The following is a 53,643-nucleotide window of genomic DNA, read 5'->3' on the forward strand; positions in this document are numbered from 1 at the left end:
CCACGTCGGCCCGGCTGGCCGCAGCGCGCGCGATGGCCGCCAGGCGGGTCGCATCGTCGCCCGCAAAGCGTTGATGGGTGTCCAGTGCGGTCTCGTCGACCTCGACGTCGTGGCCCAGCGCCTGCAGGCGCTTGATGCCGCGCCGGAATGCGGCCTTGTCGCGCACGGCGCTGGAGGGGGAGTAGATATAGATGTGCTTCTTCTTCACGGGCCGAAGTATCCCATTGCCTCTCGAGCGATCAGCGAAGCCTGCTCCGGGGTGGGGCCGGAGACCTCCTGGGGAATGGGGCCGAGCGCGCGCAACGCGGCCTCGTAGCCCCGGTCGGGAAAGGGCGCATGCCAGGCGGCCGCCGCATCTCCGTGCCCATCGGGCGCAGCCAGCGCCAGGCCGAAGCGCTCCGGCGCGGCCTGCGTGAGCAGCGTCGCGAGTTCGGCGGCGCCGGCGCTGTACACCAGCGCGAGCGGGCCCGGCTCGAGCCGCTCCAGCCATTCGAGCAGCAAGGCGCAGTGCCAATCCCAGCGATGGATTGCATCGCGCTTGGGCTTGTCGCTTCGGCCGAAGCCGATCAGGTCGGGCACCAGGACGCGCAGCCCGGGCACGCGCGCGAGGTGCCGGAAGAAGTAGCTCCACTCGCCCGGCCCGTGCAGGCACAGGCAGGCCCAGGCAGCGTCGGCGGGGCCTTCGTCGAGGTAGTGCATGCGCCAGCCCTGCTGGCCGGGCAGGTCGCTGACGTAGCGCGGCGCGAAGCCGTAGTCCGGCAGTGCATCGAAGCGCTCGGCAGGCGTGCGCAGCGCATCGTCGCGCAAGGGCTCGGCAGCCTCGCGCGCGGCGCTGCGGCGTCCCTTGAAGAAATCCTGCAGCAGCGCCTGGCACTCGGGCGCGAGCACGCCGCCCTGCACCTGGGTGCGGTGGTTGAGCTGCTGCAGGGCGAACAGGTCGAGCACCGAGCCGGCCGCGCCGGTCTTCGGGTCGGCTGCGCCGAACACCACCCGCGCGAGCCGCGCATGCAGCAAGGCGCCCGCGCACATCGCGCAGGGCTCCAGCGTCACGTAGAGCTCGCAGCCATCGAGCCGGTAGTTGCCCAGCGCCGCGCCGGCGGCGCGCAGCGCGTTCATCTCGGCATGGGCGCTGGGATCGCTGGACGCGACCGGCGCGTTGCGCCCGGTGGCGACCAGCCGGCCTTCCTTCACGAGCACGGCGCCGACAGGCACCTCGCCGGCTTCCGCGGCGCGGCGCGCCTCGCCGAGCGCGAGGCGCATCCAGTGCTCGTCACCTGGCGTCATCGGGGACCGGTCGCGCCTGCTGCATCGCGGCGTCCATCGATTGCTGGAACTGCTGCTGGACCTGCCGGGGCTGCGACACCGGCGCGCGCCCGTCGGCGGCGGCCGGTGCGCCGACGGCCATGCCGCCCATCTGCTTCTTCACGAGCACACCGACGATCACGAGGGCGAGCACCAGTCCGATCAATCCGAGCGTGCGCATCCTTCAGCTCTCCTGCGCCTGCGCCGCATCGGTCTTCATGCCGAGCCGCTGCATCCAGGCGGCCAGCGCCTGCTCGTCCGGCGTGCCCGTGCTGTAGCGCGCCCAGGTCGCGGCATGCGCCTCGCGCCGGTGCTGGTTGAGCTTGAGCTTGCATTGCAGCTGCGTCACCTGCAGCTCGAAGCCGACGATGCCGCCCAGCATCTTCATTTGGAACTCCTCGCCCAGGTCGCGCCACTGCTGGGCATAGGCCGGCTCGTGCTCGCCGATCAGGCGCTTGAGCAGCGCGTCCTTCTCGACCGGCGTCTCGATCAGCCGGGCCTCGACGGTGCAATGCACGGCCAGGTAGTTCCAGGTGGGCACGCGCGCCAGATCCGGGTAGACCGAAGGCGACAGGTAGGCATGCGGCCCGAGAAAGGTCGCCACGGCCCTGGGCCGCGCCTGCAGGTGGCGCCACTGCGGATTGGGCTTGGCGCAATGGCCCAGCAGCGCGAAGCCGCCCTCCTCGCCGCGGTCATCCAGCACCAGCGGCAGGTGCGTGACGAAAGGCAGGCCCTCGTCGTCGGTCGAGATCAGGCTGGCGAAGGGATGGGCGCGCATCAGTTCCGCGGCGATGGCGCGGTCCTGGCTGTTGAACTGGGGCGGCATGTACATGGGGCGGACCTCCTCGTGGGATCGCCCATTGTCCGCGAGGCGCTCTATTTCGCGCCGGCCGCCTTGAGTTTGTCGACCATGGCCGCGTAGCCCCGTTGGCGCGCCAGCCGCAGGGGCGTGTTGCCCTGCCGGTCGGCCAGCTGCAGGTTGGCCCCGGCATCGACCAGGGCCGCCAGCGTACGCTGGTGCCGCGGCCCCCCATCGCCGAGCACGATGGATTCGATCAGCGCGGTCCAGTGCAGGTTGTTGACATGGTCCAGCGGCGCGCCGGCTGCGATCAGGCGGCGCACCACCTCGTCGTGCCCGAGGTGCGCTGCGGCGATCAGCGCGGTGCCGTCGTAGCGGCTGGTGATCTGGCGCGGGCTGGCGCCCAGCGACAGCAGCATGGAGAGCGTGGCCGGATCGTCGGCCACGGCCGCGATGGTGATCGCGTCGTAGCGGTCGTCCTCCAGCACGTCGAGCTTCGCGCCGGCCTGCGCGAGCTGGCGGATCGCCTCCCGCTGGCGCGCATGCGTCGCCACATGCAGGGCCGTGCGGCCGCGGCCATCGCGCGCCTCCAGGTCGGCGCCGGCCGCGACCAGTGCCTGGAGCCGCGCCAGGTCGCCGCGCCACGCGGCCTGGTGCACGCCCTCGTAGGCGAGCACCTCCGAGGCCGAGGGCGGCACCTGCGCCGCGACCGGCGCTGCTGCGACGATCGCGAGCGCGGCCAAGGCGGCGCGCACGGCCGCCCGAAGGCGAAGGCACTCCCATGAGCGAGGCGCGGCCTTCATCACCTTCAGCCCAGCTGCGCCTTGACCTTCTCGATGCCCGCGTTGGCGCATTGCTCGTCGAGGTGCCCGCCCGGCGCCCCGCCGACGCCGACCGCGCCGATGACCTCGTTGCCGGCCTTGACCGGCACGCCGCCGCCGAGCAGCAGGAAGCCGGGGATGTTCACCAGATTGGCCGCGCCCGGATTCTTCTGCGCGTTCTCCATCATCGCCAGCGTGGGCGCCTTGGCCGAGGCCGAGGTCCAGGCCTTGCGCTCGCTGGCCGCGAGGGTGTGCGAGCCCGCGGTATCGGCGCGCTGCACCGCCCGCACCACGCCGGCGCGGTCGACCACGGTCGCCGCGACCGCATAGCCATTGGCCGCGCAGGCTGCCACGGTGGCCGTGGCGATCTGGTTCGCGAGTTCCAGCGAGATGTTGCGCTCGGTGCGCACGGCCGGGGCACCGGCCGGGGCTTGCTGGGCCTGCACGCTCAGTGCACCGAAAGCGAGCGAGACGGCGAGCGCGCCGAGGCGAAGGGACGAATGCATGAAGTGTTCTCCGAAGGTCGTTGGATGTGATGCGCCGGCGCCTTGCCGGCCGCACCGCCACTGTAGGAATCGCGCGCCGCCGCCGCCATTCGTACGGCTACGCCGGTCCTGCGTAGAACTACGGAGCGTCGCCGGCCAGCGTGGCGTAGCGCCGGATCAGCTGCGCCAGCGATTCGCAGCCCAGCTTGGCGAACAGGTTGGCGCGGTGGGTCTCCACCGTGCGCGGCGAGAGCGCCAGCGTGCGCGCGATCTCCTTGTTCGTCAGCCCCTCGACGATGAATCGCAGCACCTCGCGCTCGCGCTCGGAGAGCTGCGCATGCCGCTCGCGCGCCGCCTGGTCGGCCTGGGCCCGCTCGCGCGAGCGCACATGCTGGCGCACGGCCTGTTGCAGGGCCTCGAGCAGTTGCTCGTCGTCGACCGGCTTCTCGAGGAACTCCGCCGCGCCGGCCTTGAAAGCGCGCCGGCACATCTCCACCGTGCCGTGGCCGGTCAGCATGATCACCGGCTGGTCCACGCCCTGCGCCACCAGCGTGTCGAGCACCGCCAGCCCGCTGATGCCCGGCATGCGCACGTCGAGCACGATGGCGCCGATGCCGCTGCGGTCGAAGCCCGCGATGAAGGCCTGCGGGTCCGCCCAGCCCTGGGTGCGCAGGCCCACCGTGCCGATCAGCAGGGCCAGGCTCTCGCGCACCGCCTGGTCGTCGTCGATCAGGTGGACCAGCGGCGACTGCGGCTCGTTCGTCATGTCTGGCATTCCTGCATCGCCAGCGGCAGCCGCAGCGTGAAGCGCGCGCCGCGCGGCAGCTCCGGCTCGGCAGCCAGCGTCCCGCCCATCGCGCCGGCCAGCGTCTCGCACAGGCTCAGGCCCAGGCCCAGGCCGCCTTCGCGCGTGCTGAAGAAGGGCTCGAAGATGCGCGCCAGCAGCTCGGGGGCGATGCCGCGGCCGTTGTCGCTCACGCGCAGCACGCCCTGAGTGCCCTGGCGCTCGACCGCGAGCCGCAGCTGCCGCTCGCCGGCGGGCAGCTCGTCGAGCGCCTGCAGCGCGTTCATCAGCAGGTTGTGGACGATCTGCTCCAGCGCCACGGGCTCGGCCTGCACGCTCACCGGCGCCTGCTGCGCGCCTTCGAGCACCGGCGCGATGGCGCGCCGGTCGAACTCCGGCGCCAGCAGGTGCAGCGCGCTGCGCACCGCATCCTGCAGCGGCACCGGCCTGGCGGCGCCGGCCTGGCCGGGGCGCTCGATCACGCGGCGCAGGCGCCCCACGACGTCGGCCGCACGGCGCGCCTGCTCGGCCGCCTGCTGCATCGCGCCGCGCGCGGTCGCGAGCTCGGGCGGATGCTCGTCGAGCAGCCGGCGTGCCGCCTGGGTGTTGGCCAGCACCGCCGTCAGCGGCTGGTTGAGCTCGTGCGCCATGCCCGCCGCGAGCTCGCCCAGGGCATTGAGCCGCGCGACCTGGCCCAGCCGCAGCAGTTCCTCGGCGCGCCGGCGCTCGACGCGCTGGCGCTGCAGCGCGCGGACGCCCCACAGCACCGCGCCCATGGCGCCGGCCCATGCCAGCATCCAGGCCCACGGCAGCTCGCCCCAGGACACGTGGCGCTCGGCCACCAAATCGAAGGGCTGGCTGTCCGAGGCCAGCGCCTTGCGAAAGGAAAAGGCCCAGCCCTGCGGCGTCGCCGGCCGCCCGGGCTGCACCACGAACTGCTGTCCCGCCCGCTCCAGCACCACGCGCACCGGGCTGGTCTTGGGGTCCATCGGCCAGTCGCGCGAAGGCACGGTGCCGGCAAGGTCGATGTCCAGCGCATAGCTGGCGGGCGTGGCGCCGATCACCAGCCGATAGCGGCCCTTGGCCAGGTCCTGGCTCGCGAACTCCGGGCGCCGGAGCTCGCGCGACTTCGCCTCCGCAGCGGCGAGCGCGGGATCGGACCAGGCCGCGCCACCCTCGCGGCGCTCGACGCCGAGGATCGAGGGGTAGACCGACGGCAGCCGCTGCTCCGGCCGCCCGGCATCGGGCGCCGGCGCCAGCAGCGCCAGCGTGGCCAGCACCGCTTCGTACTGCACCGCCTGCTGGCTCATGAGCCGGTGCGCGATGCGGCCGTTGACCTCGAACTCCTCGTGCAGCCGCGCCAGCTCGGCGCGCGCGATCCAGGCCGCACCGGCGCCGGCGAGCAGCAGCCCTGCGAGCCACCAGCCAGCCTGCGTGCGCCACCATTGCCTCATGGCGCGGATTGTGCCGTGCCGGCTGCGATGCCCGACGCAAGCGGGGGTGTATTGGCGGGGCACGCCACAATGGCGCCGATGAGCGTTCGCAGCAGATCCTTCCGCCTCGCCCTCGTCCTTCTTCTCCTCTCCCTCCTCAGCGCCTGCGCCACCCGCCCGTCACCCGGCGGGCTCGAACCGGTGTCGCTGGCGCGCATCGAGTCGCTGATCGCGCGCATGACGGTGGAGGAGAAGGTGGGCCAGTTGAGTCTCTATGCCCCTGCCGCCGTCGACACGGTGGCCAACCCGCAGGGCGCGCGCCAGAGCGAGGAGGAGCAGCTGGCGCAGATCCGCGCCGGCCGCGTGACCGGCCTCTTCAACAACGAGGGCCTCGAAGGCAAGCGCCGCGCCCAGCAGGCGGCGGTGAAGGAATCGCGCCTGGGCATCCCGCTCATCTTCGGCGCCGACATCATCCACGGCTTTCGCACCGTGTTCCCGGTGCCGCTGGCCGAGGCCGCGAGCTGGGAGCCGGCGCTGGCCGAGCGCACGGCGCATGCCTCCGCGGTGGAGGCCACGGCCGACGGCTTCCGATGGACCTTCGCGCCCATGGTTGACATCGCTCGCGACGCGCGCTGGGGCCGCGGCATCGAGGGCGCGGGCGAGGACGTCTTCCTGGGCCGGCAGTTCGCGGCCGCGCGCGTGCGCGGCTTCCAGGGCCCCGAGCTCGGCCGCGCCGACGCGATGCTGGCCACGCCCAAGCACTTCGCCGGCTACGGCGCGGCCGAGGGCGGGCTGGACTACAACGCGGTCGACCTCTCGGAGCGCACGCTGCGCGAGGTCTACCTGCCGCCCTTTCGCGCCGCCATCGACGCCGGCGCACTGTCGATCATGAGCGCCTTCAACGAGATCGGCGGCATTCCCTCCAACGCCAACCGCGCGCTGCTGACCGGCGTGCTGCGCGAGGAGTGGGGCTTCCAGGGCTTCGTGGTCTCGGACTACACCGCCGACGAGGAGCTGATCGCCCATGGCTTCGCGGCCGACGGGCGCGAGGCAGCCAAGCGCGCCTTCATGGCCGGCACCGACGTCAGCATGCAGAGCGGCCTGTACATGAAGTACCTGCCCGGCCTGATCGCCGATGGCGAGGTGCCGATGTCGCGGCTCGACGACGCAGTGCGGCGCGTGCTGCGGATCAAGCAGCGGCTCGGGCTCTTCGACCATCCCTTCCGCGGCCTCGAGGACAGGCCGGGCCCGCGCTTCGATGCCGCCGCGCACCAGGTGCTCGCGCGCGAGGCGGCGGGCCGCTCGATCGTCATGCTGCGCAACGACGACGAAGTGCTGCCCTTGCCGAAGTCGGGCAAGCGCATCGCGCTGATCGGCCCTTTCGCCGGTGCCGAGGACCTGTTCGGTCCCTGGCGCATCTTTCCCGGCCAGCAGCCGCCCACGGGCATCGAGCAGGCGATCCGGCAGTCGCTCGCCTCGCCCGAGCTGCTCACGGTGGTGCGCGGCGCCAACGTGGAGACGTCCATCCCCGGCGGCATCGAGGCGGCGGTGGCGGCCGCGCGCGAAGCCGACGTGGTGCTGCTGTCCATCGGCGAGAACGAGCAGATGTCCGGCGAAGCCCGCTCGCGCAGCGACATCGAGATTCCGCAGGCGCAGCAGGCGCTGGCCGAGGCCGTCGCCGCCACCGGCAAGCCGGTGGTGGTGCTGCTGCGCAACGGCCGCGCCCTGGCGCTGCGCGGCGCGGTGCGCGATGCGCGCGCCATCCTGGTCACCTGGTTTCTCGGCTCCGAGACCGGGCCGGCCATCAGCGACGTGCTGTTCGGCGACGTCAATCCCTCGGGCCGGCTGCCGGTGAGCTTTCCGCAGACGCCCGGCCAGGTGCCCTACTACTACGCCCACAAGCGCACCGGCCGCCCGCAGCTCGCCGATGCGCCGGCCACCGTCTACAAGGCGCGCTACCTGGACGCGAGCAACGACCCGGCCTTCGCCTTCGGCCAAGGTCTGGGCTATGCCAGGGTGCGCTACGACGCGGTCGAAATCAGCCCCGCGCGCATGGACTGGAACGGCAAGACCACCGTGCGCGCGCGCATCACCAACACCGGCCAGCGCGATGCCGAGGAGGTGGCCCAGCTCTACATCGGCAACCGCGCGGCCAGCATCACGCGGCCGGTGCGCGAGCTCAAGGGCTTCCGCAAGCTGCGCATCCCCGCGGGCCAGTCGGCCACGGTCGAGTTCACGCTCACGCGGGCCGACCTGATGTTCGTCGGGCAGTCCATGACGCCGACGGTGGAGCCGGGCCAGTTCGACCTGTGGATCGGGCCCTCGGCCACGGGCGGGCTGAAAACCAGCATGACGCTGGTGCCGGACTAGGCCCGAGCCCTTGTTCGGGATACGGCCGGTGCCCCGGTCCCACCATCCCAGGAGGGAAGAGCGCAATCAGGAGCCGGTGCGCGACGTCGGCGTCGCCATCCACTCCGCCTGCCATCCCCCGCCCAAGCCCTGGATCAACGCCACCGCCGCGCTCTGCCGGCTCACCTGCACCTGCAGCACCGTGCGCCGCGCATTCAGCGCCGACACCTGCGCCGTCACCACGTCGGTATAGCTCACCTGCCCCTGCCGGTAGCGATTGAGGAACTGCTGCTCGCTCAGGTCCGCCGCCGCCGAGGCCTCGCGCCGCAGCCCTTCCTGCTGCGCCAGGCTCGCGCCTGCGGTGAGCTGGTCCTCGACGTCCTGGAAGGCCGCGAGCACGGTCTGGCGATAGCGCGCCACCGCAGCCTCGTGCGCCGCCTTGGCCTGGTCGACCTGCGCCGCGATGGCGCCGGCATCGAACACCGTCTGCGCCACCGACAGGCCCAGCGACCACAGCGTGTTCGAGGCGTTGAACAGATCGCCCACCCGGCTCGCATTGCTGCTGAGCGCGCCGTTCAGGCTGAAGCTCGGGAAGTAGGCGGTCCGGGCGATCCCGATCTGCGCATTGGCCGCCGCCACCGCGCGCTCGGACGCGGCGATGTCGGGCCGGCGCTGCAGCAGCGTCGAAGGCAGGCCGGCGGGAATGCCGGGCACGGTGGGTTTCCAGTCTGCCGCGGGCAGGCTGAACTCGGCCGGCGCCGCGCCGACCAGCACCGCGATCGCGTGCTCCAGCGTGTCGCGGTTGCGCTTCAGCGCCAGGCGCTCGGCCTGGGTGTTGACGTAGAGCGTCTGCGCCTGCAGCACGTCGGTCTGGGCGGCGATGCCGGCGTTGTAGCGGTTGCGCGCGATCGCCAGGCTGCGCTGGTAGCCCTCCAGCGTGACCTCCAGCAGCCGCAGTTCGGCATCGGCCTCGCGCAGCGAGAAGTAGTTGACCGCGAGCTCGCCCACCGCCGACAGGCGTGCGGCGGCCAGGTCGGCCTCGCTGGCCTGGGCGCTGGCCTGGGCGCCGCCCACCGCCTGACGCAGCCGGCCCCAGACGTCGGGCGCCCAGTCGGCCCGCAGCGCCGCGCCGGCGGCGGTGCCGGGCGAGGTGTTGCGCGCACCGGAGCGGGTGGCGCTGCCGCTGGCCGACACGGTCGGGAACAGCGCCGCGCGCTGCTCGCGCACCACCGCCTGGGCCTGCGCGTAGCTGGCCACTGCGGCGGCGATGCTCTGGTTGGAAATCTGCACGCGCGCGGCCAGTTCGTCGAGCGCCGGATCGCCGAAGAGCTTCCACCATTCGCCGCGGTCCAGGGCGTCGGCGGGGGCGGCCGGCAGCCAGCCTTCGGCGGCGGGCGCTTCCTTCCAGGCGGAGGGCGTGGCAGTGGAAGGCTGCTCGTAGGTCGGGCCGATGGCGCAGGCGCTCAGGGCCAGAGCGAAGGCGACGGCGGCAGCGCAGCGTGCGGGTCGGTCGAGCGAAAAATTCGAAGCGATCATGGGCGTTGCGAGGTCATCGAGGGTCGGCGCCCTCACCCCAGCCCTTTCCCGGAGGGAGAGGGAGTCGGAGAGGGGTCGGGGACGAGCGAGGGGTCGGTCGCCTCGCGGCTCAGGTACTTCTCGTTGGCCGGGCGGCGGCGCACCTTGTCGAGCAGCACGTAGACCACCGGCGTGGTCAACAGGGTCAGCAGCTGGCTGGCGATCAACCCGCCGATGATGGCCACGCCCAGCGGCTGGCGCAGCTCGGCGCCCTCGCCGAAGCCGATGGCCAGCGGCAAGGCGCCCAGCGCGGCGGCCAGCGTGGTCATCAGGATGGGCCGGAAGCGCAGCAGGCAGGCCTCGCGCACCGCCTCCACCGCGCTCAGCCCGCGCGCGCGCTCGGCCTCGAGCGCGAAGTCAATGATCAAGATCGCGTTCTTCTTGACGATGCCGATCAGCAGGAACACGCCGATCAGCGCAATGATCGAGAACTCCATGCGAAACAGCAGCAGCGCCAGCACCGCGCCCACGCCGGCCGAGGGCAGCGTGGTCAGTACCGTGACCGGATGCACCAGGCTCTCGTAGAGCACGCCCAGCACGATGTAGATCACGACGATCGCCGCGAAGATCAGGAACAGCTGCTGCGCCTGCGACTGTTGCGCCGCCAGCGCGGTGCCCTGAAAGCTGCCGCGCACGTTGATCGGCATGGCGATGTCGGCCTCGGCCTGGGCCACGACGCGGCGCGCGTCGGCGATGCTCACGCCCTCGGCCAGGCTGAAGGAGATGGTGCTCGCGAGCTCGGTGTCCTGGTGGTCGATCGAGCTCGGCACCGCGCGCTCGCTGAGCTTGGAGAAGGCGGCGAGCGGCACCATGGGCGTTGCGGTGGTCGCGATCTGCTGCCCCGCGGAGGAAGTGCGCGAGGCCGGGTTGGCCGAGGTGGTGGTCGAGGTGCCGGTCGTCGCGTCGGTGCTGGCCTGCAGCGAGCTGACGGTGCTCGCGCCGCTCGCGGTGGTGACGGTGCTCAGGGTCGAGGGCACGTAGAGGTCCTTCAGCACGATCGGCGCGCGCTGGAAGCGCGGCGCCCACTCCATGATCACCGAGTACTGGTTGAGCTCGTCGTAGATGGTGGCCACCGAGCGCTGGCCATAGGCGTTGTAGAGCGCGTTGTCGACCGCGCTCGAGGTGACGCCCAGGCGCGCCGCGGCATCGCGGTCCACCTCGACGAAGGTCTCGACGCCGTTGGCCGCGTCGTCGCTGTCGATGTCCGTCAGCGTGGTCTCCTGGCGCAGGCGGTCGGCGAGCTTGGCGGTCCACTTGCGCAGGTCCTCCAGGTTGTCGGCCTTGAGGGTGTACTGGTAGCTGGAGTTGCTGGAACGCCCGCCCATGCGCAGGTCCTGCACCGGGAACAGGAACACGCGCAGGCCGGTCAGCTGGCTGAGCTGCGGCCGCAGGCGGTCGATGACCACTTGCGTCTTCTCGGTGCGCTGCGCGAGCGGCTTCAGGTTGACGAACATGAAGCCGCCGCCCGCGCGGCCGCCGCCCGAGAAGCCGACCACCGTGGCCACCGCGGGGTCCTTGCGGATGATGTCCACCGCCTGGCGCAGCTTGTCGGCGACGGCGGCGGAGGAAATGCTCTGGTCGGCGCGGATGCCGGCGTTGAGCTGGCCGTTGTCCTGCTGCGGGAAGTAGCCCTTGGGAATCGCGTTGAAGAGGTAGACGTTGAGTCCGATCACGGCCAGCAGCACCATCATCACCACGGCCTTGCTGGCGAGCGCCCAGTCCAGGCTGTGAGCGTAGACGCGCAGCGTCCACCGCCAGGCGCCCTCGAAGCCCCGGCCCAGCCAGCTGCGCACGCGCCCGTGCTTCCTGCGCGGCCCCTCCTCCGCTTCGCTGCGCAGCAGCATGGCGCAGAGCATGGGCGTGGTGGTGAGCGAGATCACCAGCGAGATCAGCACCGAGGCCGAGAGCGTGACCGCGAACTCGCGGAACAGCCGGCCCACCTGCCCGCCCATGAACAGCAGCGGGATGAACACCGCCACCAGCGACAGGCTGATCGACAGCACCGTGAAGCCCACCTCGCGCGCACCGCGCAGCGCGGCCTCGATGCGGTTCATGCCGGCCTCGACATGGCGCGCGGTGTTCTCCAGCACCACGATCGCGTCGTCGACCACGAAGCCGGTGGCCACCGTGAGTGCCATCAGGCTCAGGTTGTTGAGGCTGAAGCCCAGCAGATGCATCACGCCGAAGGTGCCGAGCAGCGAGACCACGGTCGCCACCGCGGGGATGATGGTGGCGCGCGCCTTGCGCAGGAACAGGCCCACCACCAGCACCACCAGCACGATCGAGATCATCAGCGTGGTCTCGATCTCGCGCAGCGAGGCGCGGATGGAGTTGGTGCGGTCCAGGGCGACCTGGATGTCGATGTCCTGCGGCAGCTGCGCGCGCAGCTCGGGCATCAGGTCGCGAACGCCGTCGACGGTCTCGATGATGTTGGCGCCCGGCTCCTGCGTGACCAGCACCACCACAGCGGGCTCGCCGTTGAACAGGCCCAGGGTGCGGGTGTTCTCGACGCTGTCGATCACCCGCGCCACGTCGCCCAGGCGCACGGGCGCGTCGTTGCGCCAGGCGATCACCAGGTCGCGGTAGTCGCCGGCACGGCGGCCCGGCGCGGGGGTGTAGATCTGCAGGCGGCGGTCGCCGCTCTCGATGGCGCCCTTGGGCCGGTTGGCATTGTTGGCCTGGATGGCGGCACGCACGTCCTCGCTGCTGATGCCCATGCGGTTGAGCGAGAAGGGTTCCAGCTCCACCCGCACCGCCGGCAACGAGCCGCCGCCGATCTCGACCTCGCCCACGCCCTCGACCTGCGACAGGCGCTGGCTCACGATGTTGGACACCGCCTCGTAGATCTGGCCCGGCGTGCGCGTCCTGGAGGTGAGCGCGAGGATCATCACCGGCGCGGAGGCCGGGTTGCGCTTGCGGTAGGTCGGGTTGCTGCGCAGCGTGGCGGGCAGGTCGGCACGGGCGGCGTTGATGGCGGCCTGCACCTCGCGCGCTGCGCTGTCGATGTTGCGCTTGAGGTCGAACTGCAGCGTGATGCGCGCCGAGCCGTTGGAGCTGGTCGAGGTCAGCTCGTTGACGCCCGGGATGATGCCCAGCCGCCGCTCCAGCGGCGTGGCCACGCTGGAGGCCATGGTGCTGGGGCTGGCGCCTGCCAGGCTGGCCTGGACCGAGATGGTGGGGTAGTCGACCTGCGGCAGCGGCGAGACCGGCAGCACGAAGAAGGCGACGATGCCGGCCAGGGCGATGCCGATGGTCAGCAGGACCGTGGCGATGGGACGCTCGACGAAGGGGCGGGAGAGGTTCATGGGCCCGCACCCTCGCCCCAGCCCGCTCCCGCAAGCGGGAGAAGGAGCCCCACCGGCAGCGTTCGCTCAGGCGGCATGTGGCTCTTCACGCTTGCCCCCGAACCTGCGCCCCATCCGATCGAAGGCCAGGTAGATCACCGGCGTGGTGAACAGCGTCAGCACCTGGCTCACCACGAGCCCGCCGAAGATCGCGAGGCCCAGCGGCCGCCGCAGCTCGGCGCCCTCGCCCCAACCGAGCATCAAGGGCAGCGCCGCGAACAGCGCCGCCAGCGTCGTCATCAAGATCGGCCTGAAGCGCAGCAGCGCCGCCTGGTGGATCGCCTCCTGCGGCGACTTGCCTTCGTTGCGCTCGGCGTCGATCGCGAAGTCGATCATCATGATCGCGTTCTTCTTCACGATGCCGATCAGCAGGATGATGCCGATGATGCCGATCACCCCGAGGTCGTTGCCCGTCACCATCAGCGCCAGCAGCGCGCCGACGCCGGCCGAAGGCAGCGTGGACAGGATGGTCAGCGGATGGATGTAGCTCTCGTAGAGCACGCCCAGCACGATGTACACGCACACCACGGCCGCCAGGATCAGCCACAGCTGGTTGGTCAGCGACTTCTCGTAGGCCCCGGCCGCGCCCAGGAAGTTCAGCCGCACGCTTGCGGGCAGGCCGATCTCCTTGGCCGCCGCGCGGATCGCCGAGACCGACTTGCCCAGCGCCACGCCGGGCGCGGTGTCGAAGCCGACCGTGGCGGCCGGGTACTGCGCCACGCGCGTGACCTGCAAGGGCGCCAGCTGCTCGCGCACGGTGGCCAGCGCCGACAGCGGCGTCGGCGCGCCCGCGCCGGTGCGCAGTTGCAGGTTGCCCAGCCCCTGCGGCGACGCCAGCGCCTCGCGCTGCGCCTCCAGGATCACGCGGTACTGGTTGGTCTCGGTGAAGATGGTGGAGACGATGCGCTGGCCGAAGGCGCTGTAGAGCGCGTCGTCGACCGAGCTGGCCGTGACCGAGAGGCGCGATGCGGTGTTGCGGTCGATGTCCACGTAGGCGGCCAGGCCCTGCGCGCCGGCATCGGTGGTGGCGTTGCGCACCTGCGGCGTGCTGCGCAGCCGCTCGACCAGCTTGTTCGCCCAGTCGTTCACCACGGTGGTGTCCACGCCCTCGAGCGCGACGCGGAACTCGGTCGGGCCGGTCTCGGCGTCGATGGTCAGGTCCTGCGTGGGCTGCAGGTAGAGCGTCACGCCCGGCACCGCGCGCACCCGCTCGCGCAGCCGCTGCATCACGCTCGCGGGGTCGTCGCGGTCCGAGCGCAGGTTGATCAGCATGCGGCCGGTGTTGAGCGCGGTGTTGTTGGCCGCGTCCACGCCCACCACCGAGCTGAGGCTGCGCACGTCGGGGTCGGCCAGGATGGCCTCGGCCGCGGCCTTCTGCAGCTCGGCCATGCGCACGAAGGACACGTCCTGCGCCGCCTCGATGCGCGCCTGCAGCTGTCCGGTGTCCTGCGTGGGGAACAGGCCCTTGGGGATGGCGACGTAGAGCAGCACCGTCAGCGCCAGCGTCAGCGCCGCCACCACCAGCGTCGCCGGCTGGTGGCGCAGCACCCATTGCAGCTGGCGGTCGTAGCGCGCGATCACGCGTTCGAAGAAGTGCTGCACGCGCGCACCGAAGCGGCCGCCCTCCTCCGCCTGGGGCTTGAGCCGCTGGGCCGCTCCCGAGGCGAAAACCGAAGCCGAAGGCGAAGGCGAAGGTAGTCCAGTGAGCCAGCGTGCCGACATCATCGGCACGAGCGTCAGCGAGACCACGGCGGAGATCAGGATGGTGATCGCCAGCGTGACCGCGAACTCGCGGAACAGCCGCCCCACCACGTCGCCCATGAAGAGCAGCGGGATCAGCACCGCCACCAGCGACACCGTCAGCGAGATGATGGTGAAGCCGATCTGGGTCGCCCCCTTGAGCGCGGCCTTGAAGGGCGGGTCGCCCTCCTCCAGATAGCGGGCGATGTTCTCGATCATGACGATCGCGTCGTCCACCACGAAGCCGGTGGCGATGGTCAGCGCCATCAGGCTCAGGTTGTTGAGGCTGTAGCCCAGCAGGTACATGATGCCCAGCGTGCCGATCAGCGAGATCGGCACCGCGACGCTGGCGATCACGGTGGCGCGCACGCTGTGCAGGAACAGGAAGATCACCAGCACCACCAGCACCACGGCCAGCCCGAGCTCGAGCTGCACGTGACGCACCGAGGCGCGGATGCCGGTGGTGCGGTCGCTCAGCACCTCGACCTTGAGCGCGCCGGGCAGCGAGGCTTCGAGCTCGGGCAGCTGCTTCTTGATGGCGTCGACGGTGCCGATGACATTGGCGCCGGGCTGGCGCTGCACGTTGAGGATGATCGCCGGGTACAACTCGGCGCGGGTTGCGGCGCCCGGCTCGTCCCTCGACTCGGCACGCGCAGCCGCCCAGGCGCCCAGCTGGGTGTTCTCCGCGCCATCGACCACCCGCGCGACGTCGCTCATGCGCACCGGCGCGCCGTTCTTCCACGCGACGATCAGGTTCTTGTAGTCGGCCGCAGCGACCAGCTGGTCGTTGGCATTGATCGTGTAGGCGCGCTGCGGCCCGTCGAAGCTGCCCTTGGCGCTGTTGGCATTGGCCGCGGCGATGGCCGTGCGCAGCGTGTCCAGGCCGATGCCCACCGCGGCCAGCGCGTTGGTGTCGGCCTGGATGCGCACCGCCGGACGCTGGCCGCCCGACAGCGACACCAGCCCCACGCCGGCCACCTGGCTGATCTTCTGCGCGAGCCGCGTGTTGACCAGGTTCTGCACCTCGGTCAGCGGCATGGTGCTGGAGCTCACGGCGAGCGTGAGGATGGGCGCATCGGCCGGGTTGACCTTGGCATAGACCGGCGGCGCCGGCAGGTCGGCCGGCAGCAGCGAGCCGCCGGCGTTGATCGCGGCCTGCACCTGCTGCTCGGCCACGTCGAGCGTCTGATCGAGCGCGAACTGCAGAGTGACGATGGAGACGCCGTTCGAGCTCACCGTGCTCATGCGGTCCAGCCCCGCCATCTGGCCGAACTGGCGCTCCAGCGGCGCGGTGACGGTGCGGCTCATCACCTCGGGGCTGGCGCCCGGGTAGAGGGTCTGCACCTGGATGGTCGGGTAGTCCACCTGCGGCAGGGCCGCCAGCGGCAGGAAGCGGAAGCCCACCAGGCCCGCGAGCACGATCGCGAGCATCAGCAGCGCGGTCGCCACCGGCCGCTCGATGAAGGGGCGCGATGGGCTCATCGGCGTCGCTCCTTCACTGCGGCGGCGCTTGCCGGCGGCGGCCCTCGCCGCGCGGTCCGCGCGGGCCCGAGGCGCCCTGGCGCGGACCCGCGGCCGGCTTGTCGCCCTGCAGGAGCACCTGCGCGCCGTCCTTGAGGCGGTCGCCGCCCTCGGTCACCACCTTCTCGCCGGGCTCCAGGCCCTCGGTGATCGCTGCCAGCTCGACCGTCGATTCGCCCCGCTTGACCGGGCGCATCGTGACCGTGCGGTCCTCGTTGATCACGTAGACGTAGCTGCCGGTAGGCCCGGTGCGGACCGCGGTCACCGGCACCACGATCGCGCTGAGGGTGCGCAGCGTCATCTGCACGTTGACGAACTGGCTGGGGAACAGCGTGGTCTGCGCGTTGTCGAAGCGCGCCTTGCCCTTGACGGTGCCGGTGCTGGTGTCGACCACGTTGTCGAGCGTGGAGAAGCCGCCGGTGTCCAGCGTGGTGCTGCGCGTGCGGTCCATCGCCTTGACCGGCAGCGCCACGCCCTTGGCGAGCTGGGCCTGGATGTCGGGCAGGCGGTCTTGCGGCACGGCGAACTGCACGTCGATGGGGGTCATCTGGGTGATCACCGCGATGCCCGTGCTCGCGTTGGCCGCAACCGTGTTGCCGGGGTCGACGGTGCGCAGGCCGATCTTCCCGGCCACCGGCGCGGTGATGCGCGTGTATTCGACGTTGAGCCTGGCCGCGGCCTCGGCGGCGCGGTCGGTGATCACCGTGCCTTCGAGCTGCTTGACCAGCGCGGCCTGGGTGTCGACATCCTGGCGGGCGATGGAGTCCTGGGTCAGCAGCGTGCGGTAGCGCGCCAGCGTCACGCGCGCGGCCTCGAGCTGGGCCTCGTCGCGCACGCGCGTGCCCTGGGCCTGCATCAGCGCCTGCTCGTAGGGGCGCGGGTCGATGCGGGCCAGCAACTGGCCCTTGGTCACCGTCTGGCCCTCGGTGTAGAGCACCTCGGTGAGCACCCCGCCGACCTGCGGCTTCAGGGTGATGGTGGCCAGCGGCGTCACGGTGCCCAGCGCATCGATGGTCACGGGCAGCTCGGCCCGGCGCGCCACCGCGTGGCCGACGGTGGAGCCGGGTGGGCCGGAGCCGCCGCGGCCGCCCACCGGCTCGCCCGAGCGCTTGATGAGATACCACGCCCCCCCGCCCAGGGCGAGCACGAGCAACAGCGCGGCCAGGCTGCCCAGCCAGCGCCGCCGGCGCGACGGCGGCCGCGGCGCGGGCGGCTCGGCGAGGGGGTCGGTGGCAGCGGGCTCGGGGGCGGGGAAAGACATCGGCAACAGGGCAGTTCGCAGGCAGCCCGTAGTGGAGCGCCGAATCGTAGCGCCCAGTTCTTACGGACCGTAAAGCCCCGGTAAAGCAGACGTTGACCTTTGCGTCCGGCGACAGCGGATTGCAACTCGCGCCGGCCGGCTGCAGCTCGTCGCAAGCGCGTGGCGGGGCCGCGGGCCGGCCGGCACAGTCCGCCCATCGACGCTTCGGACCACCCTTCAAGGAGAAACAACATGCAGATGCTGGCCCAGATCCTGACCCACACCCCGCGCTGGGTGTTCGCCCTCTTCGCGCTGCTCGTGTGGATGGGCGCCAAACAACTGCTCGCCGGCAGCGTGAGCCTGACCCGCGTGACGCTGTTGCCGATCGCCATGACCGGGCTGTCCTTCTACGGCATGCTTTCCGCCTTCGGCGACTCGCCGCTCGCACTGTTCGGCTGGGCCGCCGCGGCCACGCTGCTGCTGCTGACGGTGCAGCGCTGGCCGCTGCCGGTCGCCGCGCGCTTCGACGCGGCGAGCCGCAGCTTCCACCTGCCGGGCAGCGCGGTGCCGCTGGCGCTGTTCATGGGCATCTTCTTCACCAAGTACGCGGTCGGCGTGCTGCTCGCGATGCATCCGGAGCTGGCGCGCCACGAAGGCTTCGCCCTGGGCATCGGCACGCTCTACGGCGCCTTCAGCGGCATCTTCGCGGCGCGGTCGCTGCGCCTGTGGAAGCTGGCCATCCGCGAGGACCGCGAAGCCCTGCCGGCGGCCGGTGTCTGAACAGCAAGCGCGACGCAGCCCCTTTCTTCCGCAAGAATCCATCATCGTTTCAAGAGGTCTCACCATGAACGACGCCCTTTCCTCCGACCACCGCACCGAACGCCTCGCCCGCCGCCGTGCCGGCGCCAAGATGGGCTGGTACATCCATGCCAGCGTCTACGTGCTGGTCAACCTGTTCCTCGTGATCCTGGCGAGCTCCCGCGGGCAGAACTGGGCCATGTACCCGCTGCTCGGCTGGGGCCTGGGGCTGCTGATCCATGGCGCGGTGGTGTTCTTCGTCGCGCCGGGCGGCAACTTCTACGACCGGCTGCTCGAACGCGAGCGCAAGGCACTGCGCGGCGGAGACCGCGGGTGAGCGACACCCTGTCGCGCAACTTCTCGCCGCACAACCTCCGGCACGTGCTGCGCCACGGCATCTCGACCGCCGGCTTCTGCTGCGTCATCGCGGTGGGGCTGTCGGTCTCGGGCCGTGGCGCCTGGGCGCCCCAGTTCGTCTATTCGCTCTCGATCGGGCTCATCTGCTGGCTGGTGATCGACCTCGGCCGGCTGGTGCTGGCGGGCCGCGCGGCCAAGCCCTGGCCGCAGGGCTGGCGCGGCGTGGCGCTGGTCATCGTGGGCATCGCGGCGGGCTTCCTCGGGGGCAACGTGATCGGCGACGCCTGGACCGGCAAGCCCCTGCTCGAATTCTTGAGCTTCTCGCGGGACAAGCTCGCCTCCACGGTGCTGATCACCGTGGTGGCCGGCGTCGTCATCTGCTACTTCTATTACAGCCTCGGCAAGAGCAAGTACCTCGAAGGCGAGATCGCGCTGGCCCAGCGCGACGCCGCCGATGCGCGCCTCAAGCTGCTGGAGACCCAGCTCGAGCCGCACATGCTGTTCAACACGCTGGCCAACCTGCGCGTGCTGATCGCCACCGACCCGCCGCGCGCCGTGGCCATGCTCGACCGTCTCAACAGCTACCTGCGCGTGACCCTGAGCGGCTCGCGCGCGCTCGCGCATCCGCTTGCGGCCGAGTTCCAGCGGCTGGGCGACTACCTGGAGCTGATGTCCGTGCGCATGGGGCCGCGGCTCGCTTACCGGCTCGAGCTGCCCGACGATCTGCGCGAGGTGCCGGTGCCGCCGCTGCTGCTGCAGCCGCTGGTGGAGAACGCGATCCGCCACGGACTGGAGCCGAAGGTCGACGGCGGCGAGATCGCAATCGGCGCGCGGCGCGAAGGCCGGCGCCTGGTGCTCGAGGTGTGCGACACCGGCGTCGGCCTCGCCATCGACCCGCCGGGCAGCACGCCGCGGCCCGACGGCGGCTTCGGCCTGTCGCAGGTGCGGGAACGCCTCGCCACCGCCTACGGCGAGCAGGACGGCCTGCGGCTCACGGCGGGCCCGGCCGGCGGCACCTGCGCCACCCTCCAACTCCCCTTGTCCGAATGAAGACCACCGCCCTCATCGCCGAAGACGAACCCCTGCTGGCCCAGGCCCTGCGCGCCGAGCTCGCCGCCGCCTGGCCCGAGCTCGAAGTGCTCGCCACCGTGGCCGACGGCCGCAGTGCGGTGCGCGCGGCGCTGCAGTTGCTGCCGCAGGTGCTGTTCTTCGACATCCGCATGCCGGGCCAGGACGGCCTGGCCGCTGCCGCCGAGCTGGCCGATGCCTGGCCGGCCGACGAGGCGCCGATGCCCCAGCTGGTCTTCGTGACGGCCTACGACGAATACGCAGCCCGGGCCTTCGATGCCCAGGCCATCGACTATGTGCTCAAGCCGGTGCAGCCGGAGCGGCTGCGGCGCACCATCGCGCGGCTGCAGCAGGCGTTGGAGCCGCAACGCAACGGCGCCGCGTTCAACGCCGAGGATGCGCTGGCGGGCACGCTCGCGCAGTGGCGCCAGGTGCTGGCCGCGGCCGGCGGCGCCGGGGGCCTTTCGGGCGCCGGCAGCGCGGCACCGCTCAAGCTGATCGCCGCCAGCGAGGCCGGCAGTGCAGGCAGCACGGTGCGCATGGTGCCCATCGACGAGGTCCTGTATTTCGAGGCCGCCGACAAGTACGTGCGCGTGCTCACCGCCACCCGCGAGTACCTGATCCGCACCCCCCTCAAGCAACTGCTGCCGCAGCTCGACGCGGGCGTGTTCTGGCAGGTGCATCGCGCCACGGTGGTGCGCAGCGACGCCATCGAATCGGTGCACCGCGACGAGGCGGGCAAGCAGCAGCTCACGCTGCGCGGGCGGACCGAGAAAATTCCGGTCAGCCGCCTCTACGCCCACCTCTTCAAGGCGATGTAGACGCCCGTGAAGGATGGCCCCCACTCCTCCACGTCGTGGGGTCGCTGCGTCCCGAAGGCGCGTTTTTCATGTTGGGGGCGGCCCGGCATGAAAAAACCGGCCCAGGGCCGGTTTTTTCATGTGACAGCAGGCAAATCGTGGCTGTCTGCGCTCAACGCCAGTGGCGATGGCCGTGGCCGTGACCGTAGCCGTGGCCGTGGCCGTGATGGCGGTAGTAGCCGCGCGGCGGGCCGTAGTACACGGGCGGCGGTGCGTAATACACCGGGGCCGGACGGTAGTAGACCGGCGGCGGCGGGGCGTAGTAGACCGGGGCGGCCGGACGGTAGTACACGGGCGGCGGCGGTGCGTAATACACCGGAGGAGCAGCGACGCCGACGGCCACGCCGGGAGCGCTGATGCCGACCGACCAGCTCACGTCGCCGCGAGCATTCGCCGAAGCGGCAGTGAACAAGGCGCCCGCTGCGACAACGCCGGCGGCAGCCCATTTGAAGAAGGTGGATCGGGTGAGGCTCATGGTGTGGATCTCCTTGTTGAGGGGGACGCATGCGTCCATGTGCCTATTGAACGCAGCAAATGTCAACCCGGTTCACACTGCACAGTGAAGAACGTTTCCAAACGTAACTCCACCGAAGCGCCACCTAGAATGAAGAGATGACTTCCGCTGCCGATCAAGATACTTCCAGACCCAGCAATTTCCTGCGCCACGTCATCGAAAACGACCTCCAACAGGGCAATTACGCGGGCCGCCGCTGGGGCGGCTCCCCCGGCGACGCCGCGCACCACGCGCAGGGCATGCAGGACCCGGCCCGCGTGCGGCTGCGCTTTCCACCGGAGCCCAATGGCTACCTGCACATCGGCCACGCCAAGAGCATCTGGCTCAACTTCGAGCTGGCCCGCGAATACGGCGGCGTGTGCCACCTGCGCTTCGACGACACCAACCCCGAGAAGGAGGAGCAGGAATACGTCGACGCCATCCGCGACGCCGTGAAGTGGCTGGGCTACGACTGCAGCCTGGCCGACGACCCGGCCCGGCCCGGCCAGCCCAGCGAGCACGTCTACTTCGCCAGCAACTACTTCGATTTCATGTACCGCGCGGCCGAGCACCTCATCGGCGCCGGCCTGGCCTACGTCGACGAGCAGACCGCCGAGCAGATCCGCGCCACCCGCGGCGACTTCAACACGCCCGGCACCGACAGCCCCTTCCGCAGCCGCACGCCCGACGAGAACCTCGCGCGCTTTCGCGCCATGCGGGACGGCCAGCTGCCCGACGGCGCCGCCGTGCTGCGCGCGAAGATCGACATGTCCAGCCCCAACATCAACATGCGCGACCCGGCGCTCTACCGCATCCGCCGCGCGACCCACCACAACACCGGCGACACCTGGTGCATCTACCCGATGTACACCTTCGCCCACCCCATCGAAGACGCGCTGGAGCAGATCACCCACAGCATCTGCACGCTCGAGTTCGAGGACCAGCGCCCCTTCTACGACTGGCTGCTGGACCGCCTGGCCGAGGGCGGCCTGATCGCCTCGCCGCATCCGCGCCAGTACGAGTTCGCGCGGCTCAACGTGACCCACGTGATCACCAGCAAGCGCCGCCTGCGCCAGCTGGTCGAGGAGGGCCATGTCGACGGCTGGGACGACCCGCGCATGCCCACGCTGGCCGGCCTGCGCCGGCGCGGCTACACGCCCGAGGCGCTGAAGCTCTTCTGCGAGCGCTCCGGCGTCACCAAGTCGGGCGGCTGGATAGCCTACGCCAGCCTGGAAGCCGCCTTGCGCGACACGCTGGACCCGGTGGCCCCGCGCGCGATGGCCGTGCTCGACCCGGTCCGGCTGGTGATCACGAACTGGGACGCGCTGATGGGCGCCGGCTTCCTCGACGAATGCACGGCGCCCGTGCATCCGCACCACCCGGAAATGGGCAAGCGCAGCTTCAAGCTGGGCCGCGAGGTCTGGATCGAGCGCACCGACTACGAGGACGTGCAGCCCAAGGGCTTCTTCCGCCTGTTCCCGGGCAACAAGGTGCGCCTCAAGTACGGCCATGTCATCGAATGCACGGGCGGCACGCGCGACGCGGACGGCAAGCTCACCGAGGTGCAGGCCAAGCTGGTGCCCGACACCAAGAGCGGCACGCCGGGGGCGGACGCGATCAAGGTCAAGGGCAACATCACCTGGGTGGCGGCGGCCGATGCCGTGCCGGTGGAGGTCAGGCTCTACGAGCGCCTGTTCGCGGCGGCGCAGCCCGGTGCCGGCGAAGTGCAGGACGAGCTGAACCCGAGCAGCCTGGTGGTGGCGCAGGCCTATGCGGAGCCGGCACTGGCCCAGGCCACGACCGGCCAGGCCTTCCAGTTCGAGCGGCACGGCTACTTCGTGCCGGACAGCCGCCAGGCTGCAGGCGCCGGATTGGTGTTCAACCGCGCGGCCGGAATGAAGGACAGCTGGGGCAAGTGATGGAGCTGCGGCGGCTACAACGGCCGCGTCAGATACACCCCTTCCCGCCCCACGATCGGCACCCTCGCCGGCATCAGCACCGTGCAGTCCTCGCACGGCGCACGGATCTCCTCGTCGCCATCGACCGCGATCAGCTCGTCCCTGGCGAACACCTCGAAGCCGAGCAGCGGCCGCACGAAGCGGAAATCGGGCGTCTTGACCATGTGCGTCTCCAGCAGCTCGAAGCGCCGCTGCGGCCCCGGCACCGGCGCATCGGCTTCGCGCTCGACCAGGCCGAAATGAGCCAGGAAGTCGAAAGTCACCGCCACCGCCGTATCCGCCGTCGCCTGCAAGAAATGCTGCCCGCACTCGGCCACCAGCGCCGCGCCGGCCGGCCCTTCGTCTTCGCCGTGGCGGCCGTGCTGGATCAGGGGTGTGCCCGAGCCCAGGCCCTTGGGCATCACCAGGTGCACCGACGGGCGCCCGATTGCCAGGGCCACCGCCGCGTTGCGCGCGAAGGCCGGGTAGACCCAGAAGGGCACCACGTCCTGGCTGGTGGAGTGCAAATCGAGGATGTGGTCGGCCGCGGCCACCACCGGCCGCAGTTCGCGGGCACGCCGCAGCTCGGGGCTGTCCTCGGGCCCCTCCAGCCACTCGTCGGACCAGATGCGGTTGAGGTTGTGCACCAGCTGCCGGTTCTCGAAGGGCTTCTCCGCGTCGAAGGCGTTGTAGGCCTCCACATGGGCGAAGCTCACGGTGAGCGTGCCGATCCTCGGGCGCACGCCCTCGTCGAGCAGGCGCGTCGCGGCCACCATGCCGCAGATCTCGTTGCCATGGGTCAACGCATTGATCAGCACGTGCGGGCCCGGCTTGCCGGATTCGAAGCGGTGGACGTAGTCGACGCCGGTGTTGCCCTGGCGGTAAGCCGAGAGATCGCCCTGGACGACTTCGAGGCGCGGGGAGGTCGGGGGCATGGCAAAGTGACGCTGCGGCCGGTGGATGCGAGGCCTTTAGTTTGCTACAGCTGCGCCGGCGGGGACCTCCCATTTGCCTCGTAGACTCGCGACCCACAAACAAAGTTATTTCGAGCCCCCTTTCGAGCCCCCTCCCCTCATGCCCCTGACTGCCGACATGCGACGGTCGATCGACCAGATTCGCGACTATCTCTTTGGTGGCGGCTACCCGGATCCCGTCGGCAACACCGAACAGCTCTGCTTCCTGTTCTTCTTCTATCTGGTCCAGGGCATCGACGCCGAAGCCGGCGCGCGCGCCCGGGCACTCGACGTCCCGTTCCGCAGCCTGTTCGACGGCGAATGGGAGCTGCGCAACCCGGCCAATGCGCAGGCGCCGGCCGTGCGCGAAGGCGTGCTGCCGATGACCGTGCTGCACACCGGCCAGCCTTGCATTCCACGCAACCGCTTCCGTTGGTCGTGGTGGTCCGAGGCGCTTTCGGGCGAGGTGCTGGTGCGCTTCGTGCGCGACGAGGTCTTCCCGTTCTTCGCCGAGATCGGCGAGGCCTCGGCCCACGATTTCATGCGCGGCGCGCGCCTGGGCATCGACGAGCCGACGGTGCTGACGCAGGTGGTCCGCCTGGTCGGCGACCTGCGCCTGGACCAGGCCGATGCCGACACCAAAGGCGACCTGTTCGAGCACGTGCTGCGCCAGATGAAGCAGGCCGGCGAGCTGGGCCAGTTCCGCACGCCGCGCCACGTGATCCGCGCCATCGTCGAGATGATCGACCCGCAGGTGGGCGAGACCGTCTACGACCCGGCCGCCGGCACCGCGGGCTTCCTGGTGGCGGCCTACAACCACATGCGGCTCGCGCACTCCTCGCCGGAAAGCATCGTGGAAGCCGAGCTCGAGGGCAAGACGCACCGCCGCGGGCTGGGCGACCAGCTCACGCAAGCGCAGCTCGCCACCCTGCAGCGCGGCAGCTTCTTCGGCAACGACGTCGATCCGAAGATGGTGCGGCTGGCCACCATGAACCTCACGCTGCGCGGCCTGGGCCACGTGCGCATCCTGCAGCGCAACGTGCTCACGACCCACCTCGACGAAAAGGTCAAGAAGCGGCTGGGCCTGCCCGCCGAAGGCTTCCACGTCGTGCTCGCGAATCCGCCCTTCTCCGGCCGCATCGACAAGGATCGCATCGTCGACGCGCTGAGGCTCGGCAGCACCAGTGCCACCGAGCTGCTGTTCCTGAAGTACATGCTCGACAGCCTGCGTCCGGACGGCCGGGCCGCCGTGGTGGTGCCCGAGGGCGTGCTTTTCGGCGCCACGCTGGCGCACCGCGAGTTGCGCAGCCAGCTGATCAACCAGCATCGCGTCGAGGCCGTGATGAGCCTGCCCGGGGGCGTGTTCCAGCCCTACTCGGGCGTGAAGACCTCGGTGCTTTTCTTCCGCCGCGGCGGCCGCACGCAGCGTGTGCAGTTCCTGCACGTGGAGGACGACGGCTACCGGCTCGACGCCAACCACGACACGCCCATCGAGTCCGACGACCTGCCCGCGCTGGCCCAGGCCTTCATCGGCCGCGAGGCGGCCTGGGCCCGCTGGCAGGCGCGCGACCCCGAGGCCGAGTGGCGCGAGAAATGGTGGTTCGCCGACGCCGAGGCGCTGCGCGCAAACGACTTCAGCCTCTCGGCCAGCCGCTACCGGCCGATGAGTGCCTCCCAGATACAGCACCAGGATCCGCGCGAACTCCTGGACGAGCTGGCCGCGATCGAGTCCGAGATCGGGAAGGAAATTGAGACGCTGCGCGCACTGTTTGCGGAGTTTGACCGATGAGTGATGTCCTGCCCCCCGATGACGCGGTCGCCGCAAGCGAAGGCGAAGTTGCTCCCGTGAGCACCGCGCAGCTGCCCGTGGATGTTCGCATCGTAGAGCGCATGCTGGAGCGTTTTCCGGTGGCCCCGCCGGCGCGCATGGCCACGCTGGGCGAAGTCTGCGAGATCAATCCCAGGCTGCCGAAGGACCACGGCCTGCGGGACGACAGCGAGGTGGCCTTCGTGCCGATGGCCGCGGTGAACGAGATCAGCGCCGACATCGCCCGGCGCCTGACGCGGCCCTTCGGCGAGGTAAGAAGGGGCTACACCCCCTTCGCCGAGGGCGACGTACTGTTCGCGAAGATCTCGCCCTGCATGGAGAACGGCAAGGTGGCCGTCGCGCGCGACCTGGCCGGCGGCCTCGGCTTCGGCTCCACCGAGTTCCACGTACTGCGCGCCCGCGAGGCCGTGCTGCCCGAGTGGGTCTACTACTTCCTGCGCCAGAAGCGCTTCCGCAACGCGGCGCGGCGCAGCCTCACCGGCACCGCCGGCCAGCAGCGCGTGCCGGCCGCGCACATGGCCGGCGCTGCCATTCCGGTGCCCGAGCTGGACCATCAGCACCGCGTGGTCGAGATCCTCGCCTGTTCCGACAGCCTGGTGCGCCTGCTGCGCCGGGCGCGTGCGCTCACCGAAAAGGTGGCACCGGCAACGCTGGCCGAGATGTTCGGCGACCCCGAGAGCAATCCGATGGGCTGGCCGGTGGTGAAGCTGGGCGAGCTGCTCGAGGGCATCGACAGCGGCAAGAGCCCCCGCTGCCACGATCGGCCGAAGACCGAAAACGAATGGGGCGTGCTGCGGCTGAGCGCGCTGAAGAATGCGCTCTACGACGAGTCCGACCACAAGACCCTGCCCCAGACCGAAGTGCCGGACACGCGCAGCGAGGTGCGGGCCGGCGACCTGCTGATCAGCCGCAAGAACACGATGGAACTGGTCGGCACGCCGGCCTATGTGTGGGAGACCCGCGGCCGCATCTTGCTGCCCGACCTGATCTTCCGGCTGCGCCTGCGCCCGGACTCGGGCGTGCATCCGCTCTACCTTTGGGCGATGCTGCGCGCGCCGCGCGTGCGAAGGGGCTTGCAGCTGCTGGCCAGCGGGACCGCCGCCTCCATGCCCAACATTTCCAAGGAGCGGCTGCGCACGCTGCGGGTGATGGTGCCGCCGGCGGAGCTTCAGGAGTCCTTTGCGCAACGGGTGGCCGGGCTGCATGTGGTCGCGCAGCAGCAGGACGCCGCGCTGATCCGCTCGAAAGCCGCCTTCGAGGCGCTGCTGGCGCGAGCTTTCGAATCGTAGCCGCGCCCCACTCGGTCTAGAGAAGCCGGGTGTAGGCCACGATTTCAGGCGCGCCGGCCAGGAGCGGGCCCGCCGCGGCGATCGCCGCACCGACATGCAGGCTTTGCATGTGCGCCTCGGCATCGGCCTTGTCCTTCCACTGCTCGACGGTCTGGAAGATGTGCGGCGCCCCGGTCTGCTGGAACAGCTCGTAGCCCATGCAGCCGGCGTGTTGCCGCGACTTGGACGCCAGGTCGACGAGGATGCCCTTTGCAAGATCGGCAACCTCCGGTTTGACGATGATGCGTGCGAGGACGTAGTGCATGGGAGGCTCCGCCTGGAATTGTTCTTAGGCGCATCTTGACCCGGCGCCGCGGCCACGTGGCCCGGAGTTTCCCGGTGCGATCGCCTCAGATGCGGCTCGGGTTCAGAGGCACGAGTGCATAACGCGTGCCACGCCCCTGTCCGCTTCGCTCCAGCAGGCCGGCTCCGGCAAGCTGCGTGAGCTCCCGATAGGCAGTCGCACGCGACACGCCGGTGATCGCCGTGTATTTCTCGGTGCTCATGCCGCCGGCAAATCGAGACAGGCCCGCTCGACGCCCCGCGAACTGATCTGGAGCAACTCGCCCTCGATCTGCGCTGTGGCCACGGCCTCCAACCAATTGCGCTTCACGTTTGAAGCGCAATTCCACGATTTTCGCTTCACGGAGTTCACTCCCGCCTAGCCAGCGGCGTCCGGCGGCGCCTCCTCGCGACCGGATGCGCGCTTCTTCCCTCGCCCTCGCGCCTCCTTCTTCGCCTGCCGCTGCGCATCCAGCAACTGCCCCGCTGCGAGCCATTGCCCGAACTCCTGCGGCGTCTCCAGCGTGATGCGCCCCAGGCTGCCGCTGCGGAATTCGTTCATCACGATCTCGGCCGCCTTCTGCAGGTTCACGCGGCCCTTGCCCAGCAGGGCGCCGCGCTGGCGGCCGATGGCCTCGAGCATCTCCTCGTCGCCGAGGCCGGCGACCGCATCGAGCTTGAAGCGGGCCTCGAGCAGCGCCGCGTAGTGCCGCTTCAGATATCCCAGCAGTTCCAGCGCCACCAGCTCTTCGTCGAAGGCATTGCGGCCGATGGCGCCGCTGGCTGCCAGGTTGTAGCCGCTCTGCGCCACGATGATGCGCGGCCACAGCATGCCGGGCGTGTCCCAGAGGTAGAAGCCGTCGGCCAGCACGATGCGCTGCTCCAGCTTGGTGACGCCGGCCTCGTCGCCGGTCTTGGCCTTTCGGGTGCCGACCAGCGTGTTGATCAGCGTGGACTTGCCGACGTTGGGAATGCCGCAGATCAGCACCCGCATCGGCTTGGCCATGCTGCCGCGCTGAGGCGCCAGCTGGCGGCAAGCCTCGATCAGCTGGCGTGCCGGCGCTGTCTGGCTGGCATCGAGGCCGATGGCGCGGGTGGCCGGCTGCGCGTTGTAGTGGGCCAGCCAGAGCGCGGTGCGCGCGGGGTCGGCCAGGTCCTGCTTGTTGAGCACCTTGAGGCCCGGCTTGTGGCCGGTCAGCTCGGCCAGCATCGGATTGGCGCTGGAGCCGGGCAGGCGCGCGTCGAGCAGCTCGATGACCACGTCGATCTCGGCAATGCGCTCGGCGATGGCCTTCCGGGTCAGGTGCATGTGGCCGGGGAACCACTGGATGGCCATCGGGGACTTCTTTCTTGCTCGGGGATCGGGGAGAGCCGGCGATTGTCGCCGCTCGCCTGCGCTCAGGTCCGCAGCGCGTCGCGATAGCGCCGGCTGCACGGAATGCGGGTGCCGTCCTGCATCAGCAGGCGCGCATCGCCGCCGTCCAGCGGCTCGATCTCGGCGACGCGGTCCAGGTTGGCCGCATAGCTGCGATGCACGCGGGCATAGCGCGCCGGGTCGAGCTGCGCGAGGAAGTCGGTCAGGGTGGCGCGCAGCAGGTAGTCGTGGCCCTTGACCCGCAGGCCGACGTAGTTGCCCTGGGCCTGCAGCCAGTCGATGTCGCTGGCGGCAATCAGGAATTCGCGCCGCAGCTTGCGCACCAGGAAGCGCTCGGGCCGCGCCGGCGGCGGCTGCTCCGGCGGCGGCGGCGCCGCGCCGGCGGGCTCCTCCGGCGGATCGAGCACGCGCGCCTCGCCCTGCAGCCGCAGCATGAAGAGGCGGTAGCTCAGGATCGCGATCACGAACATGGCGTAGACGCGCACGTCCTTCAGGTATTCGTACACCCACTGCTCGGCCCCGCCGAACTCGTAGCGCCCCCCGGCCCAGGCATAGACGGCCTTGCGCAACGCCACCATGCCCGCCACGTGGAGCAGGCTGAAAACGACGCTGGCCGCCAGGTGCCACGGCAGGTTGCGGGCAAAGCCGGCGAAGCCGAGCGGAAAGCGGCGCTCGAAGGCGACGACGGCCGGCACCAGCGCGAGCAGCACCAGGTGGCTGGACAGCTCCCAGGTCACCGGTTGCCAGGTCGGCAGCGCCCGCCCGGCGCGATCGGCGTCGATCACCGCGACCACGCAGTTGAAGGCGGCTTGCAGCGCCATCAACAGCACCCAGAAGGCCACCTCGGCGCGCCGGCGGTAGGGCTGGTAGCGCTCGAACAGGTTCTTCGGGGTCTGGCCGGGGGTCTCGGGCATGGCGGCATTCTCCCGAATCCGGGCCCGGATTCGTCCCCGCGGGCCGCCGTTCGTCCCAGGAGCCCGGCGGATCGTCACTTGGGCGGCCCTCGAAGGGCAGGCCGCGCCCAGCATGGCTGCCTTCGAACACCTGGAGCCATCATGACCCCCGAATCCCGACGCCACGACATCGACGCACTGCGCGCGCTGGCCTTCGGCCTGCTGATCCTCTACCACGTGGGCATGTACTACGTGGCCGCCTGGCCCTGGCACCTCAAGAGCCCGCATGCGGCGGCCTGGCTGCAGGCGCCCATGCAGGTGGTGAACATCTGGCGCATGGACCTGGTGTTCCTGGTCTCGGGCGTGGCGCTGGGATTCCTGTTCCGCGGCCGGAACCCGCTGGCGCTGATCCGGCAGCGCGCCCTGCGCCTGATGCTGCCGCTGGTCTTCGGCATGACGGTGGTGGTGCCCTACCAGGCCTATGCCGAGGCGCTGGCCCGCGGCCTGGTGGCGCCGGGCTTCGTCGACTTCATGCTGCGCTACCTGACGATGGGCCCCTGGCCCCAGGGTGCCTTCGCCGGCTCGGACTTCGGCATGACCTGGAACCACCTGTGGTACCTGCCCTACCTCTTCGCCTACACCGCGCTGGTGGCGCTGCTGCAGCCTTTGCTGGCCTCGGCCGCGGGGCAGCGGCTGCGCGCCGCCTTCACCGGCCTGCGGCGCTGGCGGCTGCTGGTGCTGCCCGCCCTGCCGCTGCTGCTCTACGCGCTGACGCTGGCGCCGCGCTTCCCGGCCACCCACGACCTGCTCCACGACGGCTACCTGCACCCGCTCTATTTCACGGTCTTCCTCTACGGCTACTGGATGGGCCTCGATGCCGGGCTGTGGCGCGAGCTGGAGCGCCTGCGCGGCTGGGCGCTGGCGCTGGCGGTCGGCTTCGTGGCCGCCTACCTGGCGCTGCGCGCGGGCGGCGCCGAGGCCTGGCTGCTGCGCGGCCTGCGCGCCTTCTACCTGTGGACGGCGATCGCCGCCATCCTGGGCTTCGCCCGCCGCTACCTGGACCGCCCCTGGCCCTGGCTGCACTGGGCCAACGAGTCGGTCTATCCCTGGTACATGCTGCACCAGACCCTGATCGTGGCCGGCGCCGTGCTGCTCGCGCGCTGGCGGCTGGGGCCGGTGCTGGAGCCGGTGCTGCTGGTCGCCTTCACGGTGGGTGGCTGCTGGGTCCTGACGGACGGACTGATCCGGCGCGTCGGCTGGCTGCGCCCCCTGTTCGGCCTCAAGCCGCGAAGCGCGCGCGCAGCCGAAGATCCGCGGCGATTTCGAGACCTTGCAGCGCGTTGAAGAGTGACAAGCCCCATAGCGCGTGTCCCTGCCCTGACGATTCAGCGGCTGCCGTAGTCGATGGGCCGGCTGTATGCGGGATCGCGGTGCCAGTCCCAGTAGGTGGCGAGCAGCCGCTGCGTGACCGGCCCCGGCCGGCCGGTGCCGAGCACCTGGTCGTCCACCCGCGTCACCGGCAGCACGCCGCCGCCCGAGCTGGTGAGAAAGGCCTCGTCGGCGCCGCGCAGTTCCTCGGCCGGCAGCGCGCGCAGTTCGACCCGCAGGCCCAGCGAGCGGGCGATCTCGATCACGGTGCGGCGCGAGATGCCCTCGAGCACGCCCTCCTGCGGCGTCACGAGCCCGCCGTTGCTGACGCAGAAGATGTTGAAGCCGGGCCCTTCGACCACGTGGCCCGCGGCATCGCTCAGCACCACCGTGTCGGCGCCGGCATCGAGGGCGCCGAGCAGGCCCATCGTGAGGTCGTTCCAGTGGTAGTTCTTGGCCTTCGGGTCGACCGAGCTCGCGGGAATGCGCTGCACCGCGCTCACCTTCAGGTGCAGGCCGCGCTCGCGCTGCGCCTCGTTGGCGATCCAGACGAAGGGCACGGCGAAGGCGTAGAAGCGGTTCACCGCCTGCCGCGGGTCGCGCGAGCCCCAAGGCGGCTGGCCGCGCGTGACGATCATCTCGACGTAGGAATGGCGCAGGCCGCTGCGCCGCACGCATTCGGCCAGCACCTCGGCGATCTGCGCCGGCGCAAGGCCGGGGTCGAGACGGAAGCGCTCGCAGCTGCGCATGAAGCGCTCCAGGTGCGCATCGAGCCGGAAGAAGGCGCCCTCCCACACCGTGACCACGTCGTAGGTGGCGTCGGAGCGCAGGAAGCCCCAGTCGGTGATCGGGATCGCGGCCTCGGCGATCGGAACGTAGGCGCCGCGCACGTAGGCGACGCCGTCGGCCAGTGGGTTGGGATCGGCAGGCACGTCTTGAAGCTCCTTCGGTTTCATGCGCGCTTCGCCGGCTTGCGGGCCGAAGGCGCGGGCAGCGCGGGCTTGCGCAGCGCGCGCGGCGTCTGCGCCGGGATGAGCGGCGGCCGCTGCCCGGTGTGCATCCAGGCATCGTAGAAGTCGATCTTCTTCTCGACCAGCGTCAGTGCGCGTTTCCACTCGGCGATGGTCGCGTTCACGCGCTCCCGGTGGGCGGCGAGCAGGTCGCGGCGCTGGCGCAGGCTGCGGCTGCCCTGCATCGCCAGCGCCGTGTATTCGCGCATCTCGGCGATCGACATGCCGGTCGCGCGCAGGCGCTCCATCAGGTCGAGCCAGCCCACATGCAGCTCGCCGTACACGCGCCGGCCGCCCTCGTCGCGCGCCACGCCGGGCACCAGGCCCTGGGCCTCGTACCAGCGGATGGCATGCACGCTGCGGCCGGTGCGCGCGGCCAGCTCGCCGATGCGCAGGCTGGGACTAGGCGGCACGCGCAGGCGCCTCCAGCACGGCGTCGACCAGGGCGGTGTCGAGGTACTCCGTCAGCGACACGACCTTGCCGCCGGCCAGGCGGTAGATGAAGCAGTACTCGTTGTCATAGCGCTGCCCGGACTTCGTGCTCACCTCGCCCCGGCACTGCACGACGACCCGATCGTCCTCGGCGATGAAGGACTCGGCCGTGTTGCGGTAGGGGCCCTCGAACTGGGCGTACAGCGGCGTGAGCAGCCGGTCCTGCACCGTCTGCCGGCCCTCGTAGGTGCCCGACCAGGCGGTGCGTCCCTTCATGATCCAGCGGAAGTCCTCCGCCAGGCTCTCGACGAAAGGCCTGCCGTTGCCCCGGGCGAGCTCGGCGTGGATGTGCTGGACGATCTGCTTGTTGGTGTTGGTGGTGGCGATGGCGTTCATGGCATGGTTCCTTTGCATGGACCGGACGACCCGGTTCATTCATTGGAAATGCTGGAGCGCACTCTAGGTCAAGCGCGCCGCGAACTCAACGCCGCGTGGCTCAGTTGCTGCGGCTCAGGCGCTCGCAATAGTCGAGCAGCAGCTCGATCTCGGCCGACTTGTCGAAAAAGGCATCCGCGCCGAGCGCCTTGGAGCGGGCGCGCATGTCGGGCGTGGCGTAATTGCTCAGCACCACCACCTTCTGGTGAGCGGCCCGCCGGCGCACGGCATCGAGCACGCCGAGTCCATTCCCTTCCTCGAGGAACAGATCGACGATCGCCATGTCCCAGCCGTCGCGATGATGGGCCAGCCAATCCACGGCTTCGCGCTCGCCGGCCGCATGCGCCACGACGGTGGCGTCCGCGACGTCTTCCAGGAAGCCCACCAGGTTCTCCCGGATCACGGGATTGTCTTCAACCAGGTAGGTCTTGAAAGTCATGGCAAAAGGAGAAACGAAGGGTTGGTCGAATGCTTTTTCTGGCTTGATGTCATGATGATCCGCAGCCGGCCGCGGCCGGTGGGTCATCGGGGGCAACGTGGGTAGGCAAAGGCCTACCTGACTAATACGAAGGTTTTCCGATAGGTATGGCAACAACACGTTTCGTCGATATCCACGCGATGTCGGCCCTGGTCCGGGCGATGGGAGTGCCCCGCTTCCTCGAGACGCTGGCCGAGACGCTTCGCGAAGATTTCCTGCGATGGCCCGACTTCGACAAGTCGGCGCGCCTGGCCAGCCATTCGGCGCTGGGCGTGATCGAGCTGATGCCGGTGTCGGACGCCACGCACTATGCCTTCAAGTACGTCAACGGCCACCCGGCCAACACGGCCCAAGGGCTGCCCACGGTGATGGCCTTCGGCGTGCTGGCCGAGGTGGAGACCGGCTTCCCGCTGCTGCTGGCCGAGCTCACGCTGACCACCGCGCTGCGCACCGCCGCCATGTCGGCGCTGGCGGCGAAGGCAGTGGCCCGCCCGGGCATGCGCAGCATGGCGCTGATCGGCAACGGCGCCCAGGCCGAGTTCCAGGCGCTGGCCTTCCACGCCCTGCTGGGCATCGACGAACTGCGGGTCTACGACCTCGATCCGGCCGCCACCGACAAGCTGGAGCGCAACCTGGCGGCCTACCCGGGCTTGCGCGTGCAGCGCGCGGCCGGCATTGCCGAGGCCGTGCGCGGCGCCGGCATCGTGAGCACGCTGACCGCACGCAAGACGCGCGCGACCGTCGTCACGCCCGACATGATCGAGCCGGGCATGCACATCAACGCGGTCGGCGGCGACTGTCCCGGCAAGACCGAGCTGCATGTGGACGTGCTGAAGGCCTCGCGCGTGTTCGTCGAGTACGCGCCGCAGACGCGCATCGAGGGCGAGATCCAGCAGTTGCCCGCCGACTTTCCGGTGGTCGAGCTGTGGCGCGTGCTCGCGGGCAAAGAGCCCGGCCGGCAGGACGAAGCCGAGGTCACGGTGTTCGATTCGGTGGGCTTCGCGCTGGAGGACTACTCGGCGCTGCGCCTGGTCCACCGCCTCGCGCTGGAGCACGGCCTGGGGCAGGACGTCGCGCTCGCGCCGCCGGACGGCGACCCCAAGGACCTGCTGCGCCTCTTATAGCGCCGCCGGCTGGCTCGCCATGTGCGGCGCGTCGATCCAGTGCTTGCGGAAGCCCAGGCGCGCCGGCGAGACGTATTGCTCCCGGTAGAGCTCGAAGGGCATGGTGTCGGCCGCCTCGATCTGCTTCTGCGCCTCGACGGAGTCGCGCGACGCGCGCTCGAACAACGCCTGCTGTTCGGCGCTGAAGGGCAAGGCCAGCAGCGCGGCGCGCGTCTCCTCGGAGCGCGCGCGCACGAAGGCGACGAAGGAATCGTCGTGCGACTTCGCCATCGCCTCGAGCACGCGCGCCGAAGGCAGCCCGGCCGGCTCGGCCAGCACCTTGCGGGCGGCGCGTACCGCCTCGGCGTGGCGGCTGCCGCCGTGGGCCGCATCGAGCGCATCGGCGATCGGCCCGAAGGCCTCCAGCAGTTCGGCGCCCCAGTCGGTCAGCGCCTGCTCGCGGCCGCTGCGCAGCAGCTTCAGCCCCGGCTCGCGCCCGCGCGCGGCCGTGAGTTGCTGGTTGTGGGCCAGCTCGGCGATCTCGTCGCGGGTATCGGGCGGACTGTCGGCCAGCAGGCAGTGCAGCAGGAACACATCCAGGAAGCGCATGGTGGAGGCGTTGATGCCGATGGGCTCGAAGGGGTCGAGGTCCATCAGCCGCACTTCCACGTACTCCACGCCGCGCTCGCGCAGCGCGTGCAGCGGACGCTCGCCGGGGAAGATCACGCGCTTGGGCCGGATCGTGCCGTAGAACTCGTTCTCGATCTGCAGCAGGCTGGTGGCGAGCTGGTTGTATTCGCCGCCCAAATTCTGGATGCCGATCGTCTCGTAGGCCGGCCAGGGCCGCGTCAGCGCGTCCTGCAGCGATGCGGCGTAGCCGTCGAGGCTGTTGTAGCTCACCGCCAGCGAGGCCTGGGCCTCGCTCTGGTAGCCCAGCCGTCCCATGCGCAGCGAGGTGCCGTGGGGCATGTGCATGCTGCCCTCGCCCAGCGGCTTCAGCTCGTGCGCGCGGCCCGCCACGAAGGTCGAGCACACGGCCGGCGAGGCGCCGAACAGGTAGAGCAGCAGGAAGGCATGGCGGCGGAAGTTGCGGATCAGCGCAAAGTACTGCTCGCTCGACACTTCCGGCAGCGACCAGTTGTAGTGGATGCCCGAGATGGTCTGCATGCGCCGCCCGTAACGGTGGCTCAGGCCCATGCGGTAGACGCTCTTGGCGCGGCCCACGTTCGAGGAGCCGTAGCGGCCGATCGGGATGGTCTCGTCCGGCGGCAGCCCGCAGGGCATGCTCGACACCCACAGCCGCTCGTCGCCGGCCTCGGCCAGCACGCGGTAGGTGAACTGGTGGACCTGCGTGAGCTCGGCCAGGCAGGCTTCGACGTCGGCATGCACGCCGGTGATGAGCTCCAGCTGCGATTCGCTGAAGTCGGTGGTGATGTGGGGATGGGTCAGGGCCGACCCGAGGGCGGCCGGATGCGGCGTCAGCGCCAGCTTGCCGTCGGGCTGGGCGCGCAGGCTTTCCTTCTCGATCCCTCGGCGGACTCCCTTCAGGCGCGCGGGTGTCAGCGCTCCCAGGCGCTCCTGCAGTTTGCTCATGTCGTTATGACCCGTGAATCTTTGTGGGGCGGAAGGTAGCACGGCCGCGGACAGCCTGCTGACACCCGGTATTAAACGCCGGAACGACCTTTCTGCTATAGCCGGGACATCCGGGCGTGCGCCTGCGCGGCGGCGGTCGACCGGTCGGAAGCCCTGCCGCGAGGCCTCTCGACGACGGCGTCTTCAGGCCGTGGCCAGAACCCGAAGCAAAAAGCGGTTGAGGTCGGCGATTTCCTCCATGCACACCGAATGCTCCATCGGATATTCGTGCCATTCGACGACGTAGCCCAGTGCGGCCAGCGCGTCGCGCGATGCGCGGGCGCGTTCGATCTGGACCACGCCGTCGCGCGTGCCGTGGCCGAGGAAGATCGGCGTCCCGTGGTTGGCGGCATGGCGCTCGGCGGCCGTGGTCGCGGCCAGCGGCAGGTAGCCGGAGAGCCCGACGATCCCGCCCAGCCGCTCGGCATGGCGCAGCCCGGTCAGCAGCGCCATCGCGCAGCCCTGCGAAAAGCCGGCGATCACGATGCGGTGGGCGGCGATGCCGCGCTGCTTCTCCTTGGCGATCAGCGCCTCGATGGAGGCCTGCGACCGGCGCAGGCCGGCCTCGTCCTCGCGCTTGACCAGGTCGGCCGCGGCGATGTCGTACCAGGCCGGCATGCGGTAGCCGCCGTTGATCGTGACCGGGATCACCGGCGCGTTGGGGAACACGAAGCGCACCGCGCCGACGGCCGACAGGTCGAGCTCGTTGGCAATGGGCACGAAGTCATTGCCGTCGGCGCCCAGGCCGTGCATCAGCAGGATGGTGGCGGTGGGGTTCGGGCCGGTTTCGATTTCGATGGGAGCGAGGGACATGGCGTGAAGCTCGGAGATGGGGACTGGAGGGCCCGAGTGTGCCTTGTCTCGCGGCGCGGCCGCGCGGGCGCGCGGCAGCCCGTATGCTCGCAAGCTCGACCACTGCCAAGAAACAAGATCCGATGACCTCGCAACACTCGCCGATGAGCCGGCGCAAGACCATCATCGCCACCACCATCGGCAACGGCCTGGAGTTCTTCGACTTCACCATCTACGGCTTCCTCGCGCTGGTGATCGGCAAGCTCTTCTTCCCCACGCTCGACGGCTACGGCCAGCTGCTGCTGACGGTGGGCACCTTCGGCGTCGGCTTCGTCATGCGGCCGCTGGGCGGCATCGTGATCGGCGCCTACGCCGACCGCGCGGGGCGCAAGAAGGCGATGACGCTGACCATCTTCCTGATGGCCCTGGGCTGCGCCATGATCGGCTTCGCGCCCACCTACGCGCAGATCGGCGTCGCGGCGCCGGTCCTGATCGTGCTGGCACGGCTGATCCAGGGCTTCTCCGCCGGCGGCGAGGTCGGCGCGTCCACCACCCTGCTGGTCGAGCACGCGACGCCGGCCAACCGCGGCTACATGGCGAGCTGGCAGTTCGCCAGCCAGGGCCTGGGCATCCTGCTCGGCGCGGCGGTGGCCGGGGGCCTGACCGCGGCGCTCGGCCAGCAGGCCATGGAAGCCTGGGGCTGGCGCGTGCCCTTCTTCATCGGCATGCTGATCGCGCCGGTGGGCATGTACATCCGCCGCCACCTGCACGAGTCGCTGGAGACCGCGGGCACGCCCGCCGCCTCGGCCGCACGGCGCAGCAGCCTTGCCGAAGTCTGCGGCGAGCATGGCAGGACGGTGCTGGCGGCCATCCTCAGCGTGCTCGGCGGCACGGCCGCGGCCTATGTGGTGACCTTCTACATGCCGACCTACGCGGTGCGCGAGCTGGGCCTGCCGCCCACGGTGGCGCTGTTCGGCGCCGTGCTCACGGGCCTGCTGTCTTTCGTGCTGTCGCCGCTGGTGGGCCTGGCTTCCGACCGCGTCGGGCGCAAGCCGCTGATCGTGTGGGGCCGCATCGCGATGGCGCTGCTCATCTATCCCGCTTTCTGGTGGCTCAACGCCGCGCCCTCGGCGGCGGTGCTGTTCATCGTGGTCGGGCTGCTGAGCACGGCGCTGGTGGTGCAGACCGTGCCCACCATCACCATGCTGCCCGAGATGTTCCCCAAGCATGTGCGCGCCAGCGGCATGTCGCTGGTCTACAGCGTGGGCGTGGCGCTGTTCGGCGGCTTCTCGCCCTTCGTCAGCACCTGGCTGGTGGGCGCCAGCGGCAACAAGCTGGCGCCGGCCTGGTATCTCCTGGGCATGACGCTGGTGTCGCTGCTGGGCCTGCTGTGGCTCAAGGACTTCACCGGGCGCGACATCGACGATGCCGAGGCCCACCGGCCGGACGCCGAACTTCCTTCGAGCACCGCCCGCGCATAGCAGCGCCGCCTTCGCCGGGGTCTCGGCGGCCCTTCCGCATCAACGACGGAACGGCAGCCCCGCGCCGCTCACTGCCGCGAAGCCATCTCGCGGCACTTCTGCAGGTTGGCGTTGAAGCGGGCCGGCAGGCCGGGCTCGCAGGCATCGGCCGTGGTCATGATGCGGCACATGCCGACCACCAGGAAATCGGACACCGCCTCGGTGCACATCGGATAGCGGCCGAGGGCCGGGTTGCCCTGCGACTTGAAGCCCCAGCTGCCGGAGAAGTCGAGCATGCGGCCCATCGCCTCCTCGAAGTAGTCGCGGTCGCGGGCCGCGATCGCCGCCTCCATCTGTGGCAGCTCGGTGCCGAGGAAGCTCATGGCGGCGGCGGGGAAGCGGTCGGCGGGCTGTTGCTGGGCGCCCGCCACGGAAGCGGCGAGGCACAGGGCGGCGGCAAGGCACTGGCGTGGAAGTCCCATGATCGGAAGGTCTGCAATGGCTTCGAGGGCGGCCCGCCGCGCGGCGGGCGCGAAAGCGCTATTGGAACCCAAGACGGCCGGGACTCGGGCGCGGCTGCCTACCAGCGCAGCTTCACGCCGACCGAGCCCTGGACCGAGGACTCGAGCCGTGCATCGCCGCCGATCGCGAACACGCGACCGAGTTCGCCATACAGGCTGGCGGCCGGCGTCAGCGCCAGCGTGAAGCCGCCCGCCACCTCGGCCGCGCTGTAGCCGCCGGCGCCGGCGAAGCGGGTCGAGCCCGCCGGACCGACGAACTCGGCGACGTCGGCGCCGGCACCGGCGCGGTAGACGTTCACCCGTGCATAGGGCTGGAGCCGGCCCGCGCCGGTGGCGAAGTCGCCCTTGATGCGCACGCCCAGGCGGCCGATCCATCCGGCATCGGCGTCCTGGCGCACGATGGCGCCGCCGATGGCCACGGCATCGAAGTGCGCGCGCTGGTAGATCAGCTGCGCTTGCGGCTCGACCGTCCAGCGATCGGACAGCGCGAAGGACTTGCCGGTCTCGAACGAGGCCGTGAAGCTGTCGCCCTTGCCGTCCACGCTGGCATTGCCGTCGGGCCGCACGGTGTAGCGGTGGCTGCCGCCCTGGACCACGGCGTCGGCATAGAGGCCGCCGGCGTCCTTCCAGGTGGCGTAGGCGCCCAGGTAGCGCGAGCGCAGCTCGTTCGAGCCGACGCGGCCGAAGGTTCCGCGCGCATTGCCGCTCACGTCGGCGCTGCCGTCCAGGAAGCCGAGGTAGAGGCCGGCGCGCCAGTTGCCGCTGGCCAGCAGGTCGGTGCCGGCCTGCAGCCCGCTCACATGGCCGCGGCTGTGTGCATCGGCGATGCCGTCCTGGCGGATGTTCAGGTCGCTGTAGACCGCGCGGGCCCAGGCGCGTCGCACTGCGGGGTCGGTACCGCTCACGGGCGCGTCCTCGTCGCCGATGCGGCGGTGCAGGTTGCCGAGCATGGCGAGGTCCGCCTGGCGCAGCTGCGCCGGCAGTGCTGCGAACAGCGGGACCTCGGCCCGATAGGTCGGCACCGCAACGGACAGCACGGGCAGCTTCACGGTGGTGAAAGGGTCGGATGGGTTCTGCGGCTCCGCGGCGCCGGCAGGTTCCGCGGGACGGACCGGGTCGATGGGGTCGGCCGGCGTCGTTGGTGCAGCCGGTGTTGCCGGCGTGGTCGGCGTGGTCGGCGGCTGCACGGTGGTCGTCGAGCGCAGGTACCAGTTCTCGCCCGCGCCCTGCGCATCGGCGGCGTAGAGACGGTATTCATAGGCGCCCGCATCCACATGCCCGTTGGCCAGCGCGAAGGCGTCGCGCGTGGTCTGCGCGGTGGTGGTGGCGCCGTTGCGCGCGCTCACCACCTCGATGCCGTTGCCCGTGGTCAGGGCGCCCAGGCCGCCGAGATTGGTGATGCGCAGCGTCGTGTTGCCGCTGGCGCTGGCGCCCGGGCCGCTGAGCACCAGGCGATCGCTCACGCTGTTGCTGCCTCCGAGCACCGTGCCCAGCTTCAGCACCCCGGCCTGGCCCACGTAGGCGCCGGTCACGGTGAGCGTGCTGCCGGCCTGGCTGCTCAGCAGGTTGACGGTGCCGGCGTTGTTCAGCGACGCCACGCGCTGGTCGAAGCCGGCCGTGTCGAGCGTGGCGCCGGCGGCCACGCTGTGTGCCGAAGCGGCGCTGAAGGTATCGGCGGCACCTGCCTTCAAGGTCCCGGCCGCGACCGTGGTCGCGCCGGTGATCGCCTGTTGGCGCGTCAGGGTCAGCCGGCCGGCGCCGGTCTTCTCGATGCCGCCGGTGCCGGAGAGCAGGCCGGTGTAGCTCGCGTCGCTCGGCTGCGCGAAGCGCACCAGGCCGTTGTCCGTGATCGCCGGCGGCGCGAACTGCGCGGAGGTCTGCAACGTACCGGCCGCATCCACCGTCATGCTGCCGGTATAGCTGCTGGCATCGGCGCCGAGGATCAGCGTGCCCGCGGCCACGCGGGTGCTGGTGATGCCGGAGCCCGGCAGCGCGTTGTCGAAGGTCCAGGTGCCGCTGTCCCGCTTCACCAGGGTCTGGAAGTTCGACACGGTGTGCGCGAAGGTCGCGCTGCCCGTGCCGTCGAGCGTCAGCAGGTTGTTGCCCCCGCCGCCGTTGATGGCGCCGGTGATGGACGAGCCGGCATGCACGTGCAGCGCGTCGTCGCCGTCGGCGAAGTTGAGCACGCCGATCAGCCTGCCCTGGTTCGTGAAGTCCACGGCCATCGTGCCCGATGCGCCCAGGATGTTGCCGGCGCCGCCCTTGTACTCGATGACCCCGGTGGCCCCGTTGACCACCGTGTTCGAGCCGCTCGAGGCCTCCAGCCAGATGGCGGCGCCGCCGGCCTGCGAGCGCACCTCGCCGTGGTTGACGATGAGATTGCCCGTGCCATGCGGGTTGATGGCTTCGGCGTTGTGCGCCGTGCCGTTGGAGAGGACCTTGGCGCCCTCCTCGATGGTCAGCGTGGTGTTGGAACGAAACTCGATGGTGTTGGCGCCGGTGCCGTAGTGGCCGTTGGCGCTGCCTGCGGCATTGTTTTGCACGGTTGCATTGCGCTGGACCCGGATCGTCCCCTGGTCGCCCATGCTGATGGCCGGCAGGTCCGTGGTGCTGATCACGGCGTCGGGCTGCACGTCCACCGTGCCGCCGGGCGTGGAGTCGTAGCCGCCGATGACGACGAAAGTCTGCGGCGTGCCCGGCGTGCAGGTGATGGTGCCGCCGCTGGGGCCGCTGCAGTCGGCAGCTGCGCTTGCGGCCAGGCCCAGCAGCGCCAGGGCCACGATCGGCGCCTGGGCGCTCGATTTGCCGAGCCCGCGGGCCACCTCCGAAGCCACCGTCCAGAGCCCTTGCGTCGGGTTCCAGAGCACCCGGAAAACGCGATTCATACAATTCTTTCGTATTACATTAATACTTAAGAATGTAGTTCTTAGGTTCCTATTTTCTAAGGAAGTACTTCACGAAATCGGGGACGGATGGTCGGGCGCGGTGGATATCTCGGCGGCAAGCTGTGCTATCGCGCCCCCGTAAACTCGGGCATGGCTTCCAGACCTTCCAGGGCCCTGCGCACGTTCGAGCGCGGCCTGTTGTGCATCCTCATCGGCGCGGCCGTCCTGCTCGCGCCCCGCTTCCTGACTTCGCCGCACTGGCGCGACATGCTCGCCGGCGCCCACGTGGTGGGCTGGTTCGCACTGGTGCTCGGCATCGCCCTGGTGGTGGTGGACCTGGCCCAGCGCGCCAGGGGCAAGGCCCGCTGATGCGCGCTCCGGCACCCGTTCGCGTGGAGGACCGCCATCGCTTCGACACCCTGATCGACGCGCGCTCGCCCGGCGAGTACGCCATCGATCACATCCCCGGCGCCATCAATTGCCCGGTGCTCGACGACGAGGAGCGCCGCATCGTCGGCACGCTCTACAAGCAGCAGGGTGCCTTCGAGGCGCGCCGCGTGGGCGGCGCGATGGTGGCGGCGAACCTCGCGCGGCACCTGAAGGAGCGCTTCGCCGACCGGCCGGCCGGCTGGAAGCCCCTGGTCTACTGCTGGCGCGGCGGCCTGCGCAGCGGCTCGATGGTCACCTGGCTGCGCCTGGTGGGCTGGGACGCGCAGCAGCTGGCCGGCGGCTACAAGAGCTGGCGCCGCCATGTAATCACGCAGCTGGCCCTGCTCTGCCCGCAACTCGACCTGCGCGTGCTGTGCGGCGCCACCGGCAGCGCCAAGACACGCGTGCTGCAGGCGCTGGCGCTGCAAGGGCGGCAGGTGCTGGACCTCGAAGGCTTGGCGGCGCACAAGGGCTCGCTGCTGGGCGCCCTGCCCGGCACGCCGCAGCCGTCGCAGATCGCCTTCGAAACCCGCATCGCCGAATTGCTGGAGCGCATCGATCCGGCGCAGCCGCTCTACGTGGAGGGCGAGAGCCGGCGCATCGGCCGCCTGGACGTTCCGCTGCCGCTGGTGACGCACATGCGCGCTAGCCGGTGCATCGAGATCGAGGCCACGCCCGAGGCCCGGCTGGCCTATCTGCTGCGCGACTACGCCTACCTGGGCGACGACCCCGAAGCGCTGTCGCGCCAGCTCGGGCTGCTGAAGGAACTGCACGGCAAGGCCGTGATCGGCCGCTGGCAGCAATGGGCCGCCGCGGGCGAGCTGCCGGCCCTGTTCGCCGAGCTGACGGCGCTGCACTACGACCCGGCGTACAAGCGCTCGCAGGCCAGCCATTTCGAGCGCTGGGCCGAACGGCAGACCGTGACGGCCGATGATCTTTCCGATGCGGCGATCGACGCGCTGGCGACGCGCGTGGCGGCGCTAGGCTAGGCTTTTCTTCCTGCCGAAGGCCTTCTTGCCGAGCTCCACCGCCGCCAGCACGATCGCGCCGGCCACGATGCCGACGCCGGCATTGACGCCCATCGAGCCCAGGCTGCCCAGGAGGCTCCCCGCGTTGACCGCCCAGGCTTCGACCGCATGGCCGAGGGCCGGCACGCCGTGCACCAGGATGCCGCCGCCCACCAGGAACATGGCGGCCGTGCCGGCGATTGAGAGCGCCTTCATGAGCCAGGGCGCAGCCGCCAGGATGCCCCGGCCGAGCGCCTGCGAGGCGGCACCTTCGCGCCGGCTCAGGTAGAGGCCGGCATCGTCGAGCTTCACGACGCCCGCGACCAGCCCGTAGACGCCGATGGTCATGATCAGCGCGATGCCGACCAGCACCGACAGCTGCGTGGTGAAGGGCTGGCCCTGCACCGTGCCCAGCGTGATGGCGATGATTTCCGCCGACAGGATGAAGTCGGTGCGCACCGCGCCCTTGATCTTGTCCCGCTCGACCGCGACCAGGTCGACGGAGGGATCGACGAGCGCCTGCTCGAGCTGCGAGACCTCGGCCGCATGCTCGTCCTTGTGCAGGAACTTGTGCGCCAGCTTCTCGCACCCCTCGAAGCACAGGAAGGCGCCGCCGATCATCAGCAGCGGCGTCACCAGCCAGGGCAGCCAGGTGCCGATGAGCAGCGCCGCGGGCACCAGGATGGCCTTGTTGATGAAGGAGCCCTTGCACACCGCCCACACCACCGGCAGCTCGCGCTCCGCCTTCACGCCGCTCACCTGCTGGGCGTTCAGCGCCAGGTCGTCGCCCAGCACGCCGGCGGTCTTCTTGGCAGCGACCTTGGTGAGGATGGAAACGTCGTCGAGGACGGTGGCGATATCGTCGAGCAGGAGCAGAAGACTGGAGGCCATGAATGACTGTTCCTGGTGGGTCAGGCGACGTTGCGCTTCAGGCGGATCTCTTCGATCTTCGTACCGCCCAGCGACGTCGTCTTGGCAGTCTTCATCTCGCGCTTGAAGCCGGCCAGCTCGTAGAAGCGCAGCGCGCGGTCGTTGCGCAGCGGCACCCAGACGGTGACCAGCGTGCAGCCCTCTTCCTCCAGGCCGTCGCGCGCGGCGTCCCAGAGCGCCACGCCCACGCCCTTGCCCCAGTGCTCGGGCTTCACGTAGAGGGCCCAGATCTCGCCGGTGGTCGAGGGCGTCTTGGGGTCGCGGGAGCGGTCGAAGCCGACGAAGCCCACCACCTCCTCGCCCAGCACCGCCACATGCACCTGGGGCTCGCTGAACTCGATGGCTTCGCGCCATTTGGCCTCGCGCGTGGAGGGCGCCAGCGCCCGCAGCTGGTCTTCGGGAAGGATGTCCACGTAAGCGGCACGGGCGGAGGCAACGTGGACGTCGGCGATGGCCTTGGCATCGCGCATGGCGGCGGGGCGAACTTCGTAGTCGGACATGAAAGCGGGGGAACGATCGATAAAGGGGTGTATTGTCGCCGCCTCGCTAAACTGCCTCACCATTCACTGGAGGAACCTATGCCCAAGGGACAGCAACGCAGCAACAAGGAATCGAAGAAACCGAAGAAGGACACCTCGCCGCCGAAGGCGCCGGCTGCCGGCTTCGAACCGGTCCGCACGGTCACGACGGCCATCATTCCGCGCGGCAAGGTCAAGAACAAGGAATGAGCACGGGTGCGCCGCAGGCCACGGCGCAGATCGAGCCCGGCGGCTTCCGCTTCGAGACCGAAGCGGGCCGCACCTTGCTGCAGTCGGCCGAATCCGCCGGCATCGAGCTGCCCAGCTCCTGCCGAAACGGCACCTGCCGCACCTGCATCTGCCGTCTTCTCGACGGCGAAATACGCTACCGCATCGAATGGCCCGGCCTCAGCCGGGAGGAAAAGGCCGAGGGTTGGATCCTGCCCTGCGTGGCGGAGCCGGTGGGCGACGTCAGGCTGGAGGTGCCCCTGGCTTTTTCGCACTTCTAAGGGCTTTGGGAGCCTTGGGTGGCTTGGGCGGCTTGGGTGACTCGGGCGCTTTGGGCATCCGGCCTCACCAGCCGATCGCGCGCCGCCAGCGACGGAAAGAGCCGGAACCAGGCCAGCGCCACCAGCACCGTGCCGACGCCGCCCACCACCACCGAACCCACCGGACCGAGCAGGGCCGCGGTGGCGCCCGACTCGAACTCGCCGAGCTGGTTGCTGGCACCGATGAAGATCGAGTTGACGGCGCTCACCCGCCCGCGCATCGCGTCCGGCGTTTCCAGCTGCACCAGCGTCTGGCGGATCACCACGTTGACCATGTCGGCGCCGCCCGAGACGGCCAGCGCGAGCAGCGACACGATGAAGCTGCTCGACAAGCCGAACACGATCATGCACACGCCGAACACCGCCACGGCGATCAGCAGCGCACGGCCCACGTGCCGCTCGATCGGCCGCCGCGTCAGCAGGATCGATGCAACGAGCGCCCCGACCGCCGGCGCGCTGCGCAACAGGCCCAGGCCCCAAGGGCCGGTGTGCAGGATGTCCTTGGCGAAGATCGGCAGCAACGCGACCGCCCCGCCCAGCAGCACCGCGAAGAGGTCGAGCGAGACCGCCCCCAGCACCGGCTTGCGGTGCCAGATGAAATTAACGCCCGCCAGCACCGTGGCCAGCGAGACCGGTTCGCGCGGCGGCGGCGCGTGCTCGTAGCGCACCTGCACGACCAGCAGGCTGCCCATGGCGAAGAAGAGCAGGCTCGCTGCATAGACCACGCCGGCGCCCGCGGCGAACAGCAGGCCCCCCAGCGCCGGGCCGCCGATGATCGCGCCCTGCATGCCGGCCGAACTGAAGGCCATGGCGCGCGGCAGCATCAGCGGCGGCACCAGCAGCGGCGTCAAGGCCTGTTGCGCCGGCATCTGGAAGGCGCGCACCGCGCCGAGCACCAGCGACAGCCCGAGCAGCAGCGCGCGCGAGTCGTGGTGGCCACGCACGGACAGGAGCAGCGCCAGCGCGACCAGCCCCTGCACCGCGAAGCAGGCGGCGACGATGCGGCCGCGATGGCGCCGGTCGACCACGTGGCCTGCGAGCAGCGCCAGCAACAGCGCCGGGACGAACTGGTAGAGCCCGACCAGCCCCAGGTCCCAGGCGCTGCCGGTCAGCTCGTACATGTGCCAGCCGATCGCGACCAGCAGCATCTGGCTGCCCGCGGTGCCGAAGAGCCGGGCCGTCCACATTCGCATGAAGGGCCGCTCGCGCGTGAGATCGGAAAAATTCGGCGAGGCGGCGGCGGGGACGGACATCGGGTCGAGGATAGCCCAGCCTCATAGACTCGCTCGCCATGAATGCGCTCGCCGTGATCCATGAAGACGCCGACCTGCTGGTGCTCGACAAGCCCGCCGGCCTCCTGTGCGTGCCCGGCCGCGGCGAGGACAAGCAGGACTGCCTCAGCGCCCGTGCGCAGGCGCGCTGGCCCGACGCACTGGTGGTGCACCGGCTCGACATGGCCACCAGCGGCCTGGTGCTGATGGCGCGCAATCCCGCCATGCAGCGCGCACTCGGAGATGCCTTCGCCGAGCGGCGCGTTCACAAGCGCTACGAGGCGATCGTCGACGGATTGCTGCCGGTGTCCGAGGCGTGGTCGCTGATCGACGCCCCGCTGATCGCCGACTGGCCCAGGCGCCCGCTGCAGAAGATCGATGCGCAGAACGGCAAGCCCAGCGTCACGCGCTGGCGCGTGAAGCGGCTCCTGCCCGAGCGCGGTGCCACGCACCTGTGGCTGGAGCCGCTGACCGGCCGCAGCCATCAGCTGCGCGTGCACCTGCTGTCGATCGGCCATCCGATCCTCGGCGATGCGCTCTACGGGAGCGAGGCGGTGCAGCGGCGCGCCGACCGGCTGCTGCTGCATGCGAGCGGACTCGAGTTCGCCCATCCCGCCGATGGCCGGGTGCTGCGCTTCGAGAGTGCGCCGCCTTTCGCTTGAATGCCCTGCCCGTTGCTCAGCCCTTGACCACGAGCACCGGCACCTTGGCGTCCTGCAAGACACGCTGCGTGACGCTGCCCAGCAGCAGCTTCTCGATGCCCGAGCGCCCGTGCGAGCCCATCACGATCAGGTCGGCCCCGATCGCGTCCGCGGTGTCGACGATGCCTTCGTGCACCACATGGCCATCGATCACGCGCTGGTCGCTGTGCAGGCCTTCGGCGGCCAGCGCGGCGACGCCGCGTGCCAGCGCCGCGTTGGCGCTGCTGGTGGCGGCTGCCAGGTATTCGTTCTGGCCCAGCGCATAGTCCGCGCCGACGCCGATGAAGGGGTAGTTGTCGACCACGTGGATCAGGGTGATGCGGCTGCCGAATGCCAAGGCGAGCCCGCTGGCCTTGCTGACTGCGAGCATCGACGTTTCGGACCCGTCGATCGGAACCAGGATGTGATTGAACATGACAGACCTCGTTTGTTCACATGACGGCTCGCAGTCGAACCGGGCCCTGAATGTACATCCAAGGAATGGAATCGGGCGTAGGACTGCTACGGACCGGCAGGTGCTGCTCAATCGCCCTGAAAAGAGCCGGCGCGGCAGGTCACGACCAGCGTGTCGCGCCAGCCCGGCTGGCTGTCCACCAGCGGCTGGATCGGCGTCGATTCGTGGATCACGCGCGCATCGTCGATGACCAGCAGCGTCCACGGCTCCGTCATCGTGAAGCGTTCGCCGCGGCGGCCCGCGGCCTCGAACACGCGGGTTTCGCCGCCCTTGATGTTGTGGCGGCCGACCAGCGCCACCGCGACCAGGTCGACGCCGTCGCGGTGCGCGCCCTCGGGCGTCGGCCGGCCGATGCCCTCGGCCGTGTCGATGCGGAACTGGTGCGCTTCCACGTACCAGCGCTGCGTGCCGCGCAAGCCGTTCGCCACCTCGGCCAGGCCCTTGATGAGCGCCTGCCAGGCCGGCTGCACGAGCGTTCCGGATTCCATCGGCGCAAACCAGCGCTGCATGCCGCCATGCAGCGCGTTGTACTCGACCGGCTGCCAGTGCGCGCGGTGCGGCACCTGATCGATGATCGCGTCCTCGACCGTGAAGCAGGCATGGCGCCGCGTGCGGTAGCGGCCGCCGTCCTTCAGGTATTCGTCCAGCGGCAGCTGGTTCCAGTCGGCATGCAGCACTTCGAGCTCTGCGAGCGGGCTGCCCAGCCACTGGGCCACTCCCTGCGGGCTCAGCACCGCGTAGCCGTCCTGGCGCAACGCGGGAACGAGCCGGTCGACGGGTGTGAAGGGTGGGTCGAAGTTCCCTGCGCTCACTCCGACACCTTCACGCCCTTCCAAAAGGCGACCCGGTCGCGCACCATCTCGGCCTCGGGCTTGGGGTCGGCGTAGTACCAGACGGCATCGGTATTGAGCTCGCCGTCGACCAGCAGCGAGTAGTAGCTGGCAGTGCCCTTCCAGGGACAGGTGCTCTTGTGGTTGCTGAAGCTGACGTAGTCGCGATTGAGCGCGCTCGCCGGGAAATAGTGGTTGCCTTCGACGAGCACGGTGTCGTCGCTCTCGGCGATGGTGACGCCGTTCCAGGTTGCTTTCATCCAGGTCTCCAAGGCCCGCCCGATGGCGGGACGGAGCTATTGTGCCGCGGGCGACTGCAGCCAGTGCACGCTGAAGAGCCGCTCGGGGTCGGTCCACACCGCAGTTGGCCTGAGGCCCGCCTTCACGGCCAGCGCGTGCAGGCCCGGGGCGGTGAACTTGTACGAGTTCTCGGTGTGGAAGGTCTCGCCCTCTTCGAAGTCGAAGCGCTGCCCGTCCAGCCTGACGCTCTGCGCGCGGCGGCTCACCAGGTGCATTTCGATGCGGCGCAGGGGCGCGTTGTAGAAGGCGGCGTGGGCGAAGCCCTCGAGGTCGAAGTCGGTGCCGAGTTCGCGATTGGCGCGGCGCAGCAGGTTGAGGTTGAAGGCCGCGGTCACGCCTTGCGCGTCGTTGTAGGCGGCATGCAGCCGCGCGGGGTCCTTGACCAGGTCCACGCCCAGCAGCAGGCCGCCGCCGCGCAGCAGGCGCTGCGCGAGCTGCAGGAAGGCCAGCGCCTCCTCGGGGCTGAAGTTCCCGAGCGTCGAGCCGGGGAAAAAGCCCACGCGCTGGCCCAGGCCCTCGCCGAGCGAGGGCAGCACCAGCGGCATGGTGTAGTCGGCCACCACGGGCTGCACGGCGATCCGCGGATAGTCGGCACGCAGGCGCTGCGCCGCAGCTTCGAGGTGCTCGCCCGAGATGTCGATCGGCACATAGCGGCGGGGCGCATGCAGCGCGTCGAGCAGCAGCCGCACCTTGGTGAGCGAGCCCGCGCCGAACTCGACGACATCGGCGTTCGGTCCGATCTGCGCTGCGATCTCGGGCGCGCATTCGGTGAGGATGCGCATCTCGGTGCGCGTCGGGTAGTACTCCGGCAGATCGCAGATGCGATCGAAGAGCTGCGAGCCGGCCACGTCGTAGAAGAACTTGGGCGAGATGCTGCGCGGACTGCGGCTGAGGCCCTCGAACAGCTCGCGGCCGAAGTCGGAGAGCGGCGCTGCGCGCTGTGCGCTGCGGAAGGCATGCAGGCTCACTGCAGGAATAGCCATCAGAGATCCTTCGCGAGCCGCAGCCCGGAAAACTGCCAGCGCGCGGCCGGCGGGAAGAAGTTGCGGTAGCTGGGCCGCGCATGGCCCGCGGGCGTGGCCGCGCTGCCGCCGCGCAGCACCAGCTGGCCGACCATGAACTTGCCGTTGTATTCGGCCGCCACGCCCGACAACGGGCGGAAGCCCGGATAGGGGTCGTAGGAAGAGCGCGTCCACTGCCAGACGTGGCCGCTCATCTGCGAGATGCCGGGCGCATCGTGCGCGGCCTCCCACTCGAACTCGGTGGGCAGCCGCGCGCCGGCCCACTCGGCGTAGGCCGCGGCTTCGTAGAAGCTCAGTTGCGAGACCGGCGCCTCGGGCTCCAGCGGCCGCACGCCGTGCAGGCCGAAGGCGTGCCAGCCTGCGGTCGCGCCGTGATGGACGAGGCGCGGATCGTCGGGCGCGAGCCAGTACGCCGGATGGCGCCAGCCCTGCGCCTGCACCGCGGCCCAGCCGTCGGAGAGCCAGAGCTCGGGCCGCTCGTAGCCGCCATCGGCGATGAATTGCGCGTACTCGCCGCAGTTCACCAGCCGGTCCGCGATGGCGTGGGGCTGCAGCAGGGCCGCGTGGCGCGGCGTTTCGTTGTCGAAGCTGAAGCCGCCGCCGGCATGGCCGACCTCGACCACGCCGCCCGGCCGCGAAAGCCAGCGCATCGCCGGCGCCACCGAGGCCAGCCGCAGCGCCGGCGTGGGCGCCGTGCGGTAAGCCGGCAGCAGCGGATTGCAGGACAGCGCGTGCAGGATGTCGGTGAGGATCAGCTCCTGGTGCTGCTGCTCATGGTTCAGGCCCAGCTCGATGATGGGCGCGACCGCCTCCCAGTCGGTGTCCTCGCCGGCGCCGGCGAGCAGCGCATCGACCGCCTCGTCCACATGGCGCCGGTAGGCCTGCACCTGCTCCAGCGAAGGCCGCGTCAGAAGCCCGCGCTGCGGACGCGGGTGGCGCGGCCCCAGCGCCTCGTAGTAGGAATTGAAGAGGTAGGCGAAGGCCGCATCGAAGACGCGATAGCCCGTCGCATGCGGCTGCAGCAGCACGGTCTCGAAGAACCAGGTGGTGTGCGCCAGGTGCCATTTGGTCGGACTGGCGTCGGGCATCGACTGGATGCACTGGTCCTCGGCCGAGAGCGGCGCCGCCAATGCAAGGCTGAGCGAACGCACTGATTGAAAACGATCGCGCAGCTCGTCCGCCGCGGGCCGGGCCGGCTGGGTGAGATTCATGGGGTCTCCATTGTGGATCGGAAGGTTTTTAGCCCATGCGCGGCGGTCGGCGCCGTAGGACAAGGGCCCGCAGCGCGGCACCCCGACCGCAGCACGTGGCCCCCGTCGAACGCGCCACTTTGGCACAAGATGCCGGGACGTGCAGGGTGGCTGCGTATCATCCGGCGCATGAGTACGCCCCCTTCTTCCGGCCGCCCCCGCATCGTGATCATCGGCTGCGGCTTCGGTGGCCTCGAGGCGGCGCGCAAGCTGCAGCACGCGGCCGTCGACATCACCATCGTCGACAAGACCAACCACCACCTGTTCCAGCCGCTGCTCTACCAGGTCGCCACCGCCGGACTGGCGGCGCCCTCGATCGCCGCGCCGGCCCGCCTGCTGTTCCGACGCCAGCCCAACATCACCACCCTGCTCGGCGAGGCGACCCGCATCGACCCCGAGGCGCGCGAGGTGCACCTGGCCGACGCCACCCGCCTGCCGTATGACCACTTGATCGTGGCCGCGGGCGCGACCCACAGCTACTTCGGCCACGACGACTGGTCGACCATGGCGCCCGGCCTCAAGACCCTGGCCGATGCCTTCGAGATCCGGCGCCGGATTCTCATGAGCTTCGAGGCGGCCGAGGTCGAGCCCGACCCGGCGCGCCGGCGCGCCCTGCTCACCTTCGCCGTGATCGGCGCCGGCCCGACCGGCGTGGAAATGGCGGGCACGCTGGCCGAGATCGCGCGCCACACCCTCCGCGGCGAGTTCCGCCGCATCGACCCGCGCACGGCCGAGGTGCTGCTGATCGAAGGCGGCCCGCGCGTGCTGCAGGCCATGCCCGAGGTCCTGAGCCAGCGCGCGCTCGAGCAGTTGCAGAAGCTGGGCGTGCAGGTGCGCCTCAACGCCCGCGTGACGGCGGTCACGGCCGGCGGACTGGAGGTGGAATCGCCCTTCAGCGACGGCGGCGCCGGCACCGGCACCCATCGCATCGCCTGCCATTGCGTGATCTGGGCCGCCGGCGTGGCCGCTTCGCCGCTCGGCCGGCTGCTGGCGGACGCCACCGGCGCCGAATGCGACCGGGCCGGCCGCGTGAAGGTGCAGCCCGACCTCAGCCTGCCCGGCCATCCCGAGATCAGCGTGGTGGGGGACCTGGCCGCCGCCATGAGCCACCGGCCCCGCAAGGAACCCACGCCCGTGCCCGGCGTCTCGCCCGGCGCCAAGCAGGCGGGCCGCGCCGCGGCCGCGAACATCCTGCGCCGCCTCGCGGGCAAGGAGACGGTTCCCTTCCGCTACCGCGACTACGGCAACCTCGCCACCATCGGGCGCAACTCGGCCGTGGTCGACCTGGGCACGCCGCTCGGGCCGCTGCGCTTCTCGGGCCGGATGGCCTGGCTGTTCTGGCTCTTCGCGCACGCCTATTTCCTGATCGGGTTCCGCAACCGCATCGTGGTGCTGATGGACTGGGCCAGCGCCTACTGGAGCTTTCAGCGGCATGCGCGGGTGGTGGCCGAGGTCAGGGGCAAGGGAGAATCCTGAGCGGACGCGGAGAAGTCGTGACGCCCGACGGCCCGGCGCTGCTCATGCTGCGCACGCGATCGAACGGCGGCTCGTGATTCTTTTCATCGACCGGAACTCGTCACATGAAGATTCGTGCTTTCCAGCCCGCCGACGAAGCCGGCGTGATCGCCCTCTGGCAGGCCTGCGGCCTCACGCGCCCGTGGAACGACCCGCACCGCGACATCCAGCGCAAGCTCGGCGAGCAGCCCGAACTCTTCCTGGTCGCCACCGGGGGAGACGGCGCGCTCCTCGGCTCCGCGATGGCGGGCTTCGACGGCCACCGCGGCTGGGTCTACTACCTTGCGGTCTCGCCCGGGCACCGGCGCATGGCCGTCGGCCGCGCGCTCATGCACGAGGCCGAGCGTTTGCTCATCGCGCGCGGCTGCCCGAAGATCAACCTCCTCGTGCGCTCGTCGAACACCGAGGTCGTCGCCTTCTATCGCAAGCTCGGCTACACGCAGGACGATGTGATCAGCCTCGGACGCCGTCTCATCCACGATGCATGAGTGAGTCCGGCCGGCGCAGAATACGAGCTCCGGCCCCAGCGATCGCGGAGTTTCAGATGAAGAAGCTGTCCTGCCTCGGCACCGCCCTGCTCCTGCTTCCCGGCATCGTCTTCGCCGAGGAGCCGTGCAGGACCCGCAACACCGTCGAGATCAACCAGTGCGCCCAGCAGGCCCTGGCGCGCAAGGACAGGGAGCTCAACGCCGCCTACCAGTCGCTGATGAAGTCGCTCGAGTCCGACGGCAAGAACGATGCCGTCGACTACGCCGCCACGCGCAAGCTGCTGCAGCAGGCGCAGCGGGCCTGGATCCAGTTCCGCGACGACGACTGCAGGGCCAAGTACACGCTCAACGCGGGAGGCACGGTGCGCGACATCGCCGCGCTCGGCTGCCAGATCGAGCACACGGAGCAGCGGACCAAGCAGCTCAGGGATTGGCTCAAGGCCTGAGGACGCGCTCGCGGGCCGCCGCTCAGCCCTTGTTCTCCGCCTCCTGCAGCAAGCGCCACATCACCTTCCCGCTCCCGCTCTTCGGCAGCACATCGACGAATTGCACCGCGCGCGGGATTTTGTAGACCGCCATGTTCTCGCGGCACCAGTCGATGATCTCCTGCTCGGTGGTGTTCTTGTGGCTGGCGCGCAGCACCACCACGGCCTTGACCGATTCGCCCCGGTAGGCGTCCTTGGTGGCGATCACGCAGGC

The 53,643-nt window shown here is 70.4% G+C and carries 54 protein-coding genes (2 of these 54 only partly in view); 19 read left to right on the forward strand and 35 right to left on the reverse strand.

What is annotated here, in order from left to right:
- The 8 genes from AC3A6Y_RS13490 to AC3A6Y_RS13525 all read right to left on the reverse strand — a co-directional run.
- Positions 1–208, reverse strand: partial view of an LD-carboxypeptidase gene (locus AC3A6Y_RS13490; protein WP_487868724.1) — the 5' end (the start) only. Its footprint begins 731 nt before the window's first position; only the first 208 of its 939 coding nucleotides appear in the window; its start codon is at positions 206–208; its stop codon lies beyond the left edge, outside the window.
- Positions 205–1,284 (reverse strand): tRNA adenosine(34) deaminase TadA, encoded by a 1,080-nt coding sequence (gene tadA, locus AC3A6Y_RS13495; RefSeq protein WP_487868725.1) that lies wholly within the window; start codon positions 1,282–1,284, stop codon positions 205–207. Before tadA ends, AC3A6Y_RS13490 begins: the two co-directional genes overlap by 4 nt.
- Positions 1,271–1,483, reverse strand: coding sequence for a hypothetical protein (locus AC3A6Y_RS13500; protein WP_487868726.1), 213 nt, complete (start codon positions 1,481–1,483; stop codon positions 1,271–1,273). The genes tadA and AC3A6Y_RS13500 overlap by 14 nt, the downstream gene beginning before the upstream one ends.
- A gap of 3 nt (positions 1,484–1,486) precedes the next feature.
- Positions 1,487–2,134, reverse strand: a complete 648-nt coding sequence (locus AC3A6Y_RS13505; protein ID WP_487868727.1) for an FMN-binding negative transcriptional regulator — start codon at positions 2,132–2,134, stop codon at positions 1,487–1,489.
- 44 nt (positions 2,135–2,178) lie between these two features.
- Positions 2,179–2,904, reverse strand: coding sequence for an ankyrin repeat domain-containing protein (locus AC3A6Y_RS13510; RefSeq protein ID WP_487868728.1), 726 nt, complete (start codon positions 2,902–2,904; stop codon positions 2,179–2,181).
- Positions 2,905–2,909: 5 nt separating this feature from the next.
- Positions 2,910–3,428, reverse strand: a complete 519-nt coding sequence (locus AC3A6Y_RS13515) for a GlcG/HbpS family heme-binding protein (protein ID WP_487868729.1) — start codon at positions 3,426–3,428, stop codon at positions 2,910–2,912.
- A 118-nt stretch (positions 3,429–3,546) separates the two neighbouring features.
- Complete coding sequence (locus AC3A6Y_RS13520; RefSeq protein WP_487868730.1) at positions 3,547–4,173, reverse strand: response regulator transcription factor; 627 nt, start codon at positions 4,171–4,173, stop codon at positions 3,547–3,549.
- A complete protein-coding gene (locus AC3A6Y_RS13525) occupies positions 4,170–5,645 on the reverse strand; it encodes a sensor histidine kinase (protein ID WP_487868731.1) in 1,476 nt (491 codons plus the stop codon). The genes AC3A6Y_RS13520 and AC3A6Y_RS13525 overlap by 4 nt, the downstream gene beginning before the upstream one ends.
- A gap of 78 nt (positions 5,646–5,723) precedes the next feature.
- Here AC3A6Y_RS13525 and AC3A6Y_RS13530 point away from each other — a divergent pair, with 78 nt between their 5' ends.
- Positions 5,724–7,994: a glycoside hydrolase family 3 N-terminal domain-containing protein gene (locus tag AC3A6Y_RS13530; RefSeq protein WP_487868732.1), complete on the forward strand. Its 2,271-nt coding sequence runs from the start codon at positions 5,724–5,726 to the stop codon at positions 7,992–7,994.
- A gap of 66 nt (positions 7,995–8,060) precedes the next feature.
- Here the strand turns inward: AC3A6Y_RS13530 and AC3A6Y_RS13535 are convergent, their stop codons facing one another.
- The 4 genes from AC3A6Y_RS13535 to AC3A6Y_RS13550 all read right to left on the reverse strand — a co-directional run bounded on the left by AC3A6Y_RS13535 (position 8,061) and on the right by AC3A6Y_RS13550 (position 17,414).
- A complete protein-coding gene (locus AC3A6Y_RS13535) occupies positions 8,061–9,509 on the reverse strand; it encodes an efflux transporter outer membrane subunit (RefSeq protein ID WP_487868733.1) in 1,449 nt (482 codons plus the stop codon).
- Between the two features lie 32 nt (positions 9,510–9,541).
- Positions 9,542–12,853, reverse strand: a complete 3,312-nt coding sequence (locus AC3A6Y_RS13540; RefSeq protein WP_487868734.1) for an efflux RND transporter permease subunit — start codon at positions 12,851–12,853, stop codon at positions 9,542–9,544.
- Between the two features lie 66 nt (positions 12,854–12,919).
- The gene (locus AC3A6Y_RS13545; RefSeq protein ID WP_487868735.1) at positions 12,920–16,114 is read right to left on the reverse strand and encodes an efflux RND transporter permease subunit; all 3,195 of its coding nucleotides are present in this window, start codon (positions 16,112–16,114) and stop codon (positions 12,920–12,922) included.
- 13 nt (positions 16,115–16,127) lie between these two features.
- Positions 16,128–17,414, reverse strand: a complete 1,287-nt coding sequence (locus AC3A6Y_RS13550) for an efflux RND transporter periplasmic adaptor subunit (RefSeq protein ID WP_487868736.1) — start codon at positions 17,412–17,414, stop codon at positions 16,128–16,130.
- A gap of 231 nt (positions 17,415–17,645) precedes the next feature.
- Here AC3A6Y_RS13550 and AC3A6Y_RS13555 point away from each other — a divergent pair, with 231 nt between their 5' ends.
- From AC3A6Y_RS13555 to AC3A6Y_RS13570, 4 genes are all read left to right on the forward strand, one after another.
- Positions 17,646–18,173, forward strand: a complete 528-nt coding sequence (locus AC3A6Y_RS13555) for a DUF6622 family protein (protein ID WP_487868737.1) — start codon at positions 17,646–17,648, stop codon at positions 18,171–18,173.
- A gap of 64 nt (positions 18,174–18,237) precedes the next feature.
- Complete coding sequence (locus AC3A6Y_RS13560) at positions 18,238–18,528, forward strand: 2TM domain-containing protein (RefSeq protein WP_487868738.1); 291 nt, start codon at positions 18,238–18,240, stop codon at positions 18,526–18,528.
- Entirely contained in the window at positions 18,525–19,598 is a 1,074-nt protein-coding gene (locus tag AC3A6Y_RS13565) for a sensor histidine kinase (protein ID WP_487868739.1), read from the forward strand. The genes AC3A6Y_RS13560 and AC3A6Y_RS13565 overlap by 4 nt, the downstream gene beginning before the upstream one ends.
- Entirely contained in the window at positions 19,595–20,437 is an 843-nt protein-coding gene (locus tag AC3A6Y_RS13570; protein ID WP_487868740.1) for a LytR/AlgR family response regulator transcription factor, read from the forward strand. The genes AC3A6Y_RS13565 and AC3A6Y_RS13570 overlap by 4 nt, the downstream gene beginning before the upstream one ends.
- A gap of 151 nt (positions 20,438–20,588) precedes the next feature.
- On the opposite strand, the gene AC3A6Y_RS13575 is transcribed toward AC3A6Y_RS13570, so the two are convergent.
- On the reverse strand, positions 20,589–20,951 hold the full coding sequence (locus AC3A6Y_RS13575; RefSeq protein WP_487868741.1) for a hypothetical protein: 363 nt from the start codon (positions 20,949–20,951) through the stop codon (positions 20,589–20,591).
- A gap of 137 nt (positions 20,952–21,088) precedes the next feature.
- On the opposite strand from AC3A6Y_RS13575, the gene AC3A6Y_RS13580 reads away from it, so the two are divergent.
- Entirely contained in the window at positions 21,089–22,888 is a 1,800-nt protein-coding gene (locus AC3A6Y_RS13580) for a glutamine--tRNA ligase/YqeY domain fusion protein (RefSeq protein WP_487868742.1), read from the forward strand.
- Positions 22,889–22,902: 14 nt separating this feature from the next.
- On the opposite strand, the gene AC3A6Y_RS13585 is transcribed toward AC3A6Y_RS13580, so the two are convergent.
- Positions 22,903–23,841, reverse strand: coding sequence for a M14 family metallopeptidase (locus AC3A6Y_RS13585; protein WP_487868743.1), 939 nt, complete (start codon positions 23,839–23,841; stop codon positions 22,903–22,905).
- Between the two features lie 139 nt (positions 23,842–23,980).
- Between AC3A6Y_RS13585 and AC3A6Y_RS13590 the strand changes: the two genes are divergently transcribed.
- On the forward strand, positions 23,981–25,648 hold the full coding sequence (locus tag AC3A6Y_RS13590; RefSeq protein ID WP_487868744.1) for an HsdM family class I SAM-dependent methyltransferase: 1,668 nt from the start codon (positions 23,981–23,983) through the stop codon (positions 25,646–25,648).
- Positions 25,645–26,976: a restriction endonuclease subunit S gene (locus tag AC3A6Y_RS13595; protein ID WP_487868745.1), complete on the forward strand. Its 1,332-nt coding sequence runs from the start codon at positions 25,645–25,647 to the stop codon at positions 26,974–26,976. The genes AC3A6Y_RS13590 and AC3A6Y_RS13595 overlap by 4 nt, the downstream gene beginning before the upstream one ends.
- A gap of 16 nt (positions 26,977–26,992) precedes the next feature.
- Here AC3A6Y_RS13595 and AC3A6Y_RS13600 read toward each other — a convergent pair whose 3' ends face one another.
- The 4 genes from AC3A6Y_RS13600 to AC3A6Y_RS13615 form a co-directional block, all read right to left on the reverse strand.
- Positions 26,993–27,280 carry a putative quinol monooxygenase gene (locus AC3A6Y_RS13600; RefSeq protein WP_487868746.1) on the reverse strand — a complete coding sequence of 96 codons (288 nt, stop codon included), beginning with the start codon at positions 27,278–27,280 and terminating at the stop codon, positions 26,993–26,995.
- Between the two features lie 85 nt (positions 27,281–27,365).
- On the reverse strand, positions 27,366–27,521 hold the full coding sequence (locus AC3A6Y_RS13605; RefSeq protein ID WP_487868747.1) for a hypothetical protein: 156 nt from the start codon (positions 27,519–27,521) through the stop codon (positions 27,366–27,368).
- 155 nt (positions 27,522–27,676) lie between these two features.
- Complete coding sequence (ylqF, locus tag AC3A6Y_RS13610) at positions 27,677–28,633, reverse strand: ribosome biogenesis GTPase YlqF (RefSeq protein WP_487868748.1); 957 nt, start codon at positions 28,631–28,633, stop codon at positions 27,677–27,679.
- Positions 28,634–28,695: 62 nt separating this feature from the next.
- Positions 28,696–29,586, reverse strand: a complete 891-nt coding sequence (locus AC3A6Y_RS13615) for a LytTR family DNA-binding domain-containing protein (protein ID WP_487868749.1) — start codon at positions 29,584–29,586, stop codon at positions 28,696–28,698.
- 141 nt (positions 29,587–29,727) lie between these two features.
- Between AC3A6Y_RS13615 and AC3A6Y_RS13620 the strand changes: the two genes are divergently transcribed.
- A complete protein-coding gene (locus tag AC3A6Y_RS13620) occupies positions 29,728–30,909 on the forward strand; it encodes an acyltransferase family protein (RefSeq protein ID WP_487868750.1) in 1,182 nt (393 codons plus the stop codon).
- 41 nt (positions 30,910–30,950) lie between these two features.
- On the opposite strand, the gene AC3A6Y_RS13625 is transcribed toward AC3A6Y_RS13620, so the two are convergent.
- From AC3A6Y_RS13625 to AC3A6Y_RS13640, 4 genes are all read right to left on the reverse strand, one after another.
- Positions 30,951–31,865 (reverse strand): aminotransferase class IV, encoded by a 915-nt coding sequence (locus tag AC3A6Y_RS13625; RefSeq protein ID WP_487868751.1) that lies wholly within the window; start codon positions 31,863–31,865, stop codon positions 30,951–30,953.
- Between the two features lie 20 nt (positions 31,866–31,885).
- Positions 31,886–32,356, reverse strand: coding sequence for a MerR family transcriptional regulator (locus AC3A6Y_RS13630; protein WP_487868752.1), 471 nt, complete (start codon positions 32,354–32,356; stop codon positions 31,886–31,888).
- Positions 32,346–32,771 carry a nuclear transport factor 2 family protein gene (locus tag AC3A6Y_RS13635; protein WP_487868753.1) on the reverse strand — a complete coding sequence of 142 codons (426 nt, stop codon included), beginning with the start codon at positions 32,769–32,771 and terminating at the stop codon, positions 32,346–32,348. The genes AC3A6Y_RS13630 and AC3A6Y_RS13635 overlap by 11 nt, the downstream gene beginning before the upstream one ends.
- Before the next feature lie 100 nt (positions 32,772–32,871).
- Entirely contained in the window at positions 32,872–33,249 is a 378-nt protein-coding gene (locus AC3A6Y_RS13640; RefSeq protein ID WP_487844907.1) for a response regulator, read from the reverse strand.
- Positions 33,250–33,395: 146 nt separating this feature from the next.
- Between AC3A6Y_RS13640 and AC3A6Y_RS13645 the strand changes: the two genes are divergently transcribed.
- Positions 33,396–34,412, forward strand: coding sequence for an ornithine cyclodeaminase (locus AC3A6Y_RS13645; RefSeq protein WP_487868754.1), 1,017 nt, complete (start codon positions 33,396–33,398; stop codon positions 34,410–34,412).
- Here AC3A6Y_RS13645 and gshA read toward each other — a convergent pair.
- The gene (gene gshA / locus AC3A6Y_RS13650) at positions 34,407–35,984 is read right to left on the reverse strand and encodes a glutamate--cysteine ligase (protein WP_487868755.1); all 1,578 of its coding nucleotides are present in this window, start codon (positions 35,982–35,984) and stop codon (positions 34,407–34,409) included. The genes AC3A6Y_RS13645 and gshA overlap by 6 nt on opposite strands.
- Positions 35,985–36,167: 183 nt before the next feature.
- Positions 36,168–36,836, reverse strand: a complete 669-nt coding sequence (locus AC3A6Y_RS13655) for an alpha/beta hydrolase (RefSeq protein ID WP_487868756.1) — start codon at positions 36,834–36,836, stop codon at positions 36,168–36,170.
- Between the two features lie 122 nt (positions 36,837–36,958).
- Between AC3A6Y_RS13655 and AC3A6Y_RS13660 the strand changes: the two genes are divergently transcribed.
- A complete protein-coding gene (locus AC3A6Y_RS13660) occupies positions 36,959–38,296 on the forward strand; it encodes an MFS transporter (RefSeq protein ID WP_487868757.1) in 1,338 nt (445 codons plus the stop codon).
- 68 nt (positions 38,297–38,364) lie between these two features.
- Here AC3A6Y_RS13660 and AC3A6Y_RS13665 read toward each other — a convergent pair whose 3' ends face one another.
- Positions 38,365–38,757 (reverse strand): hypothetical protein, encoded by a 393-nt coding sequence (locus AC3A6Y_RS13665; protein WP_487868758.1) that lies wholly within the window; start codon positions 38,755–38,757, stop codon positions 38,365–38,367.
- 98 nt (positions 38,758–38,855) lie between these two features.
- The gene (locus tag AC3A6Y_RS13670) at positions 38,856–41,681 is read right to left on the reverse strand and encodes an autotransporter outer membrane beta-barrel domain-containing protein (RefSeq protein ID WP_487868759.1); all 2,826 of its coding nucleotides are present in this window, start codon (positions 41,679–41,681) and stop codon (positions 38,856–38,858) included.
- Between the two features lie 150 nt (positions 41,682–41,831).
- Here AC3A6Y_RS13670 and AC3A6Y_RS13675 point away from each other — a divergent pair, with 150 nt between their 5' ends.
- Together AC3A6Y_RS13675 and mnmH are read left to right on the forward strand one after the other, a co-directional pair.
- Entirely contained in the window at positions 41,832–42,050 is a 219-nt protein-coding gene (locus tag AC3A6Y_RS13675; RefSeq protein ID WP_487868760.1) for a hypothetical protein, read from the forward strand.
- Positions 42,050–43,099: a tRNA 2-selenouridine(34) synthase MnmH gene (gene mnmH, locus AC3A6Y_RS13680; protein ID WP_487868761.1), complete on the forward strand. Its 1,050-nt coding sequence runs from the start codon at positions 42,050–42,052 to the stop codon at positions 43,097–43,099. Before AC3A6Y_RS13675 ends, mnmH begins: the two co-directional genes overlap by 1 nt.
- Here mnmH and AC3A6Y_RS13685 read toward each other — a convergent pair.
- Both AC3A6Y_RS13685 and AC3A6Y_RS13690 read right to left on the reverse strand, forming a co-directional pair.
- Positions 43,091–44,008, reverse strand: coding sequence for a DUF808 domain-containing protein (locus AC3A6Y_RS13685; RefSeq protein WP_487868762.1), 918 nt, complete (start codon positions 44,006–44,008; stop codon positions 43,091–43,093). The genes mnmH and AC3A6Y_RS13685 overlap by 9 nt on opposite strands.
- A 20-nt stretch (positions 44,009–44,028) precedes the next feature.
- A complete protein-coding gene (locus tag AC3A6Y_RS13690; protein ID WP_487868763.1) occupies positions 44,029–44,547 on the reverse strand; it encodes an N-acetyltransferase family protein in 519 nt (172 codons plus the stop codon).
- A 78-nt stretch (positions 44,548–44,625) separates the two neighbouring features.
- Between AC3A6Y_RS13690 and AC3A6Y_RS13695 the strand changes: the two genes are divergently transcribed.
- Positions 44,626–44,775: a hypothetical protein gene (locus AC3A6Y_RS13695; protein ID WP_487868764.1), complete on the forward strand. Its 150-nt coding sequence runs from the start codon at positions 44,626–44,628 to the stop codon at positions 44,773–44,775.
- Positions 44,772–45,074, forward strand: coding sequence for a 2Fe-2S iron-sulfur cluster-binding protein (locus AC3A6Y_RS13700; protein WP_487868765.1), 303 nt, complete (start codon positions 44,772–44,774; stop codon positions 45,072–45,074). Before AC3A6Y_RS13695 ends, AC3A6Y_RS13700 begins: the two co-directional genes overlap by 4 nt.
- Here the strand turns inward: AC3A6Y_RS13700 and AC3A6Y_RS13705 are convergent.
- Positions 45,071–46,306, reverse strand: coding sequence for an MFS transporter (locus tag AC3A6Y_RS13705; RefSeq protein ID WP_487869054.1), 1,236 nt, complete (start codon positions 46,304–46,306; stop codon positions 45,071–45,073). The two genes, AC3A6Y_RS13700 and AC3A6Y_RS13705, sit on opposite strands and share 4 nt — an antisense overlap.
- Positions 46,307–46,404: 98 nt before the next feature.
- On the opposite strand from AC3A6Y_RS13705, the gene AC3A6Y_RS13710 reads away from it, so the two are divergent.
- On the forward strand, positions 46,405–47,046 hold the full coding sequence (locus tag AC3A6Y_RS13710) for an RluA family pseudouridine synthase (RefSeq protein ID WP_487868766.1): 642 nt from the start codon (positions 46,405–46,407) through the stop codon (positions 47,044–47,046).
- 16 nt (positions 47,047–47,062) lie between these two features.
- Here AC3A6Y_RS13710 and AC3A6Y_RS13715 read toward each other — a convergent pair whose 3' ends face one another.
- From AC3A6Y_RS13715 to egtB, 5 genes are all read right to left on the reverse strand, one after another.
- Positions 47,063–47,500, reverse strand: coding sequence for a universal stress protein (locus tag AC3A6Y_RS13715; RefSeq protein ID WP_106558688.1), 438 nt, complete (start codon positions 47,498–47,500; stop codon positions 47,063–47,065).
- Positions 47,501–47,607: 107 nt separating this feature from the next.
- The gene (locus AC3A6Y_RS13720) at positions 47,608–48,351 is read right to left on the reverse strand and encodes a 2OG-Fe dioxygenase family protein (protein WP_487868767.1); all 744 of its coding nucleotides are present in this window, start codon (positions 48,349–48,351) and stop codon (positions 47,608–47,610) included.
- A complete protein-coding gene (locus AC3A6Y_RS13725; RefSeq protein WP_487868768.1) occupies positions 48,348–48,629 on the reverse strand; it encodes a DUF427 domain-containing protein in 282 nt (93 codons plus the stop codon). The genes AC3A6Y_RS13720 and AC3A6Y_RS13725 overlap by 4 nt, the downstream gene beginning before the upstream one ends.
- Positions 48,630–48,665: 36 nt before the next feature.
- A complete protein-coding gene (egtD, locus tag AC3A6Y_RS13730; RefSeq protein ID WP_487868769.1) occupies positions 48,666–49,652 on the reverse strand; it encodes an L-histidine N(alpha)-methyltransferase in 987 nt (328 codons plus the stop codon).
- Entirely contained in the window at positions 49,652–50,902 is a 1,251-nt protein-coding gene (egtB, locus tag AC3A6Y_RS13735) for an ergothioneine biosynthesis protein EgtB (RefSeq protein ID WP_487868770.1), read from the reverse strand. The genes egtD and egtB overlap by 1 nt, the downstream gene beginning before the upstream one ends.
- Before the next feature lie 168 nt (positions 50,903–51,070).
- Here egtB and AC3A6Y_RS13740 point away from each other — a divergent pair, with 168 nt between their 5' ends.
- The 3 genes from AC3A6Y_RS13740 (at position 51,071) to AC3A6Y_RS13750 (ending at position 53,390) form a co-directional block, all read left to right on the forward strand.
- Complete coding sequence (locus AC3A6Y_RS13740; protein WP_487868771.1) at positions 51,071–52,417, forward strand: NAD(P)/FAD-dependent oxidoreductase; 1,347 nt, start codon at positions 51,071–51,073, stop codon at positions 52,415–52,417.
- 104 nt (positions 52,418–52,521) lie between these two features.
- Positions 52,522–52,944, forward strand: coding sequence for a GNAT family acetyltransferase (locus tag AC3A6Y_RS13745; RefSeq protein ID WP_487868772.1), 423 nt, complete (start codon positions 52,522–52,524; stop codon positions 52,942–52,944).
- Between the two features lie 56 nt (positions 52,945–53,000).
- A complete protein-coding gene (locus tag AC3A6Y_RS13750; RefSeq protein ID WP_487868773.1) occupies positions 53,001–53,390 on the forward strand; it encodes a lysozyme inhibitor LprI family protein in 390 nt (129 codons plus the stop codon).
- Between the two features lie 22 nt (positions 53,391–53,412).
- On the opposite strand, the gene AC3A6Y_RS13755 is transcribed toward AC3A6Y_RS13750, so the two are convergent.
- A protein-coding gene (locus AC3A6Y_RS13755; RefSeq protein ID WP_487868774.1) for a long-chain fatty acid--CoA ligase crosses the window boundary here: on the reverse strand, positions 53,413–53,643 show its 3' portion. 1,461 nt of this gene lie beyond the right edge of the window; only the last 231 of its 1,692 coding nucleotides appear in the window; the start codon falls outside the window, past its right edge — the gene reads right to left on this strand; its stop codon occupies positions 53,413–53,415.

The sequence above is a fragment of the Variovorax sp. Soil_C_17 genome (assembly GCF_057657265.1).

Bases quoted from the DNA above. Each gene is read 5' to 3' on its own strand.
- AC3A6Y_RS13520 (WP_487868730.1), bottom strand. From the start codon at position 4,173: ATGACGAACGAGCCGCAGTCGCCGCTGGTCCACCTGATCGACGACGAC.
- AC3A6Y_RS13620 (WP_487868750.1), top strand. From the start codon at position 29,728: ATGACCCCCGAATCCCGACGCCACGACATCGACGCACTGCGCGCGCTG.
- AC3A6Y_RS13500 (WP_487868726.1), bottom strand. From the start codon at position 1,483: ATGCGCACGCTCGGATTGATCGGACTGGTGCTCGCCCTCGTGATCGTC.
- AC3A6Y_RS13590 (WP_487868744.1), top strand. From the start codon at position 23,981: ATGCCCCTGACTGCCGACATGCGACGGTCGATCGACCAGATTCGCGAC.
- AC3A6Y_RS13640 (WP_487844907.1), bottom strand. From the start codon at position 33,249: ATGACTTTCAAGACCTACCTGGTTGAAGACAATCCCGTGATCCGGGAG.
- AC3A6Y_RS13690 (WP_487868763.1), bottom strand. From the start codon at position 44,547: ATGTCCGACTACGAAGTTCGCCCCGCCGCCATGCGCGATGCCAAGGCC.
- mnmH (WP_487868761.1), top strand. From the start codon at position 42,050: ATGCGCGCTCCGGCACCCGTTCGCGTGGAGGACCGCCATCGCTTCGAC.
- AC3A6Y_RS13510 (WP_487868728.1), bottom strand. From the start codon at position 2,904: ATGAAGGCCGCGCCTCGCTCATGGGAGTGCCTTCGCCTTCGGGCGGCC.
- AC3A6Y_RS13600 (WP_487868746.1), bottom strand. From the start codon at position 27,280: ATGCACTACGTCCTCGCACGCATCATCGTCAAACCGGAGGTTGCCGAT.
- AC3A6Y_RS13555 (WP_487868737.1), top strand. From the start codon at position 17,646: ATGCAGATGCTGGCCCAGATCCTGACCCACACCCCGCGCTGGGTGTTC.
- AC3A6Y_RS13740 (WP_487868771.1), top strand. From the start codon at position 51,071: ATGAGTACGCCCCCTTCTTCCGGCCGCCCCCGCATCGTGATCATCGGC.
- AC3A6Y_RS13660 (WP_487868757.1), top strand. From the start codon at position 36,959: ATGACCTCGCAACACTCGCCGATGAGCCGGCGCAAGACCATCATCGCC.
- gshA (WP_487868755.1), bottom strand. From the start codon at position 35,984: ATGAGCAAACTGCAGGAGCGCCTGGGAGCGCTGACACCCGCGCGCCTG.
- AC3A6Y_RS13655 (WP_487868756.1), bottom strand. From the start codon at position 36,836: ATGTCCCTCGCTCCCATCGAAATCGAAACCGGCCCGAACCCCACCGCC.
- AC3A6Y_RS13615 (WP_487868749.1), bottom strand. From the start codon at position 29,586: ATGCCCGAGACCCCCGGCCAGACCCCGAAGAACCTGTTCGAGCGCTAC.
- ylqF (WP_487868748.1), bottom strand. From the start codon at position 28,633: ATGGCCATCCAGTGGTTCCCCGGCCACATGCACCTGACCCGGAAGGCC.
- AC3A6Y_RS13550 (WP_487868736.1), bottom strand. From the start codon at position 17,414: ATGTCTTTCCCCGCCCCCGAGCCCGCTGCCACCGACCCCCTCGCCGAG.
- AC3A6Y_RS13570 (WP_487868740.1), top strand. From the start codon at position 19,595: ATGAAGACCACCGCCCTCATCGCCGAAGACGAACCCCTGCTGGCCCAG.
- AC3A6Y_RS13695 (WP_487868764.1), top strand. From the start codon at position 44,626: ATGCCCAAGGGACAGCAACGCAGCAACAAGGAATCGAAGAAACCGAAG.
- AC3A6Y_RS13635 (WP_487868753.1), bottom strand. From the start codon at position 32,771: ATGAACGCCATCGCCACCACCAACACCAACAAGCAGATCGTCCAGCAC.
- AC3A6Y_RS13665 (WP_487868758.1), bottom strand. From the start codon at position 38,757: ATGGGACTTCCACGCCAGTGCCTTGCCGCCGCCCTGTGCCTCGCCGCT.
- AC3A6Y_RS13715 (WP_106558688.1), bottom strand. From the start codon at position 47,500: ATGTTCAATCACATCCTGGTTCCGATCGACGGGTCCGAAACGTCGATG.
- egtB (WP_487868770.1), bottom strand. From the start codon at position 50,902: ATGAATCTCACCCAGCCGGCCCGGCCCGCGGCGGACGAGCTGCGCGAT.
- AC3A6Y_RS13505 (WP_487868727.1), bottom strand. From the start codon at position 2,134: ATGTACATGCCGCCCCAGTTCAACAGCCAGGACCGCGCCATCGCCGCG.
- AC3A6Y_RS13710 (WP_487868766.1), top strand. From the start codon at position 46,405: ATGAATGCGCTCGCCGTGATCCATGAAGACGCCGACCTGCTGGTGCTC.
- AC3A6Y_RS13645 (WP_487868754.1), top strand. From the start codon at position 33,396: ATGGCAACAACACGTTTCGTCGATATCCACGCGATGTCGGCCCTGGTC.
- AC3A6Y_RS13535 (WP_487868733.1), bottom strand. From the start codon at position 9,509: ATGATCGCTTCGAATTTTTCGCTCGACCGACCCGCACGCTGCGCTGCC.
- AC3A6Y_RS13530 (WP_487868732.1), top strand. From the start codon at position 5,724: ATGAGCGTTCGCAGCAGATCCTTCCGCCTCGCCCTCGTCCTTCTTCTC.
- AC3A6Y_RS13725 (WP_487868768.1), bottom strand. From the start codon at position 48,629: ATGAAAGCAACCTGGAACGGCGTCACCATCGCCGAGAGCGACGACACC.
- AC3A6Y_RS13595 (WP_487868745.1), top strand. From the start codon at position 25,645: ATGAGTGATGTCCTGCCCCCCGATGACGCGGTCGCCGCAAGCGAAGGC.
- AC3A6Y_RS13560 (WP_487868738.1), top strand. From the start codon at position 18,238: ATGAACGACGCCCTTTCCTCCGACCACCGCACCGAACGCCTCGCCCGC.
- AC3A6Y_RS13670 (WP_487868759.1), bottom strand. From the start codon at position 41,681: ATGAATCGCGTTTTCCGGGTGCTCTGGAACCCGACGCAAGGGCTCTGG.
- AC3A6Y_RS13685 (WP_487868762.1), bottom strand. From the start codon at position 44,008: ATGGCCTCCAGTCTTCTGCTCCTGCTCGACGATATCGCCACCGTCCTC.
- AC3A6Y_RS13580 (WP_487868742.1), top strand. From the start codon at position 21,089: ATGACTTCCGCTGCCGATCAAGATACTTCCAGACCCAGCAATTTCCTG.
- egtD (WP_487868769.1), bottom strand. From the start codon at position 49,652: ATGGCTATTCCTGCAGTGAGCCTGCATGCCTTCCGCAGCGCACAGCGC.
- AC3A6Y_RS13575 (WP_487868741.1), bottom strand. From the start codon at position 20,951: ATGAGCCTCACCCGATCCACCTTCTTCAAATGGGCTGCCGCCGGCGTT.
- AC3A6Y_RS13750 (WP_487868773.1), top strand. From the start codon at position 53,001: ATGAAGAAGCTGTCCTGCCTCGGCACCGCCCTGCTCCTGCTTCCCGGC.
- AC3A6Y_RS13605 (WP_487868747.1), bottom strand. From the start codon at position 27,521: ATGAGCACCGAGAAATACACGGCGATCACCGGCGTGTCGCGTGCGACT.
- AC3A6Y_RS13585 (WP_487868743.1), bottom strand. From the start codon at position 23,841: ATGCCCCCGACCTCCCCGCGCCTCGAAGTCGTCCAGGGCGATCTCTCG.
- AC3A6Y_RS13545 (WP_487868735.1), bottom strand. From the start codon at position 16,114: ATGAGCCCATCGCGCCCCTTCATCGAGCGGCCGGTGGCGACCGCGCTG.
- tadA (WP_487868725.1), bottom strand. From the start codon at position 1,284: ATGACGCCAGGTGACGAGCACTGGATGCGCCTCGCGCTCGGCGAGGCG.
- AC3A6Y_RS13525 (WP_487868731.1), bottom strand. From the start codon at position 5,645: ATGAGGCAATGGTGGCGCACGCAGGCTGGCTGGTGGCTCGCAGGGCTG.
- AC3A6Y_RS13540 (WP_487868734.1), bottom strand. From the start codon at position 12,853: ATGAACCTCTCCCGCCCCTTCGTCGAGCGTCCCATCGCCACGGTCCTG.
- AC3A6Y_RS13700 (WP_487868765.1), top strand. From the start codon at position 44,772: ATGAGCACGGGTGCGCCGCAGGCCACGGCGCAGATCGAGCCCGGCGGC.
- AC3A6Y_RS13675 (WP_487868760.1), top strand. From the start codon at position 41,832: ATGGCTTCCAGACCTTCCAGGGCCCTGCGCACGTTCGAGCGCGGCCTG.
- AC3A6Y_RS13705 (WP_487869054.1), bottom strand. From the start codon at position 46,306: ATGCGAATGTGGACGGCCCGGCTCTTCGGCACCGCGGGCAGCCAGATG.
- AC3A6Y_RS13745 (WP_487868772.1), top strand. From the start codon at position 52,522: ATGAAGATTCGTGCTTTCCAGCCCGCCGACGAAGCCGGCGTGATCGCC.
- AC3A6Y_RS13515 (WP_487868729.1), bottom strand. From the start codon at position 3,428: ATGCATTCGTCCCTTCGCCTCGGCGCGCTCGCCGTCTCGCTCGCTTTC.